This window comes from Mesorhizobium sp. B2-3-15 (assembly GCF_006442875.1).
Classification (GTDB): Bacteria; Pseudomonadota; Alphaproteobacteria; order Rhizobiales; family Rhizobiaceae; genus Mesorhizobium; species Mesorhizobium australicum.
This window is the reverse complement of record NZ_VFVO01000004.1, coordinates 171,229-228,899: the sequence shown is the minus strand read 5'-3', so window position 1 is coordinate 228,899 and position 57,671 is coordinate 171,229. Positions and strand designations below refer to the sequence as shown.

At 60.0% G+C, this 57,671-nt stretch carries 48 protein-coding genes; 29 read left to right on the top strand and 19 right to left on the bottom strand.

Translation table 11 applies throughout. The features are described from left to right. Positions 1-177: 177 nt before the first annotated feature. Entirely contained in the window at positions 178-564 is a 387-nt protein-coding gene (locus tag FJ954_RS10600; protein WP_140661292.1) for a helix-turn-helix transcriptional regulator, read from the bottom strand. Positions 565-1,224: 660 nt separating this feature from the next. On the opposite strand from FJ954_RS10600, the gene FJ954_RS10595 reads away from it, so the two are divergent. The 3 genes from FJ954_RS10595 (at position 1,225) to FJ954_RS10585 (ending at position 2,952) form a co-directional block, all read left to right on the top strand. After that, positions 1,225-1,962: a Crp/Fnr family transcriptional regulator gene (locus tag FJ954_RS10595; RefSeq protein ID WP_140661291.1), complete on the top strand. Its 738-nt coding sequence runs from the start codon at positions 1,225-1,227 to the stop codon at positions 1,960-1,962. Between the two features lie 16 nt (positions 1,963-1,978). Then, positions 1,979-2,242, top strand: coding sequence for a hypothetical protein (locus tag FJ954_RS10590; protein ID WP_140620521.1), 264 nt, complete (start codon positions 1,979-1,981; stop codon positions 2,240-2,242). 368 nt (positions 2,243-2,610) lie between these two features. Beyond that, positions 2,611-2,952: a hypothetical protein gene (locus FJ954_RS10585; protein ID WP_140620519.1), complete on the top strand. Its 342-nt coding sequence runs from the start codon at positions 2,611-2,613 to the stop codon at positions 2,950-2,952. Between the two features lie 276 nt (positions 2,953-3,228). Here FJ954_RS10585 and FJ954_RS31950 read toward each other — a convergent pair whose 3' ends face one another. Next, positions 3,229-3,399 (bottom strand): hypothetical protein, encoded by a 171-nt coding sequence (locus FJ954_RS31950; RefSeq protein ID WP_224720335.1) that lies wholly within the window; start codon positions 3,397-3,399, stop codon positions 3,229-3,231. Between FJ954_RS31950 and FJ954_RS10580 the strand changes: the two genes are divergently transcribed. After that, positions 3,317-5,872 (top strand): EAL domain-containing protein, encoded by a 2,556-nt coding sequence (locus tag FJ954_RS10580; RefSeq protein WP_246681057.1) that lies wholly within the window; start codon positions 3,317-3,319, stop codon positions 5,870-5,872. The two genes, FJ954_RS31950 and FJ954_RS10580, sit on opposite strands and share 83 nt — an antisense overlap. A 66-nt stretch (positions 5,873-5,938) precedes the next feature. Here the strand turns inward: FJ954_RS10580 and FJ954_RS10575 are convergent, their stop codons facing one another. From FJ954_RS10575 to FJ954_RS10555, 5 genes are all read right to left on the bottom strand, one after another. Then, positions 5,939-6,646: a phosphatase PAP2 family protein gene (locus FJ954_RS10575; protein ID WP_140661289.1), complete on the bottom strand. Its 708-nt coding sequence runs from the start codon at positions 6,644-6,646 to the stop codon at positions 5,939-5,941. Between the two features lie 101 nt (positions 6,647-6,747). Continuing rightward, complete coding sequence (locus FJ954_RS10570; protein WP_140620513.1) at positions 6,748-7,563, bottom strand: metallophosphoesterase; 816 nt, start codon at positions 7,561-7,563, stop codon at positions 6,748-6,750. A gap of 20 nt (positions 7,564-7,583) precedes the next feature. Beyond that, positions 7,584-8,492 carry a diacylglycerol kinase family protein gene (locus tag FJ954_RS10565; RefSeq protein WP_210241308.1) on the bottom strand — a complete coding sequence of 303 codons (909 nt, stop codon included), beginning with the start codon at positions 8,490-8,492 and terminating at the stop codon, positions 7,584-7,586. A 99-nt stretch (positions 8,493-8,591) separates the two neighbouring features. After that, complete coding sequence (locus FJ954_RS10560; RefSeq protein ID WP_140661288.1) at positions 8,592-8,903, bottom strand: hypothetical protein; 312 nt, start codon at positions 8,901-8,903, stop codon at positions 8,592-8,594. A gap of 531 nt (positions 8,904-9,434) precedes the next feature. Then, positions 9,435-10,505: a LacI family DNA-binding transcriptional regulator gene (locus tag FJ954_RS10555; protein ID WP_140620508.1), complete on the bottom strand. Its 1,071-nt coding sequence runs from the start codon at positions 10,503-10,505 to the stop codon at positions 9,435-9,437. A gap of 215 nt (positions 10,506-10,720) precedes the next feature. Between FJ954_RS10555 and FJ954_RS10550 the strand changes: the two genes are divergently transcribed. From FJ954_RS10550 to FJ954_RS10540, 3 genes are all read left to right on the top strand, one after another. Beyond that, complete coding sequence (locus FJ954_RS10550; protein WP_140661387.1) at positions 10,721-11,545, top strand: ABC transporter substrate-binding protein; 825 nt, start codon at positions 10,721-10,723, stop codon at positions 11,543-11,545. A 91-nt stretch (positions 11,546-11,636) separates the two neighbouring features. Next, positions 11,637-13,178: an amino acid ABC transporter permease/ATP-binding protein gene (locus tag FJ954_RS32245; protein WP_140661287.1), complete on the top strand. Its 1,542-nt coding sequence runs from the start codon at positions 11,637-11,639 to the stop codon at positions 13,176-13,178. Positions 13,179-13,250: 72 nt separating this feature from the next. Continuing rightward, the gene (locus tag FJ954_RS10540) at positions 13,251-14,372 is read left to right on the top strand and encodes an FAD-binding oxidoreductase (RefSeq protein WP_140620504.1); all 1,122 of its coding nucleotides are present in this window, start codon (positions 13,251-13,253) and stop codon (positions 14,370-14,372) included. Between the two features lie 519 nt (positions 14,373-14,891). Here FJ954_RS10540 and FJ954_RS10535 read toward each other — a convergent pair. Further along, positions 14,892-15,119, bottom strand: coding sequence for a hypothetical protein (locus tag FJ954_RS10535; protein ID WP_140620502.1), 228 nt, complete (start codon positions 15,117-15,119; stop codon positions 14,892-14,894). A 385-nt stretch (positions 15,120-15,504) separates the two neighbouring features. On the opposite strand from FJ954_RS10535, the gene FJ954_RS10530 reads away from it, so the two are divergent. Next, a complete protein-coding gene (locus tag FJ954_RS10530) occupies positions 15,505-16,401 on the top strand; it encodes an SIR2 family protein (protein ID WP_224643708.1) in 897 nt (298 codons plus the stop codon). Between the two features lie 26 nt (positions 16,402-16,427). Then, positions 16,428-17,615 (top strand): NADH-quinone oxidoreductase subunit D, encoded by a 1,188-nt coding sequence (locus tag FJ954_RS10525; protein ID WP_140620500.1) that lies wholly within the window; start codon positions 16,428-16,430, stop codon positions 17,613-17,615. A 30-nt stretch (positions 17,616-17,645) separates the two neighbouring features. Here the strand turns inward: FJ954_RS10525 and FJ954_RS10520 are convergent, their stop codons facing one another. The 3 genes from FJ954_RS10520 to FJ954_RS10510 form a co-directional block, all read right to left on the bottom strand. After that, on the bottom strand, positions 17,646-17,867 hold the full coding sequence (locus FJ954_RS10520) for a hypothetical protein (RefSeq protein ID WP_140620498.1): 222 nt from the start codon (positions 17,865-17,867) through the stop codon (positions 17,646-17,648). 251 nt (positions 17,868-18,118) lie between these two features. Then, positions 18,119-19,195: a hybrid-cluster NAD(P)-dependent oxidoreductase gene (locus FJ954_RS10515; protein ID WP_140661286.1), complete on the bottom strand. Its 1,077-nt coding sequence runs from the start codon at positions 19,193-19,195 to the stop codon at positions 18,119-18,121. Between the two features lie 90 nt (positions 19,196-19,285). Next, the gene (locus FJ954_RS10510) at positions 19,286-20,143 is read right to left on the bottom strand and encodes a LysR family transcriptional regulator (RefSeq protein ID WP_140620494.1); all 858 of its coding nucleotides are present in this window, start codon (positions 20,141-20,143) and stop codon (positions 19,286-19,288) included. A 131-nt stretch (positions 20,144-20,274) separates the two neighbouring features. On the opposite strand from FJ954_RS10510, the gene FJ954_RS10505 reads away from it, so the two are divergent. From FJ954_RS10505 to FJ954_RS10480, 6 genes are all read left to right on the top strand, one after another. Beyond that, positions 20,275-21,357: an amidohydrolase family protein gene (locus tag FJ954_RS10505; protein WP_140661285.1), complete on the top strand. Its 1,083-nt coding sequence runs from the start codon at positions 20,275-20,277 to the stop codon at positions 21,355-21,357. Positions 21,358-21,368: 11 nt separating this feature from the next. Next, a complete protein-coding gene (locus FJ954_RS10500; protein WP_140620490.1) occupies positions 21,369-21,722 on the top strand; it encodes a Rieske (2Fe-2S) protein in 354 nt (117 codons plus the stop codon). Positions 21,723-21,800: 78 nt separating this feature from the next. After that, positions 21,801-23,450: an ABC transporter substrate-binding protein gene (locus FJ954_RS10495; protein ID WP_246673907.1), complete on the top strand. Its 1,650-nt coding sequence runs from the start codon at positions 21,801-21,803 to the stop codon at positions 23,448-23,450. A 64-nt stretch (positions 23,451-23,514) separates the two neighbouring features. Then, positions 23,515-24,561: an ABC transporter permease gene (locus tag FJ954_RS10490; protein ID WP_140661386.1), complete on the top strand. Its 1,047-nt coding sequence runs from the start codon at positions 23,515-23,517 to the stop codon at positions 24,559-24,561. A gap of 65 nt (positions 24,562-24,626) precedes the next feature. Next, a complete protein-coding gene (locus tag FJ954_RS10485; protein WP_181177795.1) occupies positions 24,627-25,451 on the top strand; it encodes an ABC transporter permease in 825 nt (274 codons plus the stop codon). After that, positions 25,441-27,081, top strand: coding sequence for an ABC transporter ATP-binding protein (locus FJ954_RS10480; RefSeq protein WP_140620485.1), 1,641 nt, complete (start codon positions 25,441-25,443; stop codon positions 27,079-27,081). The genes FJ954_RS10485 and FJ954_RS10480 overlap by 11 nt, the downstream gene beginning before the upstream one ends. Positions 27,082-27,184: 103 nt before the next feature. Here FJ954_RS10480 and FJ954_RS10475 read toward each other — a convergent pair whose 3' ends face one another. After that, positions 27,185-27,724 carry a methyltransferase domain-containing protein gene (locus tag FJ954_RS10475; protein WP_181177794.1) on the bottom strand — a complete coding sequence of 180 codons (540 nt, stop codon included), beginning with the start codon at positions 27,722-27,724 and terminating at the stop codon, positions 27,185-27,187. Between the two features lie 1,686 nt (positions 27,725-29,410). Between FJ954_RS10475 and FJ954_RS10465 the strand changes: the two genes are divergently transcribed. Together FJ954_RS10465 and FJ954_RS10460 are read left to right on the top strand one after the other, a co-directional pair. Further along, positions 29,411-29,629 (top strand): DUF768 domain-containing protein, encoded by a 219-nt coding sequence (locus tag FJ954_RS10465; protein ID WP_140661282.1) that lies wholly within the window; start codon positions 29,411-29,413, stop codon positions 29,627-29,629. Positions 29,630-29,791: 162 nt separating this feature from the next. Then, a complete protein-coding gene (locus FJ954_RS10460) occupies positions 29,792-30,898 on the top strand; it encodes a PAS domain S-box protein (RefSeq protein ID WP_140661281.1) in 1,107 nt (368 codons plus the stop codon). A 3,042-nt stretch (positions 30,899-33,940) separates the two neighbouring features. Here FJ954_RS10460 and FJ954_RS31935 read toward each other — a convergent pair. Together FJ954_RS31935 and FJ954_RS10435 are read right to left on the bottom strand one after the other, a co-directional pair. After that, positions 33,941-34,171, bottom strand: a complete 231-nt coding sequence (locus tag FJ954_RS31935; protein WP_140661279.1) for a DUF6074 family protein — start codon at positions 34,169-34,171, stop codon at positions 33,941-33,943. Positions 34,172-35,713: 1,542 nt separating this feature from the next. Next, on the bottom strand, positions 35,714-36,577 hold the full coding sequence (locus tag FJ954_RS10435) for a YihY/virulence factor BrkB family protein (RefSeq protein WP_140661278.1): 864 nt from the start codon (positions 36,575-36,577) through the stop codon (positions 35,714-35,716). A gap of 1,153 nt (positions 36,578-37,730) precedes the next feature. Between FJ954_RS10435 and FJ954_RS10430 the strand changes: the two genes are divergently transcribed. After that, positions 37,731-38,564 carry a Ku protein gene (locus FJ954_RS10430; RefSeq protein WP_140620467.1) on the top strand — a complete coding sequence of 278 codons (834 nt, stop codon included), beginning with the start codon at positions 37,731-37,733 and terminating at the stop codon, positions 38,562-38,564. 363 nt (positions 38,565-38,927) lie between these two features. Here the strand turns inward: FJ954_RS10430 and FJ954_RS31520 are convergent, their stop codons facing one another. After that, on the bottom strand, positions 38,928-39,227 hold the full coding sequence (locus FJ954_RS31520; protein ID WP_181172993.1) for a hypothetical protein: 300 nt from the start codon (positions 39,225-39,227) through the stop codon (positions 38,928-38,930). Between the two features lie 216 nt (positions 39,228-39,443). Here FJ954_RS31520 and FJ954_RS10420 point away from each other — a divergent pair, with 216 nt between their 5' ends. Continuing rightward, on the top strand, positions 39,444-39,785 hold the full coding sequence (locus FJ954_RS10420; protein WP_140620465.1) for a hypothetical protein: 342 nt from the start codon (positions 39,444-39,446) through the stop codon (positions 39,783-39,785). Between the two features lie 147 nt (positions 39,786-39,932). Then, positions 39,933-40,250 (top strand): YMGG-like glycine zipper-containing protein, encoded by a 318-nt coding sequence (locus FJ954_RS10415; protein WP_015316698.1) that lies wholly within the window; start codon positions 39,933-39,935, stop codon positions 40,248-40,250. A gap of 349 nt (positions 40,251-40,599) precedes the next feature. Here the strand turns inward: FJ954_RS10415 and FJ954_RS10410 are convergent, their stop codons facing one another. After that, on the bottom strand, positions 40,600-42,030 hold the full coding sequence (locus FJ954_RS10410; protein ID WP_224643183.1) for a PLP-dependent aminotransferase family protein: 1,431 nt from the start codon (positions 42,028-42,030) through the stop codon (positions 40,600-40,602). Positions 42,031-42,313: 283 nt separating this feature from the next. Here FJ954_RS10410 and iolE point away from each other — a divergent pair, with 283 nt between their 5' ends. From iolE to FJ954_RS10375, 7 genes are all read left to right on the top strand, one after another. Further along, the gene (gene iolE, locus FJ954_RS10405) at positions 42,314-43,222 is read left to right on the top strand and encodes a myo-inosose-2 dehydratase (protein ID WP_140661277.1); all 909 of its coding nucleotides are present in this window, start codon (positions 42,314-42,316) and stop codon (positions 43,220-43,222) included. 28 nt (positions 43,223-43,250) lie between these two features. Beyond that, a complete protein-coding gene (locus tag FJ954_RS10400; protein ID WP_140661276.1) occupies positions 43,251-44,342 on the top strand; it encodes an ABC transporter ATP-binding protein in 1,092 nt (363 codons plus the stop codon). 1 nt (position 44,343) lies between these two features. Next, positions 44,344-45,663 (top strand): extracellular solute-binding protein, encoded by a 1,320-nt coding sequence (locus FJ954_RS10395; RefSeq protein ID WP_181172992.1) that lies wholly within the window; start codon positions 44,344-44,346, stop codon positions 45,661-45,663. Next, positions 45,663-46,571, top strand: a complete 909-nt coding sequence (locus FJ954_RS10390) for a sugar ABC transporter permease (RefSeq protein ID WP_140661274.1) — start codon at positions 45,663-45,665, stop codon at positions 46,569-46,571. The genes FJ954_RS10395 and FJ954_RS10390 overlap by 1 nt, the downstream gene beginning before the upstream one ends. Next, a complete protein-coding gene (locus tag FJ954_RS10385; protein ID WP_140620454.1) occupies positions 46,568-47,386 on the top strand; it encodes a carbohydrate ABC transporter permease in 819 nt (272 codons plus the stop codon). Before FJ954_RS10390 ends, FJ954_RS10385 begins: the two co-directional genes overlap by 4 nt. Positions 47,387-47,483: 97 nt before the next feature. Then, positions 47,484-48,476 (top strand): inositol 2-dehydrogenase, encoded by a 993-nt coding sequence (iolG, locus tag FJ954_RS10380; RefSeq protein WP_140620452.1) that lies wholly within the window; start codon positions 47,484-47,486, stop codon positions 48,474-48,476. A gap of 24 nt (positions 48,477-48,500) precedes the next feature. After that, the gene (locus FJ954_RS10375; protein ID WP_140661273.1) at positions 48,501-49,439 is read left to right on the top strand and encodes a sugar phosphate isomerase/epimerase; all 939 of its coding nucleotides are present in this window, start codon (positions 48,501-48,503) and stop codon (positions 49,437-49,439) included. 117 nt (positions 49,440-49,556) lie between these two features. Here FJ954_RS10375 and FJ954_RS10370 read toward each other — a convergent pair whose 3' ends face one another. Both FJ954_RS10370 and ligD read right to left on the bottom strand, forming a co-directional pair. Continuing rightward, positions 49,557-49,829 carry a response regulator gene (locus tag FJ954_RS10370; RefSeq protein WP_140661272.1) on the bottom strand — a complete coding sequence of 91 codons (273 nt, stop codon included), beginning with the start codon at positions 49,827-49,829 and terminating at the stop codon, positions 49,557-49,559. A gap of 392 nt (positions 49,830-50,221) precedes the next feature. Next, positions 50,222-51,994 (bottom strand): DNA ligase D, encoded by a 1,773-nt coding sequence (gene ligD / locus FJ954_RS10365; protein ID WP_140661271.1) that lies wholly within the window; start codon positions 51,992-51,994, stop codon positions 50,222-50,224. A gap of 421 nt (positions 51,995-52,415) precedes the next feature. Here ligD and FJ954_RS10360 point away from each other — a divergent pair, with 421 nt between their 5' ends. Further along, positions 52,416-54,626: an EAL domain-containing protein gene (locus FJ954_RS10360; RefSeq protein ID WP_140661270.1), complete on the top strand. Its 2,211-nt coding sequence runs from the start codon at positions 52,416-52,418 to the stop codon at positions 54,624-54,626. A gap of 439 nt (positions 54,627-55,065) precedes the next feature. Here the strand turns inward: FJ954_RS10360 and FJ954_RS10355 are convergent, their stop codons facing one another. Beyond that, the gene (locus tag FJ954_RS10355; RefSeq protein ID WP_140661269.1) at positions 55,066-55,542 is read right to left on the bottom strand and encodes a hypothetical protein; all 477 of its coding nucleotides are present in this window, start codon (positions 55,540-55,542) and stop codon (positions 55,066-55,068) included. Between the two features lie 522 nt (positions 55,543-56,064). Here FJ954_RS10355 and FJ954_RS10350 point away from each other — a divergent pair. Continuing rightward, positions 56,065-56,949, top strand: coding sequence for a DUF3991 and toprim domain-containing protein (locus FJ954_RS10350; RefSeq protein WP_140620440.1), 885 nt, complete (start codon positions 56,065-56,067; stop codon positions 56,947-56,949). The last annotated feature ends 722 nt before the right edge of the window (positions 56,950-57,671 follow it).

Sequence of the window (57,671 nt, the reverse complement as noted above, 5' to 3'; positions counted from 1 at the left end):
TCATCCCGCGGCTTTGTTGGCTTTCCCGAACTTCTGCTCCGGTGCTGCCGCCGCACCCCCGCTCCAAACGCCTGCAGCGCGCATGGCTGGCTAAGGCGTCGTTCCTGCCCTGTGCTACCGCACGCGCGGCTACAGCATTTGGCCTGCTTGGGTTTCAAAGGGGCGGCCTGCATTTCCCTAACCGCCTTCTCGGGTCGCAGGGCACTGCTCCAGTGCTCCTGCTTCACCTTGTGCTTTGATCGGGCCATCTGTGGAGAACCGAATGCCGCCCGCTTCAAATGCATTTCGAATCGCTGAAAGTTTACGCGGGCCAGGCACTCGCCGACCGCTTTCGAAATCTCGTATCGCACCTTCGCTGAGGCCTGACTTCACGGCGAGCCGCACCTGCGGCCAATTCAGCAGACCTCGCGCTATCCGCGATTGCTCCGGCGTCAGATCAGTCACCGAACTCTCTTCTCGCCATCGAGCCCGAGCCCATTTGATGCATCGGACGGCCCCAGGCTGCTCCCCAGGATGCGTCTCAGCGCGGCCAACCGCGACGACGGCGACATCACGGCCGCCCATATATCTGCGCGAGCCAGGTCTGCCGGTTCCTAACCAGTTCTAAGCCTCCCCGAGGAGGAGGTGTCTGCCGCTGCGAGACGTCGAGCGAGAGGGCTGGGGTTCTACGTCTCGTGCGCATCGGGGCCCGGAGATGAAAATTGGACGCATTGGCGAATTGAAGGTGGAGGTCATGAGATCCCTCGATCAGGTTCTCCGAACCGAAATCAACCCAATTTGTTCCGGCTCGATGCCCGTGACGGCCGCAGTATAAAGAAAAGCGTGAGCGGAAACTGCTCAGCATTCCTCGCTACGCACTTCGACGCCGTCGGCTTCCCGAGGGGAGAGAAACGAACCTGGAATGTACGTCAAATGTCTACAGTCAGGACGCCCCCAGGATTCCCTCCTATGACGCTCGAGCCTGTGCGCGGCATTGTCCAAAAGCTCGTGAAAGGGACCGGAGTGACGGCGGCACAAGCACTGGAGTTCATTTCGCTGCTCGGGACGAATTGCGCATCCTCGTCCGAGAGGCGAAAGCTCTGGCCAAGGGTCCAGGCGCCCCGGAACTGCAGCCGTTGAGTTGGCAAACGCCTCGGGCCCTTTAACAGGTCCTTCCCAGACCGGGTGCAAGGAACATTAGCGCCCAGCCCAAGTTCGGCACGTAACGCAATCCGGTCACGAAAATTGACACAGGCCACTTCCCCGAACGTTTTGATCCGTAAGCTTCAGACAATCTGTGATCTGACGCAGTCAGATATCGGCATTTTAGAGGCGATCGAATTCCAGAAGCGGGACTTTCAGGCCGATCAGGACATTGTGCGCGAAGGAGATCGCCCCACCCATTCATTTGTGATCCTGGAGGGTCTGGTGGGGTCCACAAAATTGACTGGGGAGGGTAAACGGCAGATCACATCGTTCTTTGTTCCGGGCGACATTCCTGATCTCCACGGAATGCACCTGTCTGTTTTGGATTGTACCTTCTCACCACTCACGCGCGTCAGCGTTGGCTTCATGCGGCATGATGCGTTGCGGGCCATTTGCGACCAACATCCTTCGATTGCGACGGTGTTTTGGCGCTCGACGCTGATCGACGCGGCTATATATCGAGAGTGGGTCACCAACGTTGGAAGGCGCGACGCGTATGCCCGCATGGCGCATATTCTGTGCGAACTCATCGTCCGCCTTCGCGCTATGGGGCTCATCAAGGACCATGTGGCGGAGCTTCCGATTACGCAGGCGGAACTTGCCGACGCCTTGGGCTTGTCGACCGTGCACGTGAACCGAACGCTGCAGGATCTTCGAGGCGACGGACTGATTGTTACCGAGGGCTCCCGATTTCACGCTGTTGACTGGCCTGGCCTCGTTCGAGCCGGAGACTTTGAGACCGCCTACCTGCACCAAAGGAACGCGACGAGCTTGTGAGGTGGAGGTGGGTTCTATGGCGAGATATTTCTTTGACACCTACGAAAGCGATGCGGTCATCAAAGATGAGACAGGCATCGAATGTGGGGGGATCGAAGCCGCACGAAACGAGGCGCTAGCAGGTCTGATCGACTTGACTCGAGACTCCCTGAAGGACGTCGACGGGCATCAATTGGCGATTGAAATCCGGGACGAGAATGACAAGAAGCTGGTCAGGCTGAGCCTCTCTCTTCAAATGCTGCTATCGAGCCGTCCTAGTGCTCCGACGGCCGAGCCGTGATTTGCTGAACGTCAGGACAAGGCTTAGCCCATTGTTTCATTGCTGCTGGAAATTGCGGAGAGATGACCCAGCCGGTACGCGACACAGCGGGGGTCGAGACGTCGCTACAGAGACCAGGTTTCGCGGAAGGCGACCGGTGCTGGCGCCAGTCGCGGCCCATTCAAAAGATGCCAAAACATCTGCTGCAAGCGCACAAGGCTCAAAAGCAGCGAGAAAGTCCAAGTGAAGACGCTTCAAAGCAAGCCGGCAGCATTTCGATTGTCGGATTGGTACCAACTCCCCTTCACTTATCATTTGAGCTTGCTCGGCCCGATACCCGGCTTAGTCTGTAAACGGCTCTATCAGTCCGGCCTGCGGACGCTTCAAAGTTGACTCTGGTGTTTTACGCGTTTGCGCCATCCGTCGATGGTCAGCGCGACTCCGGTGACGAACCGCCCCCCAGAACAGGGATGGATGTCATGCTTCAAGACCAAACCGATAGCCGAAAAATTCTCCAGGTTGCGGCAGATGAACTTTCCGACGCAACAGATCCACGCCTGATTGCCGCGCTCAGATTGGTCGCCCGCTCCTATCGAGCGCAATCCGTCGAGGCTGCAGATGATCTGGTGGAGCTCACGCTCCGCACCGCCATTCAGGAGGCGGAGGGGCGACCTGAGGAAATCAGTCTGTTCAACTGGCTCAGCGCTATTATGGCGCGATATCGAAAGTGAGAGCGCCGGGGGCCGCCGTCCCGCTCCCAACCTGCAGGCACGTCAAATTGCCCTTCCGATGCACCCAGCCAGGCGCGGCGTCTTGCTCGTCCGGGCAGGTCGGGATGCTCGTCGGGAGCGCTGCTTCCAAGAGTGCCGCTGTCTGAGATCCCACGCCGGACGTGACCTCCTTGCTATCGCCACCCAATGCTGAAATTGCCCGGCATCATGGAAAACCAAATTTAAGTACTTTCTACTAGGGTCGGCCGAGGGTTAGTCCCGGGAAAGGTATTTGGGTCAATTGGCCAGCACCGCATCCAGTCTCAGCCGGTTGAGACACTCGTTTTTTTCTTCGGCAAACGTGCCGGCGGCGATCGCTTTTGTGGTGCTTGTAATCTGCGCTGTTTTGGCGGACCGGGAAAACAGGATCGTTTCAGACCAATTGGCGCGCGCCGACGTCTTGGCCAAAGTGAACATCATAAGGACCAAGCTGGAAGGCAACATCAACGGCAATCTCCAGCTTACGCGCGGCCTCGTTTCGGCAATCGTGACCGAGCCCTATATGGGGCAACAGAGGTTTGCGGCGCTGGCAAGCAACCTGCTTGAGCAGGAATCTCAACTGCGCAACATCGCTGGCGCGCCGGACCTCATTATCTCGCTCATGTATCCAATGGTTGGCAACGAAAAGGCCATCGGCCTGGATTACCGCAAGAACGATGCCCAACGCACCGCCGCCCTCAGGGCGCGCGACCTGCGGGCGCCCGTGCTGGCCGGTCCGGTCGACCTGGCGCAGGGCGGCCATGGCTTCATTGGCCGCTTTCCGGTCTTCGTGAAGACGGCGGGCGGTGGTGAGCGCTTCTGGGGCATCGTCTCGGCCGTCGTTGATGTCGAGCGCCTCTATAAAGCAAGCGGCCTTTTGGACGCCGATCTCGATATCGAGATCGCCCTGACCGGCAAGGACGGTCTTGGCGGGACTGGTGATCGCTTTTTCGGTGGCGAGAGTATAACGCGCGCCAAGCCAGTGACCGAGACGGTGCACCTGCCCTCCGGTTCCTGGCAGATCGCCGCAATCCCAAAAGGTGGCTGGGCCTCATCGGCGAAGAATGCCTGGATCTTGCGGGCCATCATGCTATTGGCCGGTGCGCTTGTCGTGCTGCCCATTCTCGTTGCGGGGCGGCTGTTCGGCGAAAGGCAGAAAAACTTCGCCGAGCTCAGGCGATTGTCCGGTCGCCTGGAACTCGCGCTGGATGCGTCGGGGATCGGTGTCTGGGAGCACAACATCGCCACCAACGAGCTGGTGTGGGACGACCGAGTCAACGAAATCTACGGCAAGCCGGCTGACCGGAAGCCGCGCGGCTATGATGACTGGGCGTCAGTGATTCATCCGCAGGACATCGAACGGGCGCAGCAGGATTTCGATGCCGCGGCGGCGGTGAAGGGCCCCTATTCCTCGCAATACCGGATTGTCCATCCGAATGGCGAGATCCGGCATGTGCGCACGCGCGCGACCTATTTCCAGGAGCGCAACGAGACGCCCAGGATGATCGGCGCCGAATGGGACGTGACAAGCGACGTCGAGCTCAATGAAAACCTTGTGCGAGAAAGGCATCTGTCGGAACTCAGGAACGCCGAGCTTGAAGTGGCCAAGGGGCGCATCGAACATGTGGCGCTCCACGATTCGCTCACCGGGCTGCCGAACCGCCGCTATCTCGACGACATGCTGGCGACGAGCACGCGTCGGGGAGAACGAACTGCGCTCCTGCATCTGGATCTCGACCGATTCAAGCAGATCAACGACACGCTCGGACACGCGGCCGGTGACGCCATGTTGATGCATGCCTCGAAGGTCATCACGGCTAATGCGGGACCAGCCGACTTCGTGGCACGCATTGGCGGCGACGAGTTCGTGGTGATTTGCGCCGGGCGCGACGACGCCGAGCTCGCCGCGCTGGCCGACCGCATCATCGATGAGATGCGGCAACCCGTCGATTTTCGTGGCCACCAATGCCGGTTCGGCGTCAGCATCGGTATTGCGGCGAACACGGGCGAGGGGTTCGACGCACGGCAGCTCCTGGTCAATGCCGATCTCGCCCTCTACCGGGCGAAGAGCCGGGGCCGAAACCGCTACGAGTTCTTCAACGACGAGCTGCAAAGTGAAATCGTGCAGACCAAGCGGACCGCCGACGAGATCCTGGGTGGCCTCGAGCGCAACGAATTCATCGTTTTCTACCAGCCGCAGTTTGACGCCGACACGTTGGACATTGTCGGCGTGGAAGCCTTAGCACGCTGGCAGCACCCGACGCGCGGGATCCTGGGTCCCGACGTCTTTCTGAGGGTAGCGGAGGAACTGAACGTCGTCGCGCTGATCGACCGAACGGTCCTCAAAAGGGCGTTGGCCGACTTTGAGCGCTGGCAGCTTCAACACCTCGACATTCCACACGTTTCGGTCAACGTTTCGGCACGCCGGCTTGAGGACAAGGACCTGATCGATGGCCTACGCAAGCTCAACATCCGCGAAGGTACGGTCTCCTTCGAACTTGTCGAGTCCATCTTCCTCGATGAGAATGACGACCTCGTGGCCTGGAACATCGAGCACATTAAGGACCTCGGTATCGACATTGAGATCGACGATTTCGGCACCGGCTACGCCTCGATCGTCAGTCTGCTCAAGCTTCAGCCGCGGCGACTGAAGATCGATCGCCAGCTGATCACACCCATCACCAGCTCGCTGCCGCAACGCCGTTTGGTGTCATCCATCATCGAGATCGGGAAATCGCTCGGAATCGAAGTGGTGGCCGAGGGCGTCGAGACGATGGAGCATGCGCGCATCTTGAAAGAGCTCGGCTGCGACCTGCTGCAGGGCTACGCGCTCGGCCGACCGATGGACGCCAAGGCTTTAGAATGCTTCGCGCAATCTCGCAGATGGCCGGCCACGGGATAGACGTCTGGCTCTCACTGAGTTAACGGGCGTTGGCATTTTTTCGTGACTACAGGGTAGGTGAGGGGATCAGAACGCGCGCCGCTGTTCGATAAAATGGGCCGCCGACCAGCAAAGGATTGCCCAAGCTGATCCCTCGCACCATCCTGCAAGTACATCCGTGGGGTAGTGGACGCCGAGATAGATCCGGCTCAATCCGACCATGATGGTCAGGAACACCGCCAGGCCAACGAAATACCCTTTCACCCGGCGATCAGGACTTGCCCTGGCCAGCAAAGCTCCAAGCGTAAGGAAAGTGACAGCGGACAACATCGCGTGGCCGCTCGGAAAGCTGGCGGTAAATACTCTGGTGGTGTGGAAAATGTCGGGCCTCTGGCGATCAAACGCGACCTTGAGAACTGTGCTCAGGGCCTCACCACCAGCCACGGCGGCGGCGACCAGCCAGACGTATCTGCGCTTTTGCGTTATCAGCAGGTAACCTATGGCCGCCAGCGAGACAAAACCCAGGAACGCAACGCTGCCGAGGGCCGTGACGTCGCGGCCCATTTCTTCCAGCCACGGCGGGCCAATCAGATTCGTTGGATCATCGGCGCTCCGAAACGCCATAAGAACGGCGCGGTCGAATGTGCTCGTGTCACCCTCGATAACCTCCTCGGCCAGGAGGCTGAATCCGAGGACAAGGCCGCCAGCCACAAGCAATGAGGCGATCAGCCAAATAGCGTCGCTGCGAAAGCCTCGCAGAAAGTCGTTTGACGAAGAGGGCGGGTTGATTTCCATCCGTTCAAGCTAGCGAACCGATAAGTCTCGTCAATCCTTGTACCCCGCTCGCTGCCGAGGCGCCATCAAGTCAAGTCCGAACAGGTTGGGCCGCTGCTGGGTCACGCTTCGTCCAGCGCCCATCCATCTTGACCCAGACCGAACGAATACTTCGCCGAAGTGGAGAACTGTCCCGCCTGCGGCTGCCAAGCACGACATTCAAGGCGTATCCGTGGACGTTCGACGCGGATTACGTTGAACGAGTTGGCTGCGTCGCGACGGCGCGTTGAGACGGCGGTCCCTGCCTGTATGAGCAACGCTGCATATCGCGCTTTCGCATAACGAACGGTACTGAGATTGGCTTGTTGGAGGTGATGATGGCCCGACAAGATTATGTCGACGCGGCTTTTCGAGAACGCCTCCATGGCCATTTTGGCTCGTCCGACGACTCCGGTTCCGTGGCCGATTGTTCGCCCTTCGAACGGGTGATGGGTGACGACTACCCTGGTGGTCTCGTCAGCCAGGCCTCCAAACCGGGCAGTCATGGCAGCAAGCTGGCCGGCATTGATCCTGCCGTCCTTGATTGTAAAGGACCGTGCAGTGTTGATACCGACCACTGCGAGTTCGTCATCAATATAAAAAGGATCCGTATCTGCCTCGATATAGTGCTTGTATCGAGCAAGAGGCGTGAGCGTTCGCGCGAAGACGTTGAAGAGCGGTACGTCGTGATTGCCAGGCACCACAATTTGTGGGGTGGGAAGCGCATTGAGGAATTCTCGTGCTTGACGGAATTCCGCCCGGCGAGCTCGTTGGGTCAGATCACCGGATATAACTACCAAATCTGGTTCGCATGCCCAGACCTCGGCGCCAATCGCATCTACTATGCGGGTGTCCGTGGTGCCAAAATGTAGGTCGGACAGGTGCACAAGTGTTTGCAAACACAATCTCCCACCTGGGGTTACTTCGTATCCGGGTCGCGGAATGAGAGGACCTTTAGTGCCGCTGCTCGAGTTTGAAAGTGAAGCGGCATCTTCATCCTTGTTGCCTCGCCGTCCACCGAAACGAGGGTCTCTCTTCTGTTCGAGGTGATCTCGATTCGGGACGGCCGAAGCAGTTCCAAGTCGCGATGCGTATCGATCAGGCCGAGAGCGATCTTGAACGGGAGCAATGCCAGTCCCAGCCACGTTCGCTGCGTGACGACATAAACGCACAGTTCTCGCGAAGACAGGCTTTTGCGGCGCCCAAAATCGCCGGCATCGTAGAAATTGTTGCCGACGAAAACGCACGGTGTCAGCACCTGGTCCGCACCGCTGTCGGCGCTGATACGCACAAGCTGCCAAGATACCGCCCTGAACGTCCTGACAAGAGCGGGACCGATTGCCGCTAGTTTCCCCGCTCCACGTCGCTTCTGTTCTGCAGAGCGTTCCGCGACAAAGAATGGATAGAGGCCGATCGACGAGTTGTTCAGGAAAACGCGACCGTTCACCTCCGCGACGTCGACGAGCACCGGGCGTCTCGCCGCGATTACATCCATCGCCGCTTCAAGTTCCAGTGGCACGCCGAGGTCCTTTGCAAAGTGATTGAGGGTGCCAAGCGGGAGAACACCCAAGGCCACCTCAGTCTCGGCGAGGACGGCCGCGGCAGAGCTGAGTGTGCCATCCCCGCCGCCGGCGACCAGAATGTTTTCACCTGACCTCGTCTGTTGGCTTACGAATTGCGAGGCGGCTTCGCTGATCTGGCCGCCCGCGACCAGTCTTACCTCTGCTTCGATTCCGCGCTTCAGCAAGCCGACATGTACGGTCGTGGCAATGTCGTCGAGTGCGGCGACCGCTCCAGCTCCATCGTTGATAAGCACTAGAACTGCCACCTCTGGCATCTCCAAAACGCCGCTCCAGTGGTCCGCCTACCACCAGCATGATTGACCCGGCTCCTTCCTTGAGGCATGGAGCCGGGGGTCGGCAGGCAGTTAGTCGTTGTCGCCGCCGTCCTGCTGAATGACCACGGGACGGTTTTGGTTATGACGGTGGACGGAATTCGTCACGGTGACGGTGTCGCGGCGGTCGTGGCGGTGGCGCCATTCATGATCACCGCTGTCATAGAACGCAATTTGGCGGAGAGGTCGGTAATGAAGACGAACTCCCTCATCATTGTATCTGATGCCGTTATGGTGATGCCGGTGATGGGCGGAGATCACCACGTCAGCCTCGGCGGCCGAAGAGATGGTTGGAGCCGCAAGGCAAAGCGCCAAGGTTCCCAGGATCAAATTTTTCGTGTCCATATCCCTGCCTGCTGAAACCTCATCCCTTCCAGCAAGGAATGATGAACGCTCGCCTTTGTTCCGAAGCGGCGGAACCAGTCAGTTCCGGTCCAAGGGTGGCCAGAGGGCAGGTCTCCACGCCCGGACATCGTCGAGACGATTTCCTTCAGTGCTGCATAGGGCGATCGCGAAGGGCTAGCTTCAAGAGCGGTGCCGCTTGCGGGTTAACGGGAGGCGCACGGGTTGCGTACTGCCAGTCTCGCCATCCTTGTGCGACAACAGCCTCTCGGAACTGAGATGGGCGGACATGGCCGCCTGATGTGCGCTCCGACTGCACTGGGCCAAGTCACTTCTGGTTGGGGATTTGCCCGCCACGTGAATTGCTTGGTGCGGCTTTGCTCGTCACCTCTTTTGCACCAACGACTTCCATGCGGGGTCGCTACGCCACAAGCGAACGTCCGGTGAGGCCTCTAGGGCTCTTAGCCATCGGTGTCGTCGTCTCCTTGGTTCCATTCGAGGTGAAGATATGGCGCTGTGTCAACTGTGGTGGGCTCACGGATGTGGTGGACCCACCGAGCCTCGCGCGATGATCGCGGTCCGCAGGACCAGCCTTTCCGGCGGTTGGATATCGCCTTTCAGGCGGCGAATGAGCAGTTCCGCGACGCTATGGCCAAGTGCATAGACCGGCTGGTCAACGACGGTGATCGGCGGAGTTGTGACACCGGTCCAGTCCGCATCGTGAAAGGTGATCAGCGAAATGTCGTCGGGGATCTTCATGCCGCGTTGGCGGATAGTCCGCAGGATTTCCAGCGCAATGACACTGTCTGAGGCAAGGATCGCGGTGGGCCGGTCCGGCTGGGAGAGCAGTTCGCCAGTGATCCTGAGTGTCGCTTCGGAGCTCGTCGCGCCGAGCCGGACGTGGCGCTCAGGTCGATCGACGCCGGCCCCTCTGCACGTAGTGAGGAAGCCATCAATGCGCTCGCGGACCGACGACGTGTAGATTTGCCGAAGGTCAATATATTCGTTGCCCTTGGCATCGACCGCAGTGACATAGGCGATATTGCGATGACCGGCGTCTATGAGCACTCGCGTCGCCTGCATGGCGGCGTTGCGGTCGTCAACCGTGACCGTGTCGACATCCAGGTCGGGCAGGGCTCGGTCAAGCAGGGCAAGCGGCCGACCGGAACGATGGATGTCGCGCAGATGGGTGATGTCGCGTGACTCCGAGGGTGTCACGATCAGCCCGTCGACGCGCTTGCCGATCAATAGCCGTACAGCCGCCTTTTCCGCTTCGATCTTCTCGCCGGAGTTCGCCAAAATGACGTTGAAACCGGCGCCTTTGGCCGCATCGCTGATGCCTCGCACGGCCAGACTGAAGAACGGATTTTCGATGTCGCCGACGACCACCCCGATGATGCCCGATCTTCCGGTCGTCATGCTGCGGGCGAGTTCGTTCGGCCGATAATCCAGGGCCTTGGCGGCCGCCGTGACGCTCTCACGGACCGTGTCGCTGACCACCCCATACCCGCCCAGCACGCGCGCGGCCGTCGCTTTTGAGACATTTGCCGCTCGCGCTACATCGGCGACCGTTTTGGGTCTGGCTCTAAATGGGACTTTCGTCATCGTACGAACGACTACAAGAAATGTTGACGGGAGGTCAATCGGGCGATAGCTTTACGATTGAGACCGGTCTCATAACATGGAAACCGGTCTCTTTTGCGGTACGTCCGCAGGGACCTCGCAGCCGCGGATGACGTGTCGGCCGAGAGGCGGCCCAAGTCAATACCAAGAACAACTGACCTTCAGAGTGGAGAGAAGACGTGAGCAGGTTTGGAATTATGAAATGGCTAATAGCGCCGGTCCGGGCTGGCGGAGTGGCTCTTGCAATTGCGTGCGTCGCTGCCGCTTTCGTTTCGCAGGCCAGTGCGGCGCAAGACAATCCCTACGGGCTTATCGACGCCAAGGTCATCAGCGTCGGCACAATGGGTGATGCGAAGCCTTACGCCTTTACCCAGGCCGATGGCACTTTCACAGGTTTCGACATTGAACTGTTCCGGAATGTCGCGAGCCGGCTAGGTTTCAAGTCCGATCAGGTGATCTTCACCGGTCAGGAATTCTCGGCCCTGATGCCGTCGGTCGCCAATGGGCGCTTCGACGTCGCGGTGGCCGCAATCGGCACCACGGAAGCGCGTAAGAAGACGGTCGATTTTTCGGACGGCTATCTCGCCGGGTACCTGTCGGTGCTGACTGCGGACAAGACGATCACATCGGCTGACGGGCTCAAGGGCAAGCGTCTTGGCGTCGTGCAGGGCACGCTGCAGGAAATCTACGCAGCAAAAAATTTTGCTGGAACTGATCTGGTCAAATTTCCGGACAACAACTCGGCCGTCTCAGCGCTCAACAACGGCACCGTCGACGCTCATTTTCTCGATTATGAGGCGGCCAAGGACTATGGCAAGCGCTACCCGGAGCTGAAGATTGCGGTCAATGTTCCGTCGTTCGATGCGCCTGCGGGCTTCGTCATTCGCAAGGGCAACGACAAGCTGCGTACTGCACTGAACACTGTCCTGCATGCAGCCATGCAGGACGGCACCTGGAAGACTCTCTATGAAAAGTGGTTCCCCGGTTCGCCGATGCCCGATCAATATCTCCCCAAGATGTGAACACCCCAGCCGGCGGCCAAGGGCCGGCGGCTGGAAACCTCGCTGGCCGCACTTCGATGAGCTCGCACCCGCGCAATGAGAAGGGGACCGAATGAACTGGCTTGAAAATCTGCGTCGCAGTTTTCTCGACTGGCAAGCCATGGCCGACGTGCTGCCCAGCATGATCACCATCGGACTGAAAAACACATTGGTGCTTGCGGCCGCTTCGACGGTGCTCGGCGTCGCAATAGGCATGGTCCTGGCGATCATGGGCATTTCCCAATCGCGTTGGCTGCGCATTCCCGCCCGGATCTATACGGATGTCTTCCGCGGGCTTCCGGCGATAGTCACAATCCTGCTGATCGGCCAGGGCTTCGCCCGCATAGGCCGTGAAATCTTCGGGCCTTCGCCTTATCCGCTTGGAATTCTTGCACTCAGCCTGATCGCCGGCGCCTATATCGGCGAGATCTTCCGGTCGGGCATACAGAGCGTCGAACGCGGCCAGATGGAAGCCTGCAGGGCGCTCAGCATGAGCTACGGCCAAGGCATGCGCCTGATCGTGGTCCCGCAAGGCATCCGCCGCGTCCTGCCGGCCCTGGTCAACCACTTCATAGGCAATGTCAAAGATTCGAGCCTGGTTTATTTCCTCGGCCTGCTCACATCGGAGCGCGAAATTTTCCGTGTCGGCCAGGATCAGGCGGTAGTGACCGGAAATCTGTCGCCTTTGCTGCTGGCGGGCGTTTTTTATCTCGTCATCACCGTGCCCTTGACCCATGTGGTCAATCACATCGACAACCGGCTAAGAACTGGAAAGCAAAAAGCTGGCGTGGTCACAAGCGGCCTGGCCGAGGTGAGCGAACTGGAAAGCGCCACCTGCAGCCCATCGTCGGAGGTAGGTTCCGACTCTCATTCGGCGCATCCTCGGTTCAAGGGCGGCAGTCTCGCCGTCAGCAAGCTGGATATGGCCTATGGCGAGCTCGACGTCCTCAGGAGCGTTAGCCTGATGGTCAAGGCGGGTACGGTCACCTGCATCATCGGACCCTCGGGTTCGGGCAAGTCGACCCTGTTGCGTTGCCTCAATCGTCTGGTCGAACCCAAGGGCGGCGACGTGTTGCTCGACGGAGCGAGCATTTTGGCGATGAAACCCGAGAAGCTGCGGCGGCGCGTCGGCATGGTGTTTCAGCAGTTCAATCTCTTTCCGGATCATACCGCCCTTGAAAACGTCATGCTGTCTTTGACCAAGGTCAAGGGCATCCCGGTGCAGGAAGCCTCGCGGATCGCCGAGGCGCGTCTTGCCGATGTCGGCCTTGCCGCACGCAAACACCATCGCCCTGGCAGTCTTTCGGGTGGTCAGCAGCAGCGTGTGGCAATCGCCCGCGCCCTTGCGATGGATCCGGAGGTTATTCTGTTTGACGAAGTGACCAGCGCCCTCGATCCAGAGCTGGTCAAAGGCGTCCTCGATCTGATGGCGGACCTCGGCCAGCGCGGCATGACGATGGTCGTAGTCACTCATGAAATGGGCTTTGCCCGCAAAGTTGCGGACCAGGTCGTTTTCATGGACGAAGGCCGCGTCATTGAGTCCGGCACACCCGCAGCGATTTTCGACACCCCCAAGAGCACGCGTCTAAAGCGCTTCCTGGCCGAAGTGCTTTGATCCGAAGCCGAAGAGACCAGGACGACCCGATTCCGCTCACACGATTCATTATCTACAGCGAAAGAACATTCCATGGCTACACACGCGGTCTCAAAAGTTGTTGTTGTCGGGGGCGGCATTTTTGGTGTCTCGTCCGCCGTTCATCTGTCGCGGCTCGGCGTCGAAACTATCCTCATCAACGACGGACCGCTGGCCAGTGGGGCGTCCGGACGCTCGCTTTCCTGGCTCAACTCCGCACGCAAGCGCTCGGCTGAATATCATCAGCTGCGCATGATCGGCATCGACCGGTACAGAACCTTGTCGGCAAAGTACCCGGATGCTGCCTGGCTGCGCTTCGACGGTGGTTTGACCTGGGATGCGGACGACGCCTCGAACGAGATCATGGAAGCTTTGGCACATGAAAAGAGCCTTGGATATGACGCACGCCATTTGCTCGCAGGCGACATTCCTTCGGCTACACCGGGCATCGCGGCAAGCGCGGTCACGCGCCAGGGTGCGATCTTCAATCCGGGCGAAGGCTGGGTCGATCTTCCGTCGTTGATCAAATTGCTGGTTGGGGAATTCGTGGAGCGGGGCGGTCAGCTCGTTACCGACGCGGGGCGCGCAACCGTGACGCTCGCCGCCGGGCGCGCCAATGGCGTCGCGACGGAGATGGGCGCCACTTTTGCTGCCGATGCGGTTCTGTTGGCAACGGGGAGTGACGTGCCGCGCTCGGTGGCGCAAACCGGGCAGCATATCGCGGACGCAACGCCGATCGCTTTACTGGTCAGGACCAAGCCTGTCGCCCTTCCACTTCGGGCGGTGCTCAACACGCCGCGGGTCGCTGTTCGCCCGACGCCGGACGGAGCTCTCGTTCTTGATTCCGCATGGTCCGAAGAAGAGGTACTCGTAAATTCCGACGGCACGTATGGCGTCAAGGCTTCGACCCTCCAGGGGCTTCTCGACGAAGCCTCGAAGGTGCTCGAGGGCAATCCGAAGCTGGAGTTGGAGAGCTACGGGGTCGGTCCCAAGCCGATCCCGGGCGATGGGGAGCCGGTATTTGGTCGGCTGAAGGACTCTGAGGGATATTACGTTGCCTTCAGTCACAGCGGCGCGACGCTCGGGCTGATCGCGGGCGAACTGCTTGCAGGCGAGATTGCCACGGGAAACGAACATCCCTTGTTGGCCAAATTCCGCCCAACCCGGTTCGGGTGAGGAAGCGTCGAATATGCTATCGACTGTCAACTCTTGGGCTGACGGCGCACAAATGTTACTTCGCAACGATCTGCGAAAGCATAATCAGACCTGATGAGGCTAATGCCCGAGCCTGCAGCTCCATCATGGTAAGACCCGGATGCCCGCCGGGGGCTCTAAGGTCGTAACCCGGGAACAAGCTAGACCCTCCTGCGTTGGACAGCCAATGGAACAGCTTGGATCAGATTTGGCGGCGCTGGCGCAACCTGGCTACTGGGTGGCTATGGTGTTTTTGTTCGTCCCTTACGCAATCGGCGTGTTGTTGCTGATCAGGTCGTGCCACTGCCTTTGACTTGATCCGCCAGCGTCGCGCTGCAGAGCGCCACGGCAATAGGCAACTGCGCGACTGACCGAGTTTGCGAACGGCCACGTAGTGTGACGAGCAGTCCAGGGTCGTCGTGAAGAGCTATCCGTGCCGGGCCCCAGTTACAGCCTGTTGAGTCCCTGCCGTGGTGGTCGAGCTACCTGCGTCTATCGGCACTATGCCGCCTGTGCAGGCTCATTGAGGTCGAACTCGACAACCTGTCCTCGGTCGATCGCAGCTCTGGCGATAAGCGTTGCCAATTCACGATCAGAAACGAGGTTTTCGCGGAAAACTGTCCGTATCGCCACCACGGCCGCCGATACTGACAGCGGCCAAGGTTTGCCTCTCCTGCAGTCAATATAGTGCTGAACAAGGTAGTCCAGATCGCGGCGCTTTTGGCTCATCTCGGCCTCCATCCTTGGTGAATGTACAGGAATGAGGCTCGCCCGCACTTAGATTTGTTAAAGGCCGCCAATTTGTTTTGGTCAAGGACAATTCAGCCCAGGTGCTGGCCAAGAAAAAGGCCGATCGTCTGACGGAAGCCTCACGTCCCGGCTGCTTCCGTTGTCCCCTTCGGTAGGTGGTTGTCGGGGAACGGCCGCCCTGGTCTCTCAAGTGGTCATCAAACGCGACGGCACTCACGGCAAGTTTCGGACCGCGTCGCTGGAACACAGCGTGGCTCTCTTGGTTTGGTCGCCAACGATTGCCAGTGACGCGTGAGAGAACCTCAATGCCCTTTGCGATGGCCGCAACTGTTTGGAGCGCCTCATCCAGCACCGGCACCTGTCCATGAGCGATGGTCTCGCATCACTGGCAAAAGCTATCGGCCGCGGTAGTGCGATCCTATTCGTCGGGGCGGGTGTCTCGATCAGCGTTGGGCTTCCGTCTTGGGAGAAACTGATCGAGCAGATGGCAAAAGAACTTGGGATCGACGACGAGTTTTCGATGCGACGCGAACGTTTTCAAACTCTAGCCGAGTACTATCGGATACGGCATGGCAGCATCGGACCGCTGCGCAGTTGGATGGACAGAAACTGGTCGGTCGCCAAGGACCGGATCGAAAAATCGGAGTTGCATCGCCTCATCGTGATGCTCAATTTTCCCATCATCTATACCACGAATTACGACCGGAATCTGGAACTAGCGTTCGAAATATACGGTCGGCGATACGTCAAGGTGGCCAATGCACGCGATGTAGCGCAAGCCCGCCAGGGGGTTACCCACATCGTCAAGTTCCATGGCGACTTCGATGAGGATTCTTCTCTTGTCCTGACCGAAACGGATTATCTCGACCGGCTTTCCTTCAATTCCCCACTCGATGTGCGGTTTCGTTCCGATGCACTTGGCAGCACGATCCTCTTCATAGGCTATAGCCTCTCCGACCCGAACATCCGGTTGCTGTTGCATCGCCTGTGGCAAACCTGGCATCGATCCGGGTATGAAAAAGATCGCCCTCCTTCTTTCATCTTCATGACCAGCCGAAACCCTGTGGAGGAGGCGGTGCTTGGGCGTTGGGGTATTTCAGTGGTCGTCGGCGAACTCGATGATCCGCAAGCTGCTCTGGTGAATTTCCTCAGTCAATTGGCCGAAGCGGTTGGGCATGAGCCGGAGTTTGGACTGGCGAATTCTGGTGGAACAATGCCGACCGGGCGCACGGATGGAACGTCGGGCTCGGAAGGAAGTTAGGCGGGCCTTCTCGAAGGAGCCGCTAGATGGCAGAGAATTCCGTCCGAAATTTCAACATCAATTTCGGTCCCCAGCATCCTGCGGCGCACGGCGTGCTACGGCTGGTTCTCGAGCTCGACGGCGAGGTCGTCGATCGTGTCGACCCTCATATCGGCCTGCTTCATCGCGGCACCGAGAAACTGATCGAAACCAAGACTTATCTCCAGGCGCTGCCATATTTCGATCGTCTGGATTACGTGGCACCGATGAGCCAGGAACATGCCTGGTGCCTTGCAATCGAGAAACTAATGGGTCTAGCCGTGCCGCGGCGTGGCCAGCTGATCAGGGTTCTGTTCAGCGAGATCTCGCGGATCCTTTCTCATCTGCTCAACGTCACCACCCAAGCCATGGACGTGGGAGCACTGACCCCGCCCTTGTGGGGGTTTGTCGAACGCGAGAAACTGATGGTCTTCTACGAGCGGGCCAGCGGCTCTCGTATGCATGCCGCGTATTTTCGTCCCGGCGGCGTGCATCAGGATCTGCCGCCAGACTTGATCACGGACATCGGCAATTGGATCGACCCGTTCCGCAAAACCGTGGACGACCTGGACAGGCTGCTAACGGACAACCGCATCTTCAAACTTCGTAACGTGGACATCGGTCAGATCTCGCAAAGTGACGCCTGGGCGTGGGGTTTTTCAGGGGTGATGGTGCGGGGATCAGGTGCCGCCTGGGACTTGCGAAAGTCCCAGCCATACGAGTGCTATGCCGAGATGGACTTCGATATACCCGTCGGCAGGAACGGCGATTGTTTCGACCGGTATCTGGTGCGTATGGAGGAGATGCGCCAGTCGGCCAAGATCATGCGGCAGTGTGTCGACCTGCTGGTAAGCGAGGGACCTGGGCCGGTTTCGAATACCGACGGCAAGGTCGTCCCGCCCAGACGTGCGGCCATGAAGCGTTCGATGGAGGCTTTGATTCATCATTTCAAGCTCTATACTGAGGGCTTTCGTGTGCCTGCCGGCGAGGTCTACGCGGCGGTGGAAGCGCCGAAGGGGGAGTTTGGCGTCTACCTCGTGGCCGACGGCACGAACAAGCCGTACCGATGCAAGCTGCGTCCTCCGAGCTTCGCTCATCTGCAGGCAATGGACCTGCTCTGCCGTGGCCATATGTTAGCCGACGTCACCGCCATACTAGGTTCATTGGACATTGTTTTGGGCGACGTGGATCGATAGCCCTGCGAAGCCGCCCAGCCCAGCCGATAGCTAGCCGCCGTTCTCTTTATTGGCTCTTCCGCCGGCCGGCAACAGTTCATCTCCATGCTCGGTCGTCGGCGTATGGAACTCGGATGCGGCCTGATCGTCGAGCAAGGCGAGCCGGACAGCTTCTTCGGGAATCCCCAGCATACGCGGATCAAGCTCGCGGTGTTCTTCATCCTGGGCGTTTCCGAGCCAGCTTTTGAAAGCACTGACACAAACTTTGCCCAAGCCGCAGCCGGCGAGTTGGTGTGTCCGAGACACTCACTTTCTTATACTTTCCCTGGACATTCGGGGGGTGGCACAGCATTCATTTGCTGTCGCATGTGAGGGTGAATTGGATATCTTTGGGGGCCTCGAGGTTTTGATAGACGTGCCCAATGCGGCAGAGGTGGAGCACGTGCGAGCTGCTAGCACAGCTAAGCAAATCGCAAACCGCCTGCTTGCAGCCAGCTAGGACCCGTTCGGAACCTTAGCCGAAGTCAAAGATCGAGTGTAACAGGGCCTTTCGCGCGGCTGCAGCAGGCCAGAACCAAGCCCGCTGAGATTTCTTCGGAGGTGAGTCCGCCGAGATCCTGCATGGTGACTTCGCCAGAGAGCTTGGCTATTCGGCACGTGCCGCAAATTCCCTGTTGGCAGCCGCTGGGAACATAGACGCCACAGTTGCGCGCCGCCTCCAGCAGGGTCTCCCCGGGAGCGCAACGATGGTCCAATCTCGAACGTGCGAAGTGGACCGAGGACGAGACAGCAGATGCTACGTCCGCAGTAACACCGCCCAGGCTGCGCCCGAAGCTCTCCTCATGATACCCCCGTGGATCAACACCCGCCTGGCCAAGACCGTCTCGCAACGCGTTCATATACTGTTCGGGGCCGCACGCGTAGACCGTGCGCTCGCCAAGATCGGGGACCAGGCGCCGGAGCATGGGGCCGTCTATGCGGCCCGTCGGTCCTGCCCATGAGGGGTCTGCCCGGGAACAGACGCATGTCACCCGTAGGTTACGAAACCGGGCAGCGAGTGCATCGAGTTCCAACCTGAAGATGAGATCTCGCGGCGAGCGCGCGCTGTAGATGAGGCGCAGGTCGAGATCGGACGCTCTGTCCGTCAAGGTGCGCAGCATCGACATAAGAGGCGTGATCCCGCTGCCTCCAGCAAGAAAGAGAGGCTTGTCGCTGTTCAAGCCGTCGAGTTTGAACGACCCCAGTGGGCCTTCGACGTTGACTTCGTCGCCCGCTCGCAGGTTCTCGTGGAGCCAATTGGAAACGAGCCCGCCTGGTGTCCGCTTGACCGTGATGTGCAAATCGAGCGGTCGAGTAGGTGGCGACGAAACGGAATAGGAACGGGTCACCGCAACGCCCCCGATTGTGAGGTGAAGGACAATGTATTGCCCCGCGTTGAAGCAGAACATGTGGTCTGATGCAGACGTGAAGACAAATGTCTTCACGTCGTGCGTCTCGTCGATGACCCTGCGGCAGAGGATCGCCTGTGACGAATCGTCGGCCCATTGCCGCTGCCGCATCGTTGCGAAGTCGGAAGCCGAAAAGGAAGTGTGTGCGTTCATGGTCGGGCTCTTCAGTGAGCCCCCAACATGGCAGCGGGACCGTTTCGGGAACAGTGGGTTGAACCCCTGTCTTTAATCGGGAATTTCGATTTAGCTCTCGAGCGACATCACCGCGAGCTGGAGCGCACGAAGCCCCTTTCGAATAATCGGTTCGTGTTTGCGCCGCGCGAGCATAGCCGTGTGGACAGGCTGATAAAGCGTCGGTGCGTCCTCGACCAGGAAGGAAGGGCACTCGGCCGTAAACCTGCGGGCATCGTCGTTGCGCATGTAACAACTCCCCCCAGTTCGCCGCAGCATCGCTTCTGCCAGGCTTTCGGATCCCATGGAGAGACGCGAGATTGCGAGGGAGGGGATAAGCTCGGAATGCGTTTTCTCGAGTACGACGGTGTAGCCCGGCCGAATGTAGCTGTCGGGATTGACCTGCGACATTGTCCTGGCGAAGGTCGACACCATCACATATTCCTCGACCATCAGATGCTCGTAAGCAATCTCGGGAAGATAGCGGGGTGCGTAGAGCACGGCTATATCCAGATTCCCCATGCTCAGATCTGTCACCATCTGGTTGGAATAGTCGGATTCCACATGGATCGAGGCTGTGGGAAGGGCCCGACAGAGCGCCTCCACCCACCCAGGCAGCACTGAGCGTGTCATGCCAACCTGCGCTGCCACGCGCAGGGTTCCTTCGAACCGGTTGAAGGCCCGCACGTCATGGCGCGCTTGCGACCAAGTCGACAGCATCGCCCGCGCGTAGGCTTCGAAACGTCGCCCCGCCGCTGTCGGTTCAGCACCGGCGCGACCACGATGGAAAAGCTCCGACCCTACAGCGCTTTCGAGACTCTTGATCCGGCTGCTGACGGTCGACTGCGTAATGTTCAGCCGGTCGGCAGTCCGGTTGAAGTTCCGCGATTCGATGATGTCGAGGAACGTCTCAATGTGGTCCAGCTGCACGCACTAACCCTCAATCGAAAAACCCGATCATTACCCAGAGATCATTGGCTTGATCCGGCATTTGTCAAGGCGGAAGCTAAAGAGACTAACGGCCAGCAGAACGCGGTCTGCAAAGAGGGAGCGAAGCTAAAGTGTTCATCGTTGACTGCGATTGCCACAACTACTGGTCCAGCGCCACGGTGCTCGAGCCCTACCTCTCGGGCGTCTGGAAGGACATGTTCATAGAGGGCGAAAAGACCGGCCCTAGAGGATCCTTCCCGCATGGCCATCGGCCCTGGTTCCATCCGCAAGATTTCTCGCGAAAGGACGTGCGGCCCGAGACCGAAGCCGACAACTACCGGATCATGAAAGAAAAGCATCTCGACAAATACAATGTCGGCGTGGCGATTCTCACCGGTGACGAGCCGATTGAAGCCTCGACGCTGGCCAACCCCTATTATGCCAGTGCGCTGGTCAGTGCTTACAATGACTATCAGGTCGCGGAGTGGTTGCCGAAGGACAACCGCTTCATGGGTTCGATTATCATCGCGCCTCAGGATCCGAAGCAGGCGGCGGCCGAGATCCGTCGGCTCGGCAGCCACCCGCGCATGGTCCAGGTTCTGGCCTCCCAAGGCTCTGTGCGGCCGTACGGCGATCCCTTCTACCACCCGATCTACGAAGCCTGCGCGGAAATGGGATTGCCCTTCGCCATCCACCTCGGCGGCCATGGGGGAATCAACTGGAACGCCATCGCGCCTGCCCCCACGACATTCTTCTGGGAGACACACGCCATCCTGCACATGTCGGCGATCAGCCATGTCGCCAGCATGATTGCGCATGGAGTCTTCGAAAAATGGCCGGAACTCTATTTCGTTGTGGTCGAATGCGGCGTGGCCTGGGTGCCGACGGTGCTGTGGCGCCTCGACGCCGATTACAAGGCGCTTCGCAAGGAGACGCCTTGGCTGAAGATGCTGCCGTCCGAGTACTGCCGCCGAAATATTCGGTTTTCCACACAGCCCCTGGAGCAGCCGGCGAATGTGCAGCATCTCTGGTCCATTCTGGAAGCAATGGACGGTGAAAACACGCTTATGTTTGCGTCAGACTATCCGCATTGGGACTACGACGACGCCAACACGCTGCACATTCCTCCCGCTTGGAGGACGAAGGTGATGGGTCAAAATGCACTCGACGTTTACAAGCGCATTTCCCCCATCCTGACCGCGAATGCTGCCTGACGGAGCAGAACATGGCCGAGAAAATCTTCATCTGTCGCGTCGACGAGATCGAAACGGGCACACCCGTAATCGCAAAGGTCCGCAGCCTTTCGGTGGGCGTGTTTCGCATCGGAGAGACTTTCCACGCGCTACTCAATATCTGTCCGCATCGCGGGGCGCCGCTGTGTGAGGGCCCGCAATGCGGAACCACTGCGCCGGTAGACGAAGCGCGCTTCGTCTATCACCGGGAAAACGAGATCGTACGCTGCGCCTGGCATGGCTGGGAGTTTGACATCAAAACGGGTTCGGCGCTGGTCGATTCCACCGTGCGTGCACGAACGTTCCCCGTCATGGTCGAGGACGGCAACATCTATGTGACTGCCTGATCGGGCAAGAGCGGAAGGCACAGGAAGGAACACAAAAGACGAAGACAGGGCACTTACGCATTGCGTGCTCGACGACGGTTGGAAAAAGAACGCGGAAAATCCGCAAATGGGAGAACGGCAATGTCGGAATCAGAGTACAAACTGCGCATCGCGAAAGGTCTTGTCGGGAGCGGCAAGGTTTCGCGGCGTGAGTTCATCCATCTAGGATTGGCGGCAGGTCTGGCCATCGCAGCCGCAGATCAGCTCTTTGTCACTGCGGCACGAGCAGAACCGCAAAAAGGAGGCTTCGCAAAGCTCGGCATGGCCCACGGGGCGACTACTGATTCCGTAGATCCGGCCGGCTATCCCGATACCTTCTCCCAAACTGCTTTTTCGGGTGCGATGTCCAACGGCCTCACGGAGGTCGACGCTAAGGGTGGCGTACAGCCGGATCTTGCAGAAAGCTTCGAAGCATCCAACGGCGCCAAGACCTGGGTCTTTAAGCTGCGCAAGGGCACGACCTTCCACAATGGCAAAAGCGTGACGGCAGACGATGTCGTGGCCTCCATGCGGTATCACATGGGTGCCGACACCAAATCGGCCGCGAAGTCTCTGCTTGCCTCCGTCAAGGACGTCAGGGCCGACGGCCCACAAACGGTTGTCTTCACGCTCGACAGCGGCAACGCCGATTTCCCCTACATCATGAGCGATTATCATCTCGTGATCATGCCGAGCGTTGACGGGAAAGCGGATTGGGCTTCGGGCGCACGCACGGGCGCATTCGTGCTCGAGAACTTCCAACCGGGCGTTTCGGCCAAGCTCAAGCGCAATCCAAACTACTTCAAGAACGGAAGGCCCTACCTGGACGAGGTGGAGTTCATCGCAATCACCGACTTGGCCGCACGCATGGCTGCGCTCTCGACCGGGGAGGTGGACTATATCGGCCGCGCCGATCTGAAGACACTCGGCATGTTGAAGCGAAATCCCAAAATCGACATCATCGAGATCACCGGCTACGGGCATTATACGCTGCCGATGAACGTCACCATGGCGCCTTTCGATAATCCGGATGTGCGCACGGCGTTGAAATGGGCGATCAACCGTCAAGAGATCGCCGACAAGATTTTCCTTGGGCATGCCACCGTTGCCAATGACAGTCCCATCGCGCCGGCGATCAAGTTCTACAAGAACCCGGAGCCGCAACACAGTTTCGATCCCGAGAAATCGCGCCATTATCTGAAGAAGGCGGGGATGGAGAAGCTGAAAATCGATCTTTCGGTCGCAGATGCCGCTTTCGCAGGTGCGGTAGACGCGGCCGCACTCATTCGCGAGACGGCCGCACAGTGCGGCATCGACGTCAACGTGGTGCGCGAGGCCGAAGACGCCTATTGGGACAACATCTGGCTGAAGAAGCCTTGGTGCGCATCCTACTGGAGTGGTCGCGCGACGGCCGACTGGATGTTCACGCAGGCCTTCGCAGCGGAATCCAGTTGGAACGAGTCGTTCTGGAAAAACCCGCGCTTCAATGAGTTGCTCGTAAAGGCACGAGCTGAAACCGACGAAGCCAAGCGTGCCGCCATGTACGCCGAAATGCAGCAGCTGACCCATGACGATGGTGGCAGCATAGTGCTGGTGTTCAACAACTTCGTCAGCGCCAAATCGAAGAAACTAGCCCATGGCGACGTGGCGCCGAATTGGGAGAATGACGGACTGAAGATGGCCGAGCGCTGGTGGATGGCACAGGCATAAGATGTTCGCCAAGCACGCCCTCCGCAATGGACGGCGGGCTTTTGGGAAAGCGCGCAGCATGCGTATGAATCCGGTTTTAAAAACGGTCCTGCAACGGTTGGGTCTCGGCCTGATTACGCTGTTCATCGTCTCGATTATTATCTTTTCGGCGATCACGATGCTGCCCGGCGACTTTGCGAAGGCGATGCTTGGTCAATCAGCTACACCCGAAACCGTAGCGGCTTTTCAGCACGAGGTGGGCCTCGATCGCCCGCCGGTCGAACGCTACTTCAGCTGGATGGGCAAGATGGCACGAGGGGATCTCGGGTCGTCCTTCGCCAGTCGAACCGGCTACCGACGCACGGTCGTGGAGATTATCGCACCGCGTTTATACAACACCATGTTTCTGGCCGTCATGACGGCGCTCATCGCGGTGCCGCTGGCATTGGGATTGGGTATTCTTGCGGCCCTCTACCGCAACAGCTGGTTCGATCGGCTTGTAAACACGGTGACACTCACGACAATTTCGTTCCCTGAGTTCTTCGTCGCCTACATGCTCGCTTTCCTGATCATCTCCCGCGATACGTTCGCGGGCACGCAGTTCGCGCAGTCGCTGCCCTTATGGCTTGCGGCTTCGATCAACTGGACCTTGAACGTCGTACCGAAGTTCCCGACCTTGGCGAATATAAACGATCAGACGCCGTTTTGGGAGCACGTCTGGCGCGCAGCCCTGCCGTCGATCACGCTTACACTCGTCATCGTCGCTCACATGATGCGCATGACGCGCGCGGCGATCATCAACATGCTTTCAAGCCCCTATATCGACATGGCTCGGTTGAAGGGAATGACGCCAATGGTGGTCGTGCTTCGGCACGCTTTGCCAAACGCCTGGGCTCCGATCGTGACCGTTGTCGCCTTCAATCTTGCCTATCTCATCGTCGGCGTCGTGGTTGTCGAGGTTGTATTCGTCTACCCTGGCGTCGGCCAACTGATGGTCGATGCCGTGAAATCAAGAGACGTACCCGTCGTGCAGGCCTGCGCCCTCGTCTTCGCCGCAACCTACATCTTGCTCAACCTGATCGCCGACATCATTTCGATCGCTACCAACCCGAGGCTGTTGCACCCGCGATGACAAGCGCGGAGCCCGTCATCCAGCCCCCCAGGGCGCCCAGGATAAGGCGCACACGCCGATCTCGCATGACGACATCGCTGAAGAAGGCCCCGCTCAGTGCCTGGTTCGGTATGGGGGTAACCCTCTGCTACGTTCTCGTCGCCCTTTTTGCGCCACTGATCGCACCGTACCGGGAAACGCAGGTCTTTAGCGAGGCGTTCGCGCCCTGGAGTCACGAGTTCATGTTCGGCACCGACCAACTCGGTCGCGACATGCTCACTCGACTGATCTACGGAGCCCGCAACACGATCGGCATCGCCTTCGCGACAACCGTCATATCCTTTGCAGCCGGTGTGACACTCGGGCTTCTGGCGGCAATGTACCGAGGGTGGCTAGATCAGATCTTGTCGCGCGCTGTGGATGTGTTGATGTCGATCCCCAGCCTGATTTTCGCGCTGATGCTCCTCTCCATATTCGGTTCGTCGATACCCAGCCTTATATTGATCATAGCGCTGCTCGATTCCACCCGCGTGTTCCGTTTGGCGCGAGCCGTCGGGCTCAACGTGGCGGTGATGGAGTATGTTGAGGTCGCGCGATTGCGCGGCGAAGGTGCAGCATGGCTCCTGCGCAAGGAAATCCTGCCCAACATTCTGCCGCCGCTCATCGCGGAATTTGGTCTGCGATTCTGCTTTGTGTTTCTGACGATTGCAGCCTTGTCGTTCCTGGGGGTGGGCATACAGCCGCCGTCGGCTGATTGGGGGTCGATGGTGCGGGAAAACGCCACGCTGATCACTTATGGTGATGTCACTCCGCTACTGCCGGCCGGCGCCATTGCGCTCCTCACAGTAGCGGTGAACTTTGTCGTGGACTGGTTTTTGCATTCGACGAGCGGACCGCGTGATGAAAACTAGCCGTGCCGCCCTGCGCGAAAAGGGAACAGATCTGCTCGAGGTCCGGGATCTTCACGTTGAAGGCTTCTCCGACGAGCGCTGGCACCCGATCGTGCGCGGCGTGGATCTCTCGCTTAAACGCGGAGAAGTGCTCGGGCTGATTGGCGAATCCGGCGCCGGAAAATCGACCATAGGCCTTGCCGCAATGGGGTATGCAAAGCCGGGCTGCCGTATTAGCCGAGGCGCGGTGCTTTTCGACGGTGCCGATCTTTTGTCAATGAGCGAAGCCCGTCGTCGGCGGCTTCGGGGCTCCCGCATTGCTTATGTTGCGCAAAGCGCCGCCGCCTGGTTCAACCCTGCTCACCGGCTCCTCGACCAGACGGTTGAAACGGCAGTTGCGCACGGGATCGCCAGCCGAGAGAAAGCTAATCGCGATGCCGTGGAGCTTTATCGGCGCCTCCAACTCCCACAGCCTGAGACCATTGGTTTTCGGTATCCGCATCAGGTATCAGGCGGCCAGCTACAGCGAGCCATGACGGCAATGGCCATGGCCTGCCGCCCCGACCTGATCGTGTTCGATGAACCGACAACTGCGCTGGATGTGACCACCCAAGTCGAGGTCCTTGCGTCGATCCGCAGGATTGTTGAGGAATTTAACACAGCAGCGATATATGTGACTCACGATCTGGCCGTGGTGGCGCAGATGGCGGACCGGATTATGGTCTTGCGGCACGGACAAACGGTTGAGGAAGCCGATACGCGGCAGATACTTACGGCTCCCACCCAGGAATACACTCGGACGCTTTGGGCAGTGCGCAAGCTTGCGAAGCCCGAGATTCGGACCGAGGACCATTTACTGACCATCGACAATGTTACCGCCGCTTATGCCGGAAGGGTCAAGGTGCTGGTGGATGTGTCGATCAAGGTTCCGCGCGGCCGAACGGTCGCAGTGGTCGGCGAATCAGGGTCGGGGAAATCGACCCTCGCCCGCGTCGTCACGGGTCTCTTGCCTGCCTTGTCTGGATCGATGTCCTTTGATGGCAAGCCGCTCACCCTCTCGTTGAAACGCCGCTCGAAAGACCTGCTGCGCCGTATCCAGATGATCTATCAGTCGCCGGATAGCGCGCTTAACCCCCGCCAGACGGTCGAGGAGATAATCGCACGCCCGCTTGAGTTCTATTTGGGCGTTAAGGGGCAGCAGCGCGACCGGCGGGTCGGCGAGCTCATGCACATGATCGAGATGGACGAAAGCTTCCTCGACCGGCTGCCCGGTGAATTGTCGGGTGGCCAGAAGCAGCGGATCTGCATCGCCCGCGCGCTCGCCGCGAACCCAGAACTTATTATTTGTGACGAGGTGACCTCGGCACTCGATCAGATTGTGCAGGAAGAGATCTTGAAGCTCCTGATGCGCTTGCAGCACGAACTCGGCATTAGCTACATCTTCATTACGCACGATATCGCAACGGTAAGAGCAATTGCCGACGAGGTCGTGGTTATGCACCAGGGGCAGGTGGTGGAGCAGGGTTGGAAAACCGAGGTACTCGCGCCACCCCACGCAGCCTACACCGAACTGCTTCTCTCCTCGGTGCCGCAGATGGATCCAGACTGGCTCACGGGCCTGCTTGCTCGACGGAAACCAATTTGCAGCTAATCCCGCCGCCACCGGCACCCCGATGTTTCGGCAAAGATGCTCGTAGGCCGCTGGCTCACGCCTGCGAACTTTTTTCTTGCCGCGCTGGATCGGCGCGGACAGCTCAGCTTCGCACACCTGTCGCGACGGCCCATGCCGTTTCCGTGTTCGGTTTTCGAAGCTCCGTCTCGTTGAACCCCACTCCTTGCAAAGCAGCGATGATCTCGTCAGGCTCACGTGGGGTGAAGATATCTGCTGGCATGTTCATCCGATCCATACGTGCCTTGGGAAGGAAGCCCAACACGATTCGCCCGCCAGGCGTGAGTACTCGTGCCAATTCCGAAGATCCGGCCTTGAGGCTTTCCCAGAAGTATACGGTGTGAACGCTGAGGGCTTTGTCGAATGTCGCATCCCGCAACGGCAGTTTTTCAACCGCCCCGACGTGAAACTCGGCTCGTCCGGCGCGCACCGCATCGGCAAATTTGCGAGCGGCTGGGCTCGTCACATCCTGAGAGCGGTCAACACCGCAGACGAATGATGCGCCAAGAACGAGTCGCGGCAGTGCTGCGCCGCCGCCGAATCCGACTTCCAGCACTCGGTCTTCAGGAACCAACTGCAATTGGTCGAGAGCGTAGCTGTTCAGGCGGGCGTTGCCCCGGTTCATACCGGCTCGGACGAGCCATCCGCCGAACCCAGCCGGCCAAGAAAGCTGTTTTGCTATGAACCTCGGCGCCATCACATTCCCAACCCCGTGCCGATGATAGGGCGCTTCACGGGTTGCCGGCAACCGATTAGTAGTTGATCCGCCGGCTACACGCCGCAGTCGGGCTTTGCCGTCGGCGGCAATTTTGCGGCAAAACTCGAAGTGCCATTGTGATCCAGAGTTGACGGAGCCGTCGCATCCGAATTGCTTCCAATTGCGCCTTTGGGGGCAGATGGCGCACATCTGAGGCTCAGCTGGGAAAGATGATAAGCGATGCGGTTGCCGGTTAAGCTCGGTCTTCCTGCCGATGCGCGATCAATCCACCGAACCGCTTATCCTGACGAACTAGCCTCCGTGCCCGCGTGGGCAAACCTCAGGTGAATCGCCGACCTTGATCCTCGCCAGGTGCTCTCTTGCTTCATTGACGCGGCGCTGGGCGCCTCTTATCGTGTCGCAGAGGGCGAGATCGATGCCCACGCCTAGCGCTTGTCCGCTCGACACGTTTCAGTTCCGACTCTGCTTGGCTCACACTCAGTCTGGCCTTGGCTAGTTCCAGTTCGAAATGTCCATCCATTGTGTCGGGTCCGTTGTAGCCCTTCCCTTGGGAAAGACTTATTTTCCGGTTTGGTTCCAGTCCAGCCTGCGAGTTCAAAGAATGCCCCAGAGACACACGCCAGTAGGCTCAGCCGGAACAATAGTGTAGGCGGCCCTCCAAAGGTGACGTGTCGGACGAAGTAGTGAAATCTATCGGGAGACGATCCCAGGAGCTTCGCGCACGCGCGCCTGGTTGCGCCGAGACCGGTGCGGCCGCTACCAACTGGGATGGCCAGGCAGTGATTCGACTGCCGAGAGTGCCCAGCCTCACATTGACTCCTGGCAAGACTCCCGATCCGCCGCCAATTGTGTCGTTCTAATACGCACATTTTTGGCACCAGTCTTGCACGGCCACTTCATCTTGGGAGAAGATGAGATGGCTCTATCCAATCAGCTGCTTGACAAAAACCTGACCTTCCAGTGTCCGAGCTGCAAAAACCCACTGGTCAGGAAAGGCTCCTGGGTCAAGTCCGTAACGACGTTCACCTGCAAGCGATGCGGCGAAAGGGTAAGGCTCTCTTACAGCGAGAAGCTTGAAGTTTTCAGGGTGGGTGCCGCTACGCGCAACACTGGAACCTAACGCCGCGTTGTCTTCTTTGCTCGTGTGTTTGAACGACGCCGGCCAATGGCCACGATGCTAATTTCACATAAGCTGGCAACCGTTGCCAGTTAGGCTCGGCGGTTTGCCCTGCGAGATCAAGCCACCGAGCCGCCCTGGTCAAATGGGCCTTTCCACGCGGGCTGCAACATCTGGCTCCGCCGAAGTTCCGGAACCATTTTAGCTCGAACTAATTATATCGCGGTGGGGTAACAATCGCGGGGGCGTGAGTGGCCGAGTATCGAGTTGAGATCATGGCCGGCGGGTCGGTTGTGTCTTCGCAGGTCATGGCCCAGGTGCCATTCAAAGCGGCAGAAGCACACCTCGGCCGGCCGGTCACATTGAGGCACAAGGTAAAAAACTGGCTGCGTGTCACCGAAATAACGAAGCTTCGCTTACGTTCGTCGCCTGAGGGCTGCATGAGCACTCCCGGCGTCAATTTTGTGGACAAGTGAGTGAGCAGCAATTTGTCAGGCTTGGCCAGTCCAGACGTGATCTCGGTGGCCGCCGCAATCCACAATCTTTTCTCCGCGGCCAAGGCGATCGGGGTCAGCAGTACCGAGATCGAAGCGACCGGCAGCTATGTGAAAGGGTGCTCGGAACGCCCATCCCGGCCGACCAAACTGTATTTGCTGACCGCAGCCTGCTCTTCACCGACCACCCCGAACCAATGATCCTGTAGTTCCTTCGGGTGAGTCCCTTTGATCCGCCGTCACCTTGGCGGCCTTCATGATCGTTCTCCACGACAATTAACTGCAAGTTTTCGCTTTGGGGACGCTCTGCAGACTTGCTATCGCGGTTCGACGCTTCCATTTTTCTGGAAGCAAGGAAATCGGATGCCCGTTCATTTGCCTGCCAAGAGGAATGGATTTTTGCGTTTCGGTCAGGGTGACATTGGTCCAGCCGCTGTGCCTCTCTATTTGGTGCCGCCTCCGCCCGATGAAGAAATCGGCGCTAAGGGCAGTGAAGACGCACGCGCTTGGCTTGCTTCCATCGTCGAGAGCTCTACCGACGCGATCCTGAGTAAGACGATTGAAGGCATCATCACCAGTTGGAATACCGGCGCCGAACGTATCTTCGGTTTTTCGGCCGAAGAAGCCGTCGGGCAATCGATACTCATCCTGATTCCCGAAGATCGACGGCAAGAGGAAGATGCCATTCTGGAGAGGATACGTCGGGGCGAGCGCGTCGAACATTTTGACACCATTCGGAAGCGCAAAGACGGCAGCCTGGTCGAGGTTTCGGTGACTGTCTCGCCTGTTCTGGGGAATGGTGGCACAATTCTGGGCGCATCCAAGATCGCGAGGGATATTTCCGAGAGGAGGCGAAACGAGAAACGGCGAAAGCTGCTGCTGAGGGAAATGAATCACCGAGTGAAGAATCTTTTTTCTGTCGCGTCGGCTTTGGTGTCGGTGAGTGAGCGGTCAGCGAGCAGTGCGGCCGAGTTGGCAGGCGACATGCGAGACCGGCTGGCCTCACTGGCCCGTGCCCATGATCTTATCTTGGCAGACCTCCGGGACGACGCCGAAATTCAACGCGAGACGACCCTCTTGGCACTGCTCAACGCGGTTCTTGCGCCGTACAAAAATGCGCCCCAGATCGGGACAAGCATCAAGGGGGTAGATGTCCCCCTCGGAAGCAGTGCCATGACATCGCTGGCGCTGATTATCAGCGAGTTCGCGACCAATGCGGCCAAACACGGTTGTTTCGCAAGCGCTGGAGGGAAATTGGATGTTCTGAGTATGATTGATGCCAAAAGCCTTCTTCTGATCTGGAGCGAAACCGGAGGTCCGGAGATTTATGGACCTGCTCACAGCTCGGGCTTCGGTACCCAGCTTGAGCAAGCAACCATTGCTGGGCTCGACGGCACAATTTCGCGCGACTGGGCGGCCGGTGGGTTGGTAATCTCCATGCGTGTGCCTCTGTCAGGGCTCAAAAAATAAACCACTGTGCGCCAGTTTTCGGCCAGCATTGCATACGAGGAACATCGAACTTCGGCGCTGCATGAGGTCGCAAGGAGCAGAGACGCCCCCTGCGAGACTTCAACGTCGCAGCTCACATTAATCCGATCAGCCCGCCAGCAATGCTGGCGCAAGCCACCTAGCAAGTGCTGTCGACGAGAACCCGCACTCTGAGCGTCAATCCCGAAAGGTCCAAGCGGGCCTGAACACCGCCGCAAGAATGGCAGCTGGAGCGCCCCCCTAGCCAGCAAATCGTCGCGGTCGGGTCCCATGACGGCGATCTGTACGTGGGCGATTCCGCTGCCACAAGTTCGCCTGCGACTTTGTCGCTGCTTCGGCACGGGAGTCAAAGTCGGCTGAATGTCGGCGTGGTCGGCTACGTTCTCCGGCGAAAGATCGTCGACGAAGGAGGCCGCGATAAGATCGTCGCCATCGATACGGCCTAGTCCGTTTTCCATGATCGCGACGACTTTCTGGAAGGCCATTAATTCGTCTTCAGTGATCTCGGCCGCCTGCATTCGGGCTCGAAGGTTGGCGACGCGCATCCCCAAGGCACGGGGGATGTGACAGCTCCACTTAGCATCGTTCCATATCCTTTGGCTGGCGGCGGGGGGAGGGCGGAGTTGTAATCTCGAATGCCGTGACTTGAACAGGCATCACTACGATGCAATCTGGCGGTTAGCGGTGTGAGCCTCAAGCACTGCCTCCTGCTCATGCTTGGCGAAGAGGGTGAGTTTGTCGGTATAAGTGATTCGAAACTGGCGTTGACATCCCTCGCAGCGGCGCGAGGAAACGACCTGAAACCAACTGCCTGCCCGTTTCAGCGCGAAACCGCAATGAGGACATTCGAACGTCATGTTGCACATCAGCAGTCGTCGAGAGAGTGCCATCTTCCACCAGCCTCACACCGGACAAATTTTGAGCTCCGACCCAACTTCACGCAGAATCGAAGGTTCCCGATGCTGGTCTTCGGTCGGAAGCAACCGGGACCAAAGTCCGGTTTAGAAAGCGCACGGGTAATGCTCAAGGCTGCTCCAACAAACCCGACGGTCTAATCGGATAGGCTGTCCAATCTCGGGCCATCTGACGCGCTCGGCTTGTTCTTTCCCCAATGTTGATGGCGGTGGCGAGCAGTTCCCACGAAGCTGGACATTTTCTCCATGTCCTTTGTCCATGAGCACCGCGATGGGGCAGAAGAATGCTGCCTTCAGATGGATTGCCTGTGCCGGTCCGGCGGCTCTCGCGGGGAGGTCTGCCGCGTTCTCGGAAACCATGGCCATCGGCGATTGAACTGCCCAAAGAGCAGGTCGACCGACGCCGGTTGGGGGCGGGGGAAACGTCGGTCGCCATCAAGGACAGGGACCATGGATTCAGCAAACTGCGTTGCGACTGGTCCTTGGAAGAGGAGAGCAGATTCGGATAGGAATAGCAACTTGCCCGTAGTGTTTCGGGGACCCTCGTCTCAGCCGGGCGGCTGGCCAGCCAAGATGATCATTCCCATCCTCCGCTCATGTCACTTGCGCTCATTGTGCCGTGGCGGCCACCGTTTTACGCAATTGCCGCCTGTCGATGGACTTCGCACGTCGAACACGTCGCTTGGCGGTGATCGGCGCGACCAAAGTAACGAGGGGCCAGTTAACCGAGAGAAATCAGTGAAGCCGAGGCGGGCCGTCAGTAAGGGCAAATTTGCACGCGTTCCAACACCCAGTTGGTAATGGTCCCGGTGCAACAGCTTGACCCGGCAATGGCGGTGGTGATGCCTAGAGTAGCGGTGCGGATACCGAGCCATATAACCAGGATAGTCACTGTGGCAGCGCGGGCCGCAATAGCGGCCGCCATAGTCGAACGGAGCCCCGTAGAACGCACCGCCCGAAAATGGCCAAAGCGCAAAAATAGTTGCCCGGACGTTGTCGGGACCGGTGGGCGGCCGGGCCCGGCTCTGCTGGAGTGGATCATCACCATAGACGTGCGTCGATGCTGGCGGCTGAGTGCCTGAGCTGAAGGCTGAACCATTCCATGTCGACTCATGAGTGCTCTCCCTGGTCGGCTCCGATGCCTCGGAGGACCGCGGGGCTGTGTGTTTCCCCGCACTGGAGGTGGACTTGTCTTTCACCTCGTCAACCAAGGCATGGTCGCCAAGCGTCGCACCAGCCCCTATCGCACTGGGCCAAAGATGAACTGCCGGATAATCAAAACGCGACCGATGGAGTGCAGCGCGAGTCCGGCAGGCCTGCCATGGTGCTCATGGCGACGGACTGCTGCGCCCGGCGCGCCTTCGGCGCTTTCAAGGCCGGCAAACAAAAGCGCTTGCGAAAACCATGCAAGGAAAGCTCGGCGGACCAGTCCGAATGACAACGCTAACGGCTAAACCTTGTCAGGCGTGGAAAGGTCCGAGCGCGAGAAAAGCTGCGTCATGCAACGTTTGGACGACCTACAGGTGACACCAGGGTTCGGCCAAAAAGCCTGGGCGGCCTACGCTGGCGCAAGCAGCGTCCTTGTGATTAGCGTTAAGCTCGCCTCATAGACACAGCACCCGGACTTGTCGCGGACCCATACCGCAAAATCGTTGAGTCTGCCGGGAGCGGGTGGTCTGCCACGATTGCAGGCAGTAGCCGCTTCGCTTCCTCGCGCATGTCGCACGGACTCATCTCGACACCCAGATCATCGCGGGTGATCTGTCCATTCTCAATCGTGTCGAAGAAGTATAGCGGCATAACGTTGGTGAACCTGCCGGATTGGGCTTGGTTCCATGATGGTATGGTTAGGCACTTACCGCTTCGTATCATCGGTTGCTAAGATTGTCGGGTTTCTGGCGGCCCGGTATTCCGATTCCCAAGGCAGCCCCTCGAATTCGGGCTGGTATCCAGACGCTCTGTAAACGTCCTGCGATAGGTAACTGCACCTGGTTCCCTCTCTCACGCAGACAAATGCTGGGATGCCTGGGCACCGGTAAACGCCAACTATGTGCGAAACGAGACTGTTCATAGTTGTAGGCTTTTCACAGCCTACGATTGTCGTCTCCATCTATTTTGATGAAACCGTGGTTCGCATCCGTTGAACCGCATCGAAGAACCGAACGACCTCAGTGCGCGCCTGGTCTGTGTCATCTCCGCGTTCAATCGCGACTGACAACAGATGCGTAGCCGTTTCCAACCAAAGCTCGGCCGCTTCGTCATTCGGAAGCCGAGCTATTGCGTCGGCGACGATCATAACCGATGCACGCTCTCGGCTGACAGGAAAGGCAGAAACTGACATGGGCTAAACCGTTCGAGCATGGCCGCCTTGGGTATTAATCCGGCGAGGCAGACTAAAACAACAGTCCGTGCCGGAACACCTCTGCTCGGCAACTATCCACTGCTTTCATAACCCCTAACAGACTCCGTGGCCCCGTTGTGGTCAGGAACCCGCCGGGCCGGCGCCGAAGGCATGCAGCGGCCGCCAACCCAATCCGTCAAGACGTGATCGTCGGCACGGCGAAGCCCTTGCGGCGAAGAGAATGTAACGGTCGCTTCGCTGCCACATTCAGAGAAGATCACTTGAATGACCTCACCACGGCTCTGCTGTGGGACTGCGACCGTGGCCTATCTGGCGCAAAGCGCCTAACGCGGCAATGGCAGCCTGGCTGCTAGGATCGAAACCGCGTTTGTTCGCAGGAAGTGGCATGTAGCTGCCGCGAAAAGACGAGTTGGAAAGAAAACGCGGTGCTCGGGGTGACATGTACGACGTCCACGGCGCCCGGGCGATTACCGCGCGCGCTTGTGAGTTCCTGGATCGCGGGCGGTCAATCAGGAGCGTTGGAGTTCCCTAACCGCGCGCATTGTGCCCCTCCGGGGAGAGGGTGCTCGGCCTCACCGGGGCGATGAGAGAGACTTACGATTTCACGCAACCAAGTCAGTTTGCCGGCATTGATATCTTGGACGTGCCCAAGTAAACATTCCGTCTTATGGTCAACCCTATTCGGTCGACCCGCCACCCAAAACCCGCGCTGGAGATGAGGTCGTTCTCGTCGGGGATATCATCCGTATCGATCGCAAAGCCGACAAGCTGACAGTGCGGATTGACTGTGGGGGTGTAATTACTGTCGGACGCTCTGCAATTACCAGGTTGAGGAGGCACCGTTGGCCCTCGTCGCGCTGACACTCGTGCAAAGCCCGCCCAATGCCCGCCCGATCAGTTGCCGGGCAATCTCGCGGAGCGCCATGCCGCTAAGGTTTCTCGTCCAGCATGAGGCCCGACGTCGCGTGGTCCCTCAGAAGCGCTGCGCGGTTCGCAGGTGGGCGCAGTCTGCAAGCGGCTAACCTTGTTCGTTGCGCTCACCAGTCTGCGCGGCACCCGCCTCCGAAAAGGAGCGGCGTCGCGGTTGGCCCGTTGGTGAAAGACGGCCCTGCTCACGGCCAATTTGTTTGCCGAAATTGTACGCCAGACAGAGAGCGCCGAATTGAACGAGTAAGCGTATCATGGAGGTCTCCTTTCTTGCCATCAAACCAGCCCTGTGCGTTTAGGTTCCAGTTCGGCTTTTCCGGAGGCTGAGCGTTGAGGCGTAGGGCAACATGTTCGATGGGGTCATAGGAGAGTAAGTGACGAAGGCCCGCTGTGCCATGCGTCGTCTCGAACCCGTGTCAGTATCGCGGGGGGACCGCTGGCGACGGGTCCGAAAACGACGGGTGGTTCCTGGGTCGCCCATGGCGAAGTCGCTGGTTCGTAGCCCTGGCGATCCGACTTCGCTCCAGGAACAACAATCCCGCACTTTTGCCAATCGCGTCTTCGCCCCGTATCCGGCCGCTCTGCGGCCGTGGCTCAACCCGATGAAGCCTCACCCAAGGGTCGCCGGCTTCCATGTTCAAAAGAGTAGGCGTGAGTGAATTCGGCACCAAGAAGAAAAATTAGCGAGGAGTAGTAGATCCAGAGCAGCACAATGATCAACGCGCTGGCGGCTCCGAATGACGATCCCATCGCGCTGCTACCCAAGTACAAGCCGATCAGGCTCTTGCCAGCCGTGAACAGCGCGGCCGTCACAAACGCTCCGAACCACACGTCGCGCCACTCCAGATGGCGGTCCGGCAGGACCTTGTAGATGGCGGCGAAGAGCACTGCTATCAGCAGGTAGGAAATCAAGACATTCAGCCCTTCGATCAAGATTGATCCGAACGGCAAAAGCCGATTTATCGTGTCGCCTAGCGCGGTAATGGCGGCGCTCACAGCAAGAGAAACGATCAGCAAGAAGCCAAGGGCGATCACCAGTCCCAAGCTGGCCGTCCGTGCACGGATTAAGCGAGAGACGGAGCCCCCCTGGGGCTTCGCTTTCCAGATCTCATTCAAGGCGGTCTGCATCTCACCGAACACGCCCGACGCTGTCAGCAACAATGTCACCAGGCCTACAATCGTGGCGATGGCACCAGACGACCGGTTGGAGGCACTTTGCAGTACGCTTTGTATGACATCCGCGCTTTGACCGCCCATCAGGCCCGTCAATTGTCCCGCGACGGCATCGCGCGCGGCGCTTTGGCCAAATACCAGGCCTGCTACGGCCACGACCAACAACAGAATGGGTCCCAGAGAGGTCACGGCGAAGAACGCCATTGCGGCGCCATGACTGAAAGCGCTGTCGCCGATGAAGCCGGCCACACTCGATTTCGTAATTCGCCAGGTCTTGTCCAGCATCTCTTTTTCCCGCTACCGATTACGAAACCTGAACGATCAGAAGTTTCGCCCCGCGCGGTGACCGTCTCCAGGCTCGGCCACCTGTGGATTTTGTTCCGCGGCAGCGGGCAGATGGTCAACCGCGATCGCCGTCAAACAAGAAGATCGGTTGATTGTTCCTGTCGAGTTAGCCCAGTGCGGTGCAATGGCGCCGGAGAACCCCATGGAGGGCGATCACGCCGGCGCGTCCGCCGGAGTGATACGGCGAGGCGTAGCTGCCGGGTTTCGACATTTTGCCAGTTTCGGTGCTGACAAGATCAGGTCTGCGAGCCACCAGTTTGGGAACGCAACTCGACGAGCGAGCGAACGCTGCCCAGGGCCATGAGGTCTGAGAACTCACAAAATGTCGGTGGTGATGACCAAGACGATTCCGATTGCTGCTAGGGCCATGATCAAGATCATTGCGGCCTCGAAACTTCCTCCGACCCGGCGTATGCGGTCCATCATTTTGAGGCTCCGCTACGGCGGCCTATTTTCCGTTTGCGAACAAACACGGAAAGCTGCTCCAGCGGAATCACCAATGTTAGCGCCTCCGAAAAATCGGGCCGCACACGACCTGGCACTCGCCCGCCGCGTTTCCACCGATCTCTTCGGACAGGGATCGCCCTTAAGGCGGCTGTTTCCGCGACACTGGGCAGGTCATCTGGAGCCGCTGCACTCCTGGTGGACGCCGTTTTGATGCAACTCGAACACCTTGCTGGCGTCAAGACACTGCCGGCATTAGGACTTCTGAACCCCGCTCCACGTCTCTAACACCGCCGGTTAGAGCGTTGAAAGCGGATCTGTATAGGCGGTGGCCATTCGCATGCTGCAAGGGAAACCCGACTGGGGACTTGGTCAGTCGATGCGCCATGTACAGGCGCGGAGAGGCCGGCTTACGCTTGGCTCGAGCTGACTTAAATGAGGTTGCACGGTGGGCACATCACCGGCAGCGCCGGTCGCGGCCGCGCATGCGCGAACGCGGTCGTCTACCGGTCCACAGCATTCCCCGGGATGTCCGCGCTGTCGTAATTACCAGCCCGATGGCGGCGACCGAGTAGCGGAGCCGGGGTGCGCCGACGGAACAGGTGGCGACTTCGTGTGTTCTTACTGACGGCAGACAAGGAGCGATGTCATGGCGGCACCCCGCGCGGTTTGGAAAGGCTTCCTGAAGATCGGGTCGGTTTCGTGCGGCGTGAAGATGGTCGGTGCAACCAGCGAGGCCTCGAAGATCCATTTCAAGATACTGAACCGGAAAGACGGGCTGCCCGTCAAAAGCGCTTATGTCGACGAAGAGACTGGCGATGTCGTCGAGGGCGAGGACCAGGTCAAGGGTTACGAGGTAGACAAGGACCATTTCATCAAGATCGAGCCCGATGAGATCAAGAAGCTCAAGCTGACATCGGCCCACACACTTGAGGTGGATTCATTTGTCGCAATTGAGGATGTCGACACTCGATATCTGGAAAAGCCCTATTATCTGATCCCGGCGGACGGCGCCTCGCTCGAAGCCTTTTCGGTTCTTCGTGACGCGATGGCGAACAAGCGCGTGGCCGCGCGCTCTTGCGTGGTGCTCTATCAGCGCGGGCGCGAGGTGCTGATCCAGCCCTTCCAGAAGGGGATGCTGCTGACCGAGCTGCGCACTCACGACGAGATGACGTCGGAAAAGACCGTGTTCAATGGCTTGGAAAGCCCCAAATACGATGAAGACCTTCTTGAAATAGCCGGGCTGTTGATCGACAAGAAAGTCACCAAGTTCGATCCGTCGAAGTTCGAAGACACGTACGAGGATGCGTTGATTGCCATGATCGACGCCAAGCGCAAGGGCAAAGCACCGCCCAAGCCGGCGCCGGCGCCAAAAGAAAACGTCATCGACCTGGCCTCGGTGCTTCGCAAGAGCCTTGCCAAGGAAGGCATCAAGGGCGGCACCAAATCCAAGGGCCGAAAATCGGGTAGGGATGCTGCGTAGCGCGCGAAGCCGATCTGCTCTGTTGCCGTAGAACCCCGCAGGCCACCTACGGAACCGGGTCTGCCGCGGCACGATATTCGTCCGGCTCCAGTCATACGCGCCCCCAGCGATATTTTGATGGGACCGGTTCCTGCCGTGCCAACTCCGCCCGGGAGGCGCGGCGCAAAAGTGACTGGGCTTATTCCATGTCTGGCATCGGCGATGACGAAGAGGGTTGTGGGCCGTAGTCGCCCAATGCAGCGTCCGCATCTCGGCTTCAGGCAATCACGCCGACATGCTTCGAGGCGAGCGCCTTGGCGATCCTAATCACCCGCTCCTCGCTTTGCTGATCAGTCGGGCCGTAACCCGTGAACAGTTCTCTATCTAGGCCGCGGTCGAATGCCACGACGACGATGAGTTCGGCTCTTTCTGAGAAGGCGGATCGCAGTCCCACATCAATCCAACAACTCGATCGCGGCCTTGTTGGCACCCATCCATATCCTCGTCCTGCACGGGAGCTTGATCGTCGTGACAGCCTGCATCGCCCCAAGTTTCAACCGCGGACATCCCATCTGCTGCCTGCTCGGACGAGATGCGCGCCGCCGCAAACACAGCCTTAGCAGCCTCGATGGCGCGCTGCTCCTCTGTTGAGGAACCTCCTTCGATCTCCAGCTGAAGTCTCATCGTTCGCCTTCCTGTCATGGGCCAGCAGTGAACAAAATAAGAACAAAAGGTCAAGGATTGGCCTTGACGAGACAGGAATATATTCCTTATTCCTGAAAGCAGATGAGCAGGAGAGGCTTGTGCCGGGCGCCAAAAACGGCGGCGGCGAGGCTAGTTCGAAGGACGTGGTCGTTCGGACCGGAACTCCACCCTCCGGAACCCAAGAGGATGTTCAACATGCACGACCTGATCGCCTTCTTCCAAACGAATGCCGCATTGGTCATCGGCAACCCCATAGCGTTTGCCACCTTTTCAGTTCTGTTCGGGAGCGGAGGATTCGTCGCCGGCCGCTACTTTCTAACCGAGCGCATCGCGAACTTGGAAAGCCGCATCACGAGGCGCGATGAAGAAATCGCAGCGCTGAAAACTGGAGGTAGGAAAAAGGCTGAAGAGCCGTCGCTCATCCCAATATTCGGCACGTCGGTGATTGAGAGCAATGCAACGCCGCTGCTGGGAAAATGGCCGGACCGGCGCCAATCAGGGAAACTGTCAGCACCGCCACGGGAACGTCGTGCCTAACAATCTGGCTGATTAGGGCCCGTTTTAGATCAACGTTCAACCAGCGAGAAACCATGTCTCACTTCGTGAGACAGCCCGCCGCCGTTCCGCCGCAATGCCGCAGCACTTGGCGCGATCGGCCCTCGCGGCCTCAAGGAGGTTCCTCAGATGAGACTCAACAAAGCGGTTTTGGCTGTCCTGATGACGGCAGCTCTGGCAGGCTGCGAAACGCAGACGGAAGGCCAGCAGCGGGCAACTACGGGCGCTCTGCTGGGCGGCGCCGGCGGCGCCCTGGTCGGCCAGGCTATTGGCGGCAACACGAAGAGCACCGTGATCGGCGCGGCCGGCGGCGCGTTGCTAGGAGCAGTGGTCGGCTCCGCCACCACCCCGCAGCGTCGTGAGGATCAGCTCTGCCGGTACCAGGACCGCTACGGCCGAATTTACACCGCACCGTGCGATGACCGGTACTACAACGGCAATTATTGAGAAGGCGCGGTAGGCTCGCTCGATGGTATGTTAATGCGCCACGCATCTGTGGCGGATGAACAGAGACACCGCTATGCCTGCACAGGGGGGCACATGCGAGGCGGTTGACTGGGTATCTGGTCGGGATTTGCTTGCCATTGTGAGCCAATCAGGTCCTGGGCCAATGCGATGTTACGATTTGCGCAAGGGCCAGATCGAACTGAATCGGGACAACTCCGACGTCGGACGCCGACCCGAGACCGTTCAGCGCCCGTCCCCGCCAGGTGAGGTCAGCAGCCAGGTGTTCGGCAAGCCATGGCGAAGGATTTCGAGGTGATGCCGGCTCCCGCTTCCTGGCAGGCCGACGGGTTTATGACAAAGTCCGTACCTGCTCGATGGCCTGGCGCAGACGTCGGATTCCCGCTTCGCTGTCGGCCTTGTTGCAGGCGGCATAGCCAAGCACGAGGCCATTCCCGGAGGATGACCAGTAATATTTCGAAAGCGGCGATGCGTTGACACCGAGTTTGTCGGCGCATTGCACGACCGCCCGATCGTCGCAACTTCCGTGAAGCGAAGCAACGACCTGGATTCCGGCTTCCGCCGCCGAAAGGGTCATGTGATCGGCCAGTTCGGTCTGGCACAATTCGTAGAAAAGCTTGCGGCGCTCGGCGTAGATGCGCCGCATGCGCTTCAGATGGCGGGTCATGTGGCCTTCATCGATGAAATCGGCCAGTGCTGCCTGCAGCAGGAGGGGCGCGAACTGCCCAGTGGTGCTCAGCGCATGCGGAATGCCCTCGCACAAGGCGGCGGGCAGGACCATGAACCCCAGCCTGAGCGCCGGAAACAGCAACTTGGCAAAGGTGCCGACATAGATGACCCGGTCCGCGCAATCCATGCTCTGTATGGCGGGCACCGGCCTTCCTTGAAATCTGTACTCACCGTCGAAATCATCTTCAATGATCCAGGAATTGTTGCGCTCGGCGATTTCGAACAGCCGCAGCCGCTGGTCCATGCGCATCGTGATTCCCAAGGGGTGCTGGCAGGCGGGCGTCACATAGATCAGGCGCGGTGAAATCTCGGGCTGGCTCATTTGCCATCCATCGCGGTCGACAACAAGCGGCACAATGTTGGCGCCAGCGACGGTGAAGGTTGCCTTGGCCGCGTAGTAGCCCGGTTCCTCCAGCCAGACTGTGTCGCCCGGATCGAGCAGCAGACGCGCCAGCAGATCGAACGCCGCCTGCGCCCCCGTCGTTACGACGATCTGTTCGGGAGAACATCGCACCCCTCTGGCCGAGGTCAGGTAGCCGGCAATCGCCTCCTTGAGCGCCGGCAGGCCGGTCACATGATAGGTGCCGAACAACATGTCGGCGCCAAACGTTGCCCGGCGTGCGAGCAGCCTGCCCCAGACGCCAAACGGGAAGTTTTGTGGGTCCGGCATGCCCGGATGAAAGGCGAAGCGCCCTGGCGCTCCATGATGGAAGGGTTGCTGCATCAGGCTCTCGCCGCGCCTCGAAAGCGGGCGGCGGATCGCCACGGCCGTGGGTTTGCCACCTTGATCGGTCGAGTTCACGGGCAGGTCGATGACCACCGGTCGCGCGCCCTGCCGGTTCGTAAGATAACCTTCCGTCGCCAGTTGGTCATACGCAGCCACGATAGTGTTGCGGGCGAGGCCCAGATCCTCAGCCAGCGCGCGCGTCGACGGCAATTCCGATCCCGGTGCCAGACGACGCTCACGGATCATCGCGGCAATCTGCCGGTAGAGCTGGCGATGAATCGGTTCATCCACAGTCCGATTGATCATCAGCGCGTCCATCGGAAAGCCTTGGCGCTTACGCCTCGATAGCTGCATTGGAAAAGCCTCGCGGGATGAGAGCGGATCGAGCTTAGACGAGCGCCGCGCGAAGTGAAACTGGCACCTTCACTTCTCACCGAACTGGCTCTCGCGATGGAGACAGATCGGCGCTTAAATGAAAGGAAGAGGGAACAACGGGCCCAGACACCACGAGCCGACGCCTTCATCGACCTGATTGGTTTTGATGAGGCACCGCCAGCAAATGGCCCGGCCTGTCCGATGAGGAACGATGATGGCTGTCTGCATAGGCATAAATCCGATTACCTGGAGCAATGACGACGTGCCCGAGCTGGGCGGGGATACCCCACTCGAGGTCTGCCTTTCCGAAACGGCCGAAGCCGGCTACGCGGGAACGGAACTCGGCGGCAAGTTCCCGCGTGCCAGCAAGGACCTCGCCGTGGCTCTCGCGACCCATGGTCTTAGACTGGTCTCCGGCTGGTACGATGGCCGGATCTGCGAAAAGGAGGTCGAGGAGGAATTCGACGCCATCCTGCCGCATCTGACGCTGCTGCGCGACCTCGGCGCCAAGCACGTCGTCTACGCCGATACGTCGCGTGGCCGCCATGGCGCCATTCACGATCCGATCTCGCAGCGTCCCAAGCTCGCCGACGACGAGTGGAGATCCTACGGCAAGAAGATAACGGGACTGGCTGAACGGTTCGCCGATTTTGGCGTTGGCATGGCCTTTCACCACCACATGGGGACAATCGTCGAGACGGATCACGAGATCGGCAGGCTGATGGCCGGTTCAGGGCAAGCCGTTGGCCTCCTCTATGACACCGGCCATTGCCTGTTTTCCGGCGGCGATGCCGAGACGTTGCTGCGGCATCACATCGGTCGCGTCGTTCACGTGCATTGCAAGGATGTGCGGCCCGATGTGCTGAAGCGCGCTCGCGCCCTGGATATGAGTTTCATGGGCGCGGTGATGGAAGGCATCTTCACCGTGCCCGGCGATGGGTCCATCGACTATCCGACGCTTTTAGGGGTGCTGGCTGACAATGGCTATGCCGGCTGGCTGGTGGTCGAGGCCGAACAGGATCCGAGTAAGGCCCATCCCCTTACCTATGCGACGATGGGCTATCGCAACCTGCACGACCTGGCCCTCAGAGCCGGTTTCGAGGTCGAGGAACGGGAGAACTGATACGCTTGGGGCGCGCTGGGTAGCGGCAATGAGTTCTGTCCTGTACCAAAGTGTAGTCAAGAACTACGGCGCGCTGAACGTCTTGCGCTCGCTTGACCTCGCAGTCCCCGACCACATGTTCCTGGCCCTGCTCGGTCCTTCGGGTTGCGGCAAGACGACGGCGTTGCGCATCCTTGCCGGTCTCGACATGCCGAGCGCCGGCAAGCTCTTCATCGGTGAGCGTGACGTAACCCGGCTGCAGCCGCGCGACCGCGACATCGCCATGGTCTTCCAGAGCTATGCGCTCTATCCGCAGATGACCGTCGCTGAGAACATCGGCTATCCTCTATGGATTCGCGGCATGCCGGATGCCTCGCGCCGCGCCAAGATTGACGAGGTCGCCGCGGTCCTTGAGATCGGCCACCTGCTCGATCGCCGGCCGCGCCAGCTTTCGGGCGGGCAGAGGCAGCGCGTGGCGCTTGCGCGGGCCATCGTTCGCGATCCGGCCGCTTTCCTGATGGACGAGCCGCTGTCGAACCTTGACGCACGCCTGCGCCTGACCATGCGCGGCGAGATCAAGCGGCTTTGCCAGCGGCTTGGCGCAACAACCCTCTACGTCACGCACGATCAGGTCGAGGCCTTGACCATGGCCGACTTCGTCGCGGTCATGCACGCCGGTGAACTGCAGCAGATGGCGCCGCCGGCCGATATCTACGACCGCCCGGCCAACCGTTTCGTTGCCACCTTCGTCGGCAACCCGCCGATGAACATTCTGCCGGTCGCGCTTGCTGAACAATGCATCGCAGTCGGCGGAGTAATGGTTCCGATACAGGCGCCCCGGCTGGCGACATGCCGCGCTGCCCGGGCGGTCGAGATCGGGCTGCGGCCCGAAGACATGAGTGTTGCAGCACCCGGCACGCGGGCCGCTCTACCCGGCGAGATCTATGTCGTCGAACCGATGGGCAACGAGACCTTGGTCAATGTCCGCATCGGCAGCGGCAATGTCTCGGTTCGTGCCGGCCGCGACTTCCGGGGGGCGGTGGGCGCCAACATCGGGCTCACTTTCGATGTGTCGAATGCATGCTTCTTCAATTCCGCCGGCCTGACGGCCGTCCACAGGGTCAACAGTGATGGAGAGTGAAATGACGCAGTCCAGCATTAGCAGACTTACTCGCCGTTCCGTGCTCAAGGGGGGAATTGGCCTTGCACTTGCCACGACGGCCCTTACCGCCCTCGGCCTGCCTGTCCCGGCGAGCGCCGCTGGCAAGAAGGTGATCATTGGCGCCTTCGCCGATGGCGGCCTGACGCCGTTCAAACAGAAGATCATCCCACTGGCCAAGGATGCTGGCTTCGACATCGAATTCCTCGAGGATGAATACGGCGTAACGCTCGAGAAGTGGTTCGCCGACGCCAAGAACAGCGCCGGCCAGTACGACCTCTATCTTCTCGACGATCCATGGGTGCCGCAGTTCGGCGCCGCCAATGTGCTCGAGGATCTTGGAGCGGCCGGCATCGATGGCGGCGACAAGGACTGGATCGGCTCGATGATCGACATGGGCTACTGGCCGCCTCAGAAAGGCCCGCGCGTGAAGGGTTTTGAAACCGCCGCGCCGGCGCTCATCTGCGTGCCGTTCGTCGGCGATCTGCAGACGCTGACTTACCGCAACGATGTCTACACAGGCGGTGCGCCGAAAACCTGGGACGAGGTCATCGCCAAAGGCAAGGCAGGCGTGGTGGCGGGCAAGATCAAATATCCGGTCGTCTTCCGCGGCGTATCAGGCAATCCGATCGTGACCAGCTGGTACCCGGTCTTCCTGTCGTTTGGCGGTTCCTTCTTCGACGACAAGTGGAACCCGGTCTTCAATTCCGCCCAAGGCAAAGCCTCGGCCGAATTCTTCGTCGGCACCATGAAGCAAAACGCGCCGAGCGGTGTCGTCGAGTTCGACTCGGACCAGGAAGGCGCGGCGATCCTCGGCGGCGAAGCAGGTGCAATCATCCAATATTCCGGCAATGCGCTGAAGGCCGACGATCCGACGCAGACAAAGGTGGCTGGCAAGCTCGATTTCGGCGTAGTGCCGAAACAGACGGCGGCGATCGCTCAGATGGGCATCTTCATTGCCGGCATTCCGAAATCGGCGCCCAACAAAGCCAACTCGATCGAGTTCCTGAAATGGTATGTCAGCGCCGACGTCCAGGCCAAGCTGTCCGAAGCAGGTTCCATCCCGGTCAAGCGGAGCGCCTTCGGCGTCGCCAAGCCCGGCAACCGGCTGATCCCCGTCGCCTTGCAGCAGCTCGACGCTGGCGCGCTGCCGAGGCCGCGCACGCCAGATTGGGCCAAGGTTGAGGAACTGCTCGGCATCGAGCTCAACAAGGCGCTGCAGGCTGGCTCGGGAGGCGGGGCCGCATTGGACACCGCCGCCAAGCAGGTCAAGGATTACCTGTCGTCAGTCGGCTATTACTGATGCCAAATCGCGGGGCGCAGAACCGCAAGTACCGTCTGCAGGGGGCGGGGTTCGACCTTGCCCTCCCTTATCTCATGCTCGCGCCAGGCGTGCTGATCGTGCTCGGCGTGCTCGTCTATCCCTTGTGGGACGGCCTGCGCGCCAGCACCAAGGCCTATCGTTATGGCTCGGTGGTCGCCGATGCCGGCATGGGGAACTATATAAAACTGTGGAGCGATCCCCAGTTTTTGAATTCGCTTTTGGTGACGGTCAAATTCGTCGCCCTGGCGGTCACCTTCGAGGCAATTCTGGGCTTTGCCCTGGCGCTGTTTTGCCTGCGCGAATTTCGCGGCATTCGCCTGCTGAGAACCATCCTGATTATCCCGATGGTGATAACGCCGGTCGTGGTCGCCATCGTCTTCCGGCTGATCTATGCCAGCGACGCGGGCATGCTGACGGCAGTCTCCGAGTGGATGGGCGGCGGCCAGGTGCAAATTCTCGGAGATCCCGTCAAGGCGTTCATCGGCCTTGTCGTGCTCGACGTCTGGGAATGGACGCCGCTGATGTTCCTGATCCTTTTGGCCGGCCTGCAGTCGCTGCCGCATGAACCCTTCGAGGCCGCTCGCGTCGACGGCGCTGGCGCGTGGCGGGTGTTTGCCGATCTTACCTTTCCTATGATGCGGCCCGTGCTGGCGATCGCCATCGTGCTGCGAACGATTGAGGCCTTCGGCACGTTCGACCAGGTGTTCGTGCTCACCCGGGGCGGGCCGGGCGAGGCGACGCGGCTGGTTTCGATCTATGGCTACGACACCGCCTTCAAATTCCAGCAGACGGGCTATGCGGCCGCGCTGTTCGTCACTATCGGGCTCGTCGTGCTTGCGCTGGCCCTGAGCGCCGTGCGGCTTCTGCGCAGGGTCGATGCGTCATGAACAATCGTCTGGCGCGGATCGGGTTGATGAGTGCCGTATTGGCCATCGTGCTCTTGCCCGTCTACTGGCTTGTCTCGACATCGCTTAAATCCAATCGCGAGATCACCCAGGAAGGCACACTCTATCCACACGGTCCGACGCTGGACAATTATATCAGGTTGTTCACCGATAAGCAGTTCGGCGCCTATCTGACCAACTCGCTGGTGGTGACGTTCTTCTCCGTGACGATCGCGTTGCTCGGCGGCACCCTTGGCGCCTATGCGATCGCCCGCTTCCGCCTGCCTTTCATGATGGAGCGCAAGGTCGGGCTGTTCCTGCTGACGCTGCGCATCGTGCCCCCGGTCGTGATCCTGATCCCGGTCTATCTGCTGATGCTCAAGCTCGGCCTGCTCGACAGCTGGTTGGGTTTGATCGCCACCTACACCGCCTTCAACATCACCTTCTGCGTCTGGATGATGGAGAGCTTCTTTCGGGAGATCCCCGTGGATCTCGAGGAAGCCGCCATGGTCGATGGCGATTCCCGCTTCGGTGCGTTCCGGCGCATCACGCTGCCGCTGGCAGCTCCCGGCCTCGCGGCGACCGCCATCTTTGCCGTGCTTGTCACTTTCAACGAATTCCTGTTCGCCCTGGCGCTGACGGCCACGCCTCGCGCGATGACGATGCCGCGCGGCACCGCCACGCTGATCGGCCGCATCGACACCGACTGGGCCTCGATGTCGGCCGCCGGCGTTATCGGCGCGTTGCCGATCGTCGTCTTCGCGCTGCTGGTGCAGCGCCACCTGGTTCGCGGACTCACCATGGGAGCCGTGAAATGACGACCCGGCTGGGCAGCCGCTCACGTCAATCAGTCGCTGTCCCGGCCAGGCTGACGGCCGCCCCGGCACCATGCTGCCTTTTAGGAAAATCAAAGAGATGATCGATGTCTGTCTGTTCGGAGCGGGCCTTATCGGCCAGGTACATGCGGCCAACCTCGCGCGCCACCCCCGCGTGCGCCTGCGCTACATCGTCGATCCGAACCCCGAGGCTGCATCGAAGGTTTCGGCCCTGACAGGGGCCGAGATCGCCGACACCCAGACTGTGATGAACGACCCATCAATCGGCATGGTGTTCATTGCTTCGGCGACGAGAACGCATGCCGACCTGGCCATGGCCGCGGCCGCCAGCGGCAAGGCGATCTTCTGTGAAAAGCCGATCGATCTCGATCTCCAGCGCACCGATCAATGTCTGGCGGCTGTCGAGAAGTCAGCTGTGCCCTTTCAGATCGGATTCAACCGTCGGTTCGACCCGAGCTTTCGGGCGCTGAAGGCGCGACTTGCGCAAGGCGAGATCGGTGCCGTCGAACAGGTCATCATCACCAGCCGGGATCCGGAGCCGGAAACCGAGGAAGCGCTGGCGGGAGGAGGGGGGGTCTTCCGGGAGATGACCATTCACGACTTCGACATGGCACGAAACCTGTTGGGCGAGGAGCCGGTCGAGCTCTTCGCGACCGGGTCGTCGCTTGTCGCGCCGCAATATGCCAAGCTGGGGGACTACGATACCGCGATGTTCGTGCTGCGCACGGCGTCGGGCCGGCAATGTCACATCAATAACAGCGTCAGGGCCGCCTACGGCTACGACCAGCGCGTCGAGGTGCATGGCGCGGACGGGATGCTGAGGGCCGGCAACAGGGTGCCGACATCGGTCGAAATGTCAGGCGCAAAGGCGATATCGCGCGACAAGCCCTACTACTTCTTCGTCGAGCGCTATGCCGAGTCCTACGCGGCCGAGATCGATCATTTCATTACCTGCGTTGAAACGGGGCGACGGCCCGACGTCACGGCAAGCGACGGCCGCAAAGCGATGATCCTATGCGAGGCAGCGCTTGCCTCCGCCAAGTCGGGCCGGTTCGAGACCGTCAGGTTTTAGATCAACCGAAATGAGGAGCTTCCGATGAAGATCGGCATGATTACGGACAGCCTCGGCGACCTCTCATTCGACGAGATGTTAGCCGCCTCCGCCGAGCTTGGGCTTCAGACATTGGAGTTCGCGTGCGGAAACTGGTCGTCGGCGCCCCATATCGACCTGCAAGCCATGCTCGCGAGCGCTGCCGCGCGCAAGGAGTTCGTCGCCAAGATCCGGGATCACGGGCTGACGATTGCAGCGCTCAATTGCTCGGGCAACCCACTGCACCCGGGCCCCCAGGGGAAACTCCATCATGGTGTGACACAGGACACCATTCGCTTGGCCGGCCTGATGGAGATCGACCGTGTCGTCATGATGTCAGGCTTGCCGGGCGGACCGGGCGACGCCAACCCGAACTGGATCATCACCGATTGGCCGCCGGAATGCCTCAAGATCCAGCGCTATCAGTGGGAGGAGCGGATCATTCCCTACTGGCGCGACCTCGTGGCGTTTTCAAAGAACCTTGGCATTCACAAGCTATGCTTGGAACTGCATGGCCATCAGGCCGTGTACAATGTCCAGACATTGTTCAAGCTGCGTGACGCTGTCGGAGAGACGGTCGGGGCCAACTATGATCCCAGTCACTCGCTGTGGATGGGGGCGGATCCGATTGCCGGCATTCGCACGCTCGGCTCGGCCATCTACTATGTCCACGCCAAGGATACCCGGGTCGAGCCCATCGTCGCAGCCATCGACGGCACGCTGGACCCGCGCCCACCACAACTCTATGCCGAACGAGCGTGGAATTACATCACACTAGGATACGGTCACGGTGAGACCTGGTGGCGGCAGTTCTGTACCGCTCTCAAGCAGGTTGGCTACGACGACGTCTTGTCAATTGAGCACGAGGACATGATGCTGACCCCGATGGAAGGTATGCGAAAATCCGTTGCGCTGCTGCGCAACGTCGCAATCAACCTGTCTTAATCGGCGACTTGGCGAAGTTGGCTGCAAGCGCATCGGGCGCGCCCCCGTCATTGGAGCTGACCGCGATGGCAGCCCGGGTTGGATGGCTTGCCGAACGCAATGCCGCGACTGAATACGTCATCCTTGGCCACGGGGGTCACTGCCGGTGTGGACAATGAACGGCACGCCGCGAGCTACGAGCGTCTTTGCCAAGGCGGAGCATTCTCCGTCCTTCAACGAGACATCCAGCACGGCGGCGTCTGGTCGGGCTGCCGCCAAAAAGGTTTCACCTTCCGCACATGACGCCAGCACAACCGCGTTGAAGCCACCGTCATTCAGCGCGGCCTCGATATCGAAAGCGATAAGGGCCTCATCTTCCAGGATGAGGACGACGGGTTTTTCCGAAGGCATCCGTATCAGGCAGGCAGGGGTTGGCTAATCGAGTTCTGCACAGTCTTTGGTTGCCATTTTTCCCGTATGCCCCCCATAACAAATGGTGGTATCCAGTCGCAGACAAGGAAGATGATGGTCGTTTCCAGCCGAGCGCGGCTGCGGAAGCCATCGGGCCAATGCACGTCGGGAGTAATCGCCGACCGCTCCGGCAGGGGATCGCTTGCACCAGCCTTGCAGGCGCGCGGATCGGGCCAATGACAATTGCCGCGTTGAGGCCGCTCCGGCAGTGCTCGGCTCCCGGCGACCTCATGCGTGACCGAAGCGGCACGATCCCTTACCGCGCCGGAATCGAGGCGGCAAGGGCAGCAAAATTGGACAGCACTGCCAAAGCACGCCGCACTGGCTTCACCTCAGGCTGCTTTCCTGATGACTGCCTTGAACGGGTGATCCATGGTGAAGGCGTCTGGACGCACCCCCCGTTCAACCTGGCCCCATGTCACAGGGTGTGCGATGGGAAATCCGAGGCGTGCTCGTGGAGAGAACGCGCCCACGGCCGTGTTGCCTCTCCCGTTGCGAAGGTAATCGATGAAAATACGTCCCGTTCTTGCCGCCGGGGCAGCAGACAGGAGGTAGCGGTGGGGATGAGCGTCAGCGAGGCACCGGGCAAGCGATTTGGCGAGTTGCCGGGCGTTGTCGTGGGTCATCTTTGTCTCAAGAGGGGCCATCAAATGGATGCCCTTGCCACCGGTGACCTTGGCCCAACTCTTCAGACCTGAAGCCTCTAGGATGTCACGTAGCGCCAGCGCCGCTTCGATCACCTGCTCCCACTCGACGCCCTCGCCAGGGTCGAGGTCCAGCACGACGCGGTCGGCCCGCTCGATGTCGTCGATGGTGGCGTTCCACGGATGAAGTTCGATAGCATCCATCTCGACCAGCCCGAGTAAACCGGCGAGATCATCCACCCACACCCGCACGCCCTCCCCACCCTCGCGCTTCTGGACGCGCAGCTGATGCACGGCGCCCGGCACATCGGGCAAGAGGCCCTTGTGATAGAACGTGGTCCCGCTCGCGTGGCGGACCAGCTTCAGTGGTCGGTGGCCGAGATGGACCAGCGCTTGCTCGGCAACCTGTCCCCAGTAGTGCATAAGGGCTTCTTTGGAAGGCGAGATCGCGTCCGGCAGCAGCTGAAGAACGTTCTCACGGGGAACTGCGTCTCCCTCGGCCCTGTTCCGCCGCTTCGACGGGGCGAGCGGCTTTGCGGGCATCGTGACGAGATCTTCGCGAAGGCCTTTGAATACTGCTTCGCGCAAGATGCCGCGGTCGGTGACGCCGCTGAACTGCACCTCGGCCAGAACGTCCGGCCTAACCCAGGTGGCCTTGGGCTTGTCGATCGGCTCCGACAATGGCGGCTTGTCGACAATCAGCGAGTCCAGTCGCTCCCGGAGCTGTCGTGCGATGCTCAAGCTGTAGCCGCTCTGGGCTTTGCCGGCATAAAGCAGCCGGTCGCCTTCACGCCTGCCGATGTAGAGCGAGGCGATCCGGCGCGGTTGAGCGCCAAGCTTCTCGACGAAAGCCACGACAGGAAAGGTGTCGCTCTTGATGCATTTGACCTTGACCCAGCTTGTCTGAACGCCGGAGCGATAGGGGGAATCGGCAAGCTTTGACACTATGCCTTCCAAGCCCATACGGCAGGCGTGGGCGAACATATCCATGCCGCTCACCTCGAGATGTTCTGCATAGGTTAGCGTCGGCGCTGAACCCATGAGCAGCTTCTCCAAGGCCGCCTTGCGCTTCAAAAGCGGCTGCTGCCGAAGATCGCTGCCGTTGAGATGAAGCAGGTCGAACGCATAGAAGATGAGCCTCGGCGAGGCCGGATTGCCTAGCTCCCGTTCCAAGGCCTGGTAGTCAGGGAGCCCGGTCTCGCCAAGAACGACAGCCTCGCCATCAATGATCGCGGACTTTGCCGGTAGGCTCGCGGCGGTCTCAACGATTCGCTTATACCGATGTGACCAATCGTAACCCCGGCGCGTGAAGGCTCGCGCTGTTGCACCCTCCACAATGAGTTGGGTCCGGTAGCCGTCATACTTGATCTCGTGAAACCAGCTGCCGCCGTCAGGAGCTTTCTCGACCAGCGTTGGCGATTGGAACTCGATGAATGACAGGCGGTATTCGGTCTTGCTCATGCGCACGCGAACTCCTGGAATCGGAGTCAAAACGTGGGACCGCGATGAGTTCCGATAATTTTAGCGAAATTGCATATATCCGGGATGGCGATGTGCCTGCTGACAGACACGTCGCGCGTCTATCCCTATCCTCACAGTTTAACCCAAGGCGCTTTGTACCGTGCGATAGGTCGTGGTAGACCATCCCAGAAGCGGATCAGTTGATCTGAAAAGCTGTTGACGTTGTGGTCTCAGATGCCGTGGCTGCCGCCGCCTCGTCCAGCTCTCGCCGGTTTTCATCCTGTTCGTCGCCGGACTGGCGCGTCGGCTCCGCGGCGATGTAGCGACCCCGAACAAGCCTGCCGGGCAGGGCACGCGCGGCCCCTTGTCGCGCAGGGCCTTTTAACGGTCCAGAAGTGTTCATCGCTTATATAGCGATCTCATGAAACTGCTGCGACATTTTGCCGAACCGACCGGTCGTCTCTTCCTGATGCGAACGGCTTTGCCCGTCATTGGGCTGACACTGCTCATTGCAGCAGCCGCGACAGGTCTATTGCTTTGGTCCACGATCCAGACTGACCACGTTGCCGCGGCGCGGCAGAAAAGTCTGGTTGGACTGATCACGTCCAAGCTGGAGAGCGCAGTAGCGCACGACCAGGAGAGCGTCACGGTTTGGGACGACGCGGTCAACGCACTGCGCAGCGGCGATGCGAAATGGCTCGATACCAATCTCGGCAGCTGGATGCACACCTATTTCGGTCACGACCAGGCTTATATTCTCGATGCCAATGATGCGCCGGTCTACGCGTTCACCGATGGGTCGACAGCTGACCCGGGCAGCTACCGCGCCATACGCGCGACCACCACGCCCCTGGTCCAGACTTTGAGGGCAAGGTTGAAACGAGGCGATACCGAAGGTGTGACGGAACAGGTGCTCACCATAGGCGCCTCCGATCTGGCCGTTGTCGCCGGCCATCCCGCGGTCGTCAGCATCAAGCCCGTGGTTTCCGACAGTGGCCGCATCGCGCAGGTGCCAGGCCAGGAATTCCTGCATGTGGCCGTTCGCTATCTCGACGGCAGTTTTCTCACCGCCTTGCGCCAAGACTATCTGCTCGATGGCGCGCGGTTCTCCTGGGCCGATAAGCTTGCGTCCGGAGAGGCTTCCTATCCCGTTGTCGACCGATCTGGAACTATCGGCTTCTTCGTTTGGCGGCCGTACCGGCCCGGAGCATTTGTCCTCTTTCAACTCGTGCCCGTTCTCGTCCCCTTGTTCGGCCTGGTGCTGGCGGGCGTCATCATGGCCCTCGTCGGCTTTCGCAGGCGGACACTAAAGCTGATCGAAACCGAGGATCGGATCTACCACCTCGCTCATAACGATCTGCTTACCGCGCTGCCCAATCGCGGTCAGTTCAACGAGCGTCTGGCAGATGCATTGGCGCGCCTGCCGTCGACGGGCGAGCAGCTCGCGGTTCTTTACCTCGACCTCGACCGCTTCAAGCAGGTCAACGACAGCTTTGGCCATCCAGCGGGTGACGAATTGCTCAGGGAATTCGCCGACCGGCTAAGGCGGCTGACGACTGAAGGAGACACGGTGGCGCGTCTGAGCGGCGATGAATTCGTCATCATTCAGCGTTCGGTCGGCGGCGAGGATGAGGTCAAGGCGCTGTGCGAGCACTTGATCGAGTCCGCCCGTCGGCCGTTTCAGGTCGCCGGGATCCAAGTCTTTGTCGGCGTGAGTGTCGGCGTGGCGGTTGCACCCAAGGACGGGTTGGACACGGTCGAGTTGGTGCGGAAAGCCGACGTGGCGCTCTACCATGCCAAAGCGGGGGGCCGCAGCAGCTACGCCTTCTTTGGGCATGAGATGGATCGGACGCTGGCGATGCGCAAAGGCATGGAACAAGACCTGCGCAACGCGCTGGATGCAACCGGTCGGATCCAGGTCCACTATCAGCCCCTATACGACGCTGACACAAACCGGATGACGGGTGTCGAAGCGCTGGCCCGCTGGTCTGATCCGGAGCGGGGCTGGGTTGCACCGGATTTGTTCATACCGCTATCGGAGGAAACCGGTCTGATTGAAAAGCTTGGCGAACTGGTTCTCAGGCAGGCGTGCCTTGACGCGGCGGACTGGCCCATCGAGACCTTGGCGGTGAATGTGTCGGCCCTGCAGCTGAATAATCCCAGTTTCGCCATGCGGGTGACCAGTATCTTGTTGGAGACGCACATGGACCCGCGGCGGCTCGAAATCGAAGTTACCGAAAGCGCTCTGTCGGAGCGCCGGAGCGAATGCCGAAACAACATCGAGGCTCTGCGCAGCATCGGGGTGCGCTTTGCACTCGACGATTTCGGCACCGGCTTCTCCTCCTTGGGAAGACTGCAGACGCTGGAAGTCGACAGGATCAAGATCGACCGAAGCTTCGTGCAGGGCTTTGGTCGTTCCAACGGTGACGAGGCCATCGTTCAGGCGATTATCAACCTGGCCCGTGCGACGGGACTTAGTACAACTGCCGAAGGGGTCGAGACCGAAAGCCAATGCGATTACCTGCGCGAGCTCGGCTGTGACCAGCTCCAAGGCTTTCTACTGTCGAGGCCACTGCCCAAGGGGGAGCTTCAAGAGCTTCTCGGGGTCGTGTCAGCGCGCGCCTCTGCATAGGAAGCCCAGCCGGGCCGAGCCATAGAAGGCTGACCAACGCGCAGCGCAGCGTTCCGGCAATCGATACGGCACTCCTGGCCGGGGGTAGTCTGTCCCGCGTCCCGCCTGCGGCGGCGCCATGCTGACGCTCCTTAGGCTACCCTTTTAACCGGTCTCGTCGTTGCAGTCGGTCCCGCGTCGCGCCTGCGCGCCGCAAGGGCTGACGCTCCTACGGCTGCCCCTTGCATCAGGTGGCCGCTGGCGAGCCCGAGGTGACCGACCTCGCTGGACGCCGCTGGCAGCGCGTAGCCGATCCGTTGAACTTGAGGAGCGGCCGAGGAGTCGGTGCTGCGCATTGGCGACGGGACAACGAGGTTGCTGACGTTCTGCATGGTTCGACACAGAAGCGAGCCGCCTGTCTCTAAAACGCAATTCGGCTGGCGCGCCATGTAACCGACCCTCAGCAGCCCTGGACCTTCAGTGATTTGACCATGCGAATGATAAGCGGATCATAAGGGACCTTCTCGGTGCGAGCATAGTTGACGGTAAACAATGCAGCTCTGTTCCGGCAAATCTTGATAGCCCGGACATAAAGGATCTGGCCCTCCTTCACTCCTGAATAGCTGGCCCATTGCGGCGTCACTCGCTTATAGGTCACCTTCCAGCCGTCGTTCTCGTTCACGGCAATGCGATGCTCGATCTCGGTGCGAAAGCTTGCCTTGCCGAGTTGCGCCCCCCAGACGGCAAGAAATGCTTTGTGTCGGCCTTCGAAGGCTGCCCCTTGATCGGTGCGTTGGGCAAGTGCAAACCCCGGGGGAACGTCGAATACGAACCCGAGATGCTTGATGCCAAAGCCCTCCCATTGCGCCGCACCCAGCAGTGTTGTGGGGATCATCATGGCGCCCAAACTGAGCAGAAAAAGGGGGAGACGTTTCATGGGTGTAATCCTGTCGTCGTGTGGCCTGCGCCTGACAGCGCAGGCCGGCCTGGCGGAGGGCAGCCACCCGCGGCTCCAAAGCCAGCGGACCTTTTCAAATCTGACTTGGCGCTCTTTGTTCCATTAGGAATCAAGAATATGCCGGGCACCCGCGTCGGGGCCTAATGGCGCGCGCCAGTTACAGGTAGCGCTGCCGGCCGGCACCGGCAGCGGCCGGGTTGCCGCGCTGCGCCAAGGTGACCGCTCCAGGAGCCACGGATCGCGCCTCGACGAAAACGGACATATCCACACTGTGTGCGTTGCTGACGAGAAGTGCTGCCGAAATCATTGGTCATCGCTGCCGCTTGCGTGCTGCGCCCGGCAAGGGAAGCGGCGCCGCGGTCTCGTCTGCCTCGCAAACCCGGCACAAATGCGCATCACGCCCGCGCCCTTGCCTGCCTTGCTCTTCGCGGCCTCCGGTCCCTGTCCAGAGAATATTGGGCGGACTCGAAACAGGGAGCGCGACAAGGTGCGCGAGCGAAGATGGAAAAAGTAAAGCTTGAAGAGCTGAAGGACAAGGTGCCCTGCGCCGCCGTGCTTGAGCACGCGGGCTTCGCCCTCGATCTCAAGGAAAGCACGCGCAAGGCGATGAAATATCGCCGCGACGCATCGATAATCATTGTTATCCACGAGGGCAAGGGCTGGTTCGACCCGCTCTCGGATGCCAAGGGAGATGTCTTCGGGCTGCTTGAGCATCTCGAGGGCATTCCCTTCGTCACGGCGATCAACGAAGTCGCGGACCTCGTTGGTATCGCGGTTACCGCGCCGGTGTGGCAGCGCAGCTTCCGTCAGCGGCAGCCCGAACTGTCGATAGCAGATCGCTGGCAGGCCCGGCGCAAGCCATGGCTCGGATCGGCGACTTGGCGCTACCTGCGAGACGGTCGCCATCTCCCCGAGCCGATTCTGCGCGCCGCGGTTATGGCCGGTCTCCTGCGCGAGGGGCCGCATGGCAGCATGTGGGCGGCGCACACTGATGCAGATGGCTCCGTCACCGGCTGGGAAGAACGTGGACTGCACTGGCGCGGCTTTGCCACCGCCGGTGCCAAGGTACTGTTCCGCTTCGGCCGCCCGGAGGCGTCCCGCCTCTGCGTCACCGAGGCGGCCATCGACGCCCTAAGTCTCGCTGCGCTGGAACAGCTTCGTCCCGACACTCTGTACCTCAGCACGGCCGGTGGCTGGTCGCCGGGTACGCACGCAGCGATCCACGCGCTTGCTGTCAGGGCAGGTGTCCAACTCGTCGCCGCCACCGACAACAATGCCCAGGGCGAGGTCTATGCCGGCAGGGTTCTAGCGCTCGCCGAGGCGGTCGGATGCAGCGCCGAGCGGCTGCGCCCAGAATTAGACGACTGGAATGCCGACCTGACATGAAGGCGCAAAAGGATGGGGAGGAGCGGTCTTGACCCCTCCGGTCGCGGTGGCAGCCGCAGGAAGCTGTCCGGAAGGGCTGAAGAAGATGGTGCGCCATAGGGGATGTGCCTGCATGAAGCCGGCCATGAGCCGCGGAGTGGTCGCGATCCGGGTCCGCCGCACTTGCTCGCCAGGCCCAGCTCTGCGCTCCACTGCCATCGAGCGCCCCGAGATCGGTGCGGGTCTCCGACCGGCCGGCGACTATGTCGAACTCGTTCATATCGGCCCCGCGTCGCGCAGCCGCCAAGCATGGCTCTTGGAGCTTGGCTATCCGATTGGGTGACCAAAGCGTCTCGTCGGGTTAAGCCGCGCCGTCGAGGCGGAGTTGCGGGGCCCGTTCACACCCTTCCTGGCGGAGCGGCAGCCGGAGATTGACGCGTTGCCGCGGCTAGCTGGCGCGGCGGACAAGCAATCGCCAACAGTTGTCGACCTGCAGGGCGAGGCGGGGATATCTGCGAGCAGGTGGAGCGATGCAGTTGTTCGCGCGAGACCTGGCGCGCTGCCGGCGATACCGCATCCGGCAAGCACACCGGCACCGTCTTGGTAAGGGTGCTCGCGGCACGATGGGACAGGTCCAGCCCGCTGGTCAGGCACATGGTCTTGAGCGCCTGTCCTTCCCTTTCCGTTTCGATAACTAGGCCCGTGCCGGTCCTCCCCGGGCTTGAAGCGGTCCTGAACCGGCG

What these genes read in the sequence shown, in the direction of transcription:
- FJ954_RS10600 (WP_140661292.1), bottom strand. Translation starts at nt 564, where the DNA reads ATGGGCGGCCGTGATGTCGCCGTCGTCGCGGTTGGCCGCGCTGAGACG.
- FJ954_RS10590 (WP_140620521.1), top strand. Translation starts at nt 1,979, where the DNA reads ATGGCGAGATATTTCTTTGACACCTACGAAAGCGATGCGGTCATCAAA.
- FJ954_RS10575 (WP_140661289.1), bottom strand. Translation starts at nt 6,646, where the DNA reads ATGGAAATCAACCCGCCCTCTTCGTCAAACGACTTTCTGCGAGGCTTT.
- FJ954_RS10560 (WP_140661288.1), bottom strand. Translation starts at nt 8,903, where the DNA reads ATGGACACGAAAAATTTGATCCTGGGAACCTTGGCGCTTTGCCTTGCG.
- FJ954_RS10555 (WP_140620508.1), bottom strand. Translation starts at nt 10,505, where the DNA reads ATGACGAAAGTCCCATTTAGAGCCAGACCCAAAACGGTCGCCGATGTA.
- FJ954_RS10550 (WP_140661387.1), top strand. Translation starts at nt 10,721, where the DNA reads ATGAAATGGCTAATAGCGCCGGTCCGGGCTGGCGGAGTGGCTCTTGCA.
- FJ954_RS32245 (WP_140661287.1), top strand. Translation starts at nt 11,637, where the DNA reads ATGAACTGGCTTGAAAATCTGCGTCGCAGTTTTCTCGACTGGCAAGCC.
- FJ954_RS10540 (WP_140620504.1), top strand. Translation starts at nt 13,251, where the DNA reads ATGGCTACACACGCGGTCTCAAAAGTTGTTGTTGTCGGGGGCGGCATT.
- FJ954_RS10535 (WP_140620502.1), bottom strand. Translation starts at nt 15,119, where the DNA reads ATGAGCCAAAAGCGCCGCGATCTGGACTACCTTGTTCAGCACTATATT.
- FJ954_RS10530 (WP_224643708.1), top strand. Translation starts at nt 15,505, where the DNA reads ATGAGCGATGGTCTCGCATCACTGGCAAAAGCTATCGGCCGCGGTAGT.
- FJ954_RS10525 (WP_140620500.1), top strand. Translation starts at nt 16,428, where the DNA reads ATGGCAGAGAATTCCGTCCGAAATTTCAACATCAATTTCGGTCCCCAG.
- FJ954_RS10515 (WP_140661286.1), bottom strand. Translation starts at nt 19,195, where the DNA reads ATGAACGCACACACTTCCTTTTCGGCTTCCGACTTCGCAACGATGCGG.
- FJ954_RS10500 (WP_140620490.1), top strand. Translation starts at nt 21,369, where the DNA reads ATGGCCGAGAAAATCTTCATCTGTCGCGTCGACGAGATCGAAACGGGC.
- FJ954_RS10490 (WP_140661386.1), top strand. Translation starts at nt 23,515, where the DNA reads ATGAATCCGGTTTTAAAAACGGTCCTGCAACGGTTGGGTCTCGGCCTG.
- FJ954_RS10485 (WP_181177795.1), top strand. Translation starts at nt 24,627, where the DNA reads ATGACGACATCGCTGAAGAAGGCCCCGCTCAGTGCCTGGTTCGGTATG.
- FJ954_RS10480 (WP_140620485.1), top strand. Translation starts at nt 25,441, where the DNA reads ATGAAAACTAGCCGTGCCGCCCTGCGCGAAAAGGGAACAGATCTGCTC.
- FJ954_RS10475 (WP_181177794.1), bottom strand. Translation starts at nt 27,724, where the DNA reads ATGAACCGGGGCAACGCCCGCCTGAACAGCTACGCTCTCGACCAATTG.
- FJ954_RS10460 (WP_140661281.1), top strand. Translation starts at nt 29,792, where the DNA reads ATGCCCGTTCATTTGCCTGCCAAGAGGAATGGATTTTTGCGTTTCGGT.
- FJ954_RS31935 (WP_140661279.1), bottom strand. Translation starts at nt 34,171, where the DNA reads ATGTCAGTTTCTGCCTTTCCTGTCAGCCGAGAGCGTGCATCGGTTATG.
- FJ954_RS10435 (WP_140661278.1), bottom strand. Translation starts at nt 36,577, where the DNA reads ATGCTGGACAAGACCTGGCGAATTACGAAATCGAGTGTGGCCGGCTTC.
- FJ954_RS10430 (WP_140620467.1), top strand. Translation starts at nt 37,731, where the DNA reads ATGGCGGCACCCCGCGCGGTTTGGAAAGGCTTCCTGAAGATCGGGTCG.
- FJ954_RS31520 (WP_181172993.1), bottom strand. Translation starts at nt 39,227, where the DNA reads ATGAGACTTCAGCTGGAGATCGAAGGAGGTTCCTCAACAGAGGAGCAG.
- FJ954_RS10420 (WP_140620465.1), top strand. Translation starts at nt 39,444, where the DNA reads ATGCACGACCTGATCGCCTTCTTCCAAACGAATGCCGCATTGGTCATC.
- FJ954_RS10415 (WP_015316698.1), top strand. Translation starts at nt 39,933, where the DNA reads ATGAGACTCAACAAAGCGGTTTTGGCTGTCCTGATGACGGCAGCTCTG.
- FJ954_RS10410 (WP_224643183.1), bottom strand. Translation starts at nt 42,030, where the DNA reads ATGATCAATCGGACTGTGGATGAACCGATTCATCGCCAGCTCTACCGG.
- iolE (WP_140661277.1), top strand. Translation starts at nt 42,314, where the DNA reads ATGGCTGTCTGCATAGGCATAAATCCGATTACCTGGAGCAATGACGAC.
- FJ954_RS10400 (WP_140661276.1), top strand. Translation starts at nt 43,251, where the DNA reads ATGAGTTCTGTCCTGTACCAAAGTGTAGTCAAGAACTACGGCGCGCTG.
- FJ954_RS10395 (WP_181172992.1), top strand. Translation starts at nt 44,344, where the DNA reads ATGACGCAGTCCAGCATTAGCAGACTTACTCGCCGTTCCGTGCTCAAG.
- FJ954_RS10390 (WP_140661274.1), top strand. Translation starts at nt 45,663, where the DNA reads ATGCCAAATCGCGGGGCGCAGAACCGCAAGTACCGTCTGCAGGGGGCG.
- FJ954_RS10385 (WP_140620454.1), top strand. Translation starts at nt 46,568, where the DNA reads ATGAACAATCGTCTGGCGCGGATCGGGTTGATGAGTGCCGTATTGGCC.
- iolG (WP_140620452.1), top strand. Translation starts at nt 47,484, where the DNA reads ATGATCGATGTCTGTCTGTTCGGAGCGGGCCTTATCGGCCAGGTACAT.
- FJ954_RS10375 (WP_140661273.1), top strand. Translation starts at nt 48,501, where the DNA reads ATGAAGATCGGCATGATTACGGACAGCCTCGGCGACCTCTCATTCGAC.
- FJ954_RS10370 (WP_140661272.1), bottom strand. Translation starts at nt 49,829, where the DNA reads ATGCCTTCGGAAAAACCCGTCGTCCTCATCCTGGAAGATGAGGCCCTT.
- ligD (WP_140661271.1), bottom strand. Translation starts at nt 51,994, where the DNA reads ATGAGCAAGACCGAATACCGCCTGTCATTCATCGAGTTCCAATCGCCA.
- FJ954_RS10360 (WP_140661270.1), top strand. Translation starts at nt 52,416, where the DNA reads ATGAAACTGCTGCGACATTTTGCCGAACCGACCGGTCGTCTCTTCCTG.
- FJ954_RS10355 (WP_140661269.1), bottom strand. Translation starts at nt 55,542, where the DNA reads ATGAAACGTCTCCCCCTTTTTCTGCTCAGTTTGGGCGCCATGATGATC.
- FJ954_RS10350 (WP_140620440.1), top strand. Translation starts at nt 56,065, where the DNA reads ATGGAAAAAGTAAAGCTTGAAGAGCTGAAGGACAAGGTGCCCTGCGCC.